Source organism: Loktanella sp. M215 (assembly GCF_021735925.1).
Taxonomy (GTDB): Bacteria; Pseudomonadota; Alphaproteobacteria; order Rhodobacterales; family Rhodobacteraceae; genus Loktanella.
This window is the reverse complement of the sequence record NZ_WMEA01000001.1, coordinates 3,530,372-3,585,976: the sequence shown is the minus strand read 5'-3', so window position 1 is coordinate 3,585,976 and position 55,605 is coordinate 3,530,372. Positions and strand designations below refer to the sequence as shown.

At 65.2% G+C, this 55,605-nt stretch carries 57 protein-coding genes (2 of these 57 only partly in view); 17 read left to right on the top strand and 40 right to left on the bottom strand.

All coding sequences use genetic code 11. The features are described from left to right. The 11 genes from GLR48_RS17635 to GLR48_RS17585 form a co-directional block, all read right to left on the bottom strand. Positions 1-1,153: the 5' portion of an ABC transporter substrate-binding protein gene (locus tag GLR48_RS17635; RefSeq protein WP_237063349.1), read on the bottom strand. It extends 44 nt beyond the left edge of the window; 1,153 of the gene's 1,197 nt are visible here — the first part of the coding sequence; the start codon lies at positions 1,151-1,153; its stop codon lies off the left edge, out of view. Continuing rightward, on the bottom strand, positions 1,150-2,142 hold the full coding sequence (locus tag GLR48_RS17630; RefSeq protein WP_237063347.1) for a CobW family GTP-binding protein: 993 nt from the start codon (positions 2,140-2,142) through the stop codon (positions 1,150-1,152). Before GLR48_RS17630 ends, GLR48_RS17635 begins: the two co-directional genes overlap by 4 nt. Then, positions 2,139-2,462: a hypothetical protein gene (locus GLR48_RS17625; protein ID WP_237063345.1), complete on the bottom strand. Its 324-nt coding sequence runs from the start codon at positions 2,460-2,462 to the stop codon at positions 2,139-2,141. The genes GLR48_RS17630 and GLR48_RS17625 overlap by 4 nt, the downstream gene beginning before the upstream one ends. Before the next feature lie 74 nt (positions 2,463-2,536). Further along, on the bottom strand, positions 2,537-3,415 hold the full coding sequence (locus GLR48_RS17620; RefSeq protein WP_237063343.1) for a polysaccharide deacetylase family protein: 879 nt from the start codon (positions 3,413-3,415) through the stop codon (positions 2,537-2,539). Positions 3,416-3,434: 19 nt separating this feature from the next. Continuing rightward, positions 3,435-4,505: an ABC transporter ATP-binding protein gene (locus GLR48_RS17615; RefSeq protein ID WP_237063342.1), complete on the bottom strand. Its 1,071-nt coding sequence runs from the start codon at positions 4,503-4,505 to the stop codon at positions 3,435-3,437. 67 nt (positions 4,506-4,572) lie between these two features. Next, positions 4,573-5,799, bottom strand: a complete 1,227-nt coding sequence (locus GLR48_RS17610) for an ABC transporter substrate-binding protein (protein WP_237063340.1) — start codon at positions 5,797-5,799, stop codon at positions 4,573-4,575. A gap of 35 nt (positions 5,800-5,834) precedes the next feature. Continuing rightward, positions 5,835-6,596 carry an SDR family NAD(P)-dependent oxidoreductase gene (locus GLR48_RS17605; RefSeq protein WP_237063338.1) on the bottom strand — a complete coding sequence of 254 codons (762 nt, stop codon included), beginning with the start codon at positions 6,594-6,596 and terminating at the stop codon, positions 5,835-5,837. Beyond that, positions 6,593-7,321: an SDR family NAD(P)-dependent oxidoreductase gene (locus GLR48_RS17600; RefSeq protein WP_237063336.1), complete on the bottom strand. Its 729-nt coding sequence runs from the start codon at positions 7,319-7,321 to the stop codon at positions 6,593-6,595. The genes GLR48_RS17605 and GLR48_RS17600 overlap by 4 nt, the downstream gene beginning before the upstream one ends. Next, positions 7,318-8,166 (bottom strand): ABC transporter permease, encoded by an 849-nt coding sequence (locus GLR48_RS17595; protein WP_237063334.1) that lies wholly within the window; start codon positions 8,164-8,166, stop codon positions 7,318-7,320. The genes GLR48_RS17600 and GLR48_RS17595 overlap by 4 nt, the downstream gene beginning before the upstream one ends. Before the next feature lie 3 nt (positions 8,167-8,169). Continuing rightward, complete coding sequence (locus tag GLR48_RS17590; RefSeq protein WP_237063332.1) at positions 8,170-9,081, bottom strand: ABC transporter permease; 912 nt, start codon at positions 9,079-9,081, stop codon at positions 8,170-8,172. Beyond that, on the bottom strand, positions 9,078-10,178 hold the full coding sequence (locus tag GLR48_RS17585; RefSeq protein WP_237063330.1) for an ABC transporter ATP-binding protein: 1,101 nt from the start codon (positions 10,176-10,178) through the stop codon (positions 9,078-9,080). Before GLR48_RS17585 ends, GLR48_RS17590 begins: the two co-directional genes overlap by 4 nt. 258 nt (positions 10,179-10,436) lie before the next feature. Here GLR48_RS17585 and GLR48_RS17580 point away from each other — a divergent pair, with 258 nt between their 5' ends. After that, positions 10,437-11,432: a GntR family transcriptional regulator gene (locus GLR48_RS17580; protein WP_237063328.1), complete on the top strand. Its 996-nt coding sequence runs from the start codon at positions 10,437-10,439 to the stop codon at positions 11,430-11,432. A 35-nt stretch (positions 11,433-11,467) separates the two neighbouring features. Here the strand turns inward: GLR48_RS17580 and GLR48_RS17575 are convergent, their stop codons facing one another. Genes GLR48_RS17575 through GLR48_RS17555 form a run of 5 tightly spaced genes read right to left on the bottom strand, consistent with a single transcriptional unit; the run spans position 11,468 to position 15,743 of the window. Beyond that, complete coding sequence (locus tag GLR48_RS17575) at positions 11,468-12,439, bottom strand: biotin-dependent carboxyltransferase family protein (RefSeq protein WP_237063326.1); 972 nt, start codon at positions 12,437-12,439, stop codon at positions 11,468-11,470. Then, complete coding sequence (locus GLR48_RS17570) at positions 12,429-13,304, bottom strand: 5-oxoprolinase subunit B family protein (RefSeq protein WP_237063324.1); 876 nt, start codon at positions 13,302-13,304, stop codon at positions 12,429-12,431. The genes GLR48_RS17575 and GLR48_RS17570 overlap by 11 nt, the downstream gene beginning before the upstream one ends. After that, positions 13,301-14,683, bottom strand: a complete 1,383-nt coding sequence (locus GLR48_RS17565) for an acetyl-CoA carboxylase biotin carboxylase subunit (protein ID WP_237063322.1) — start codon at positions 14,681-14,683, stop codon at positions 13,301-13,303. Before GLR48_RS17565 ends, GLR48_RS17570 begins: the two co-directional genes overlap by 4 nt. Positions 14,684-14,687: 4 nt before the next feature. Beyond that, the gene (locus GLR48_RS17560) at positions 14,688-14,924 is read right to left on the bottom strand and encodes an acetyl-CoA carboxylase (RefSeq protein ID WP_237063320.1); all 237 of its coding nucleotides are present in this window, start codon (positions 14,922-14,924) and stop codon (positions 14,688-14,690) included. A gap of 36 nt (positions 14,925-14,960) precedes the next feature. Continuing rightward, a complete protein-coding gene (locus tag GLR48_RS17555) occupies positions 14,961-15,743 on the bottom strand; it encodes a 5-oxoprolinase subunit PxpA (protein ID WP_237063318.1) in 783 nt (260 codons plus the stop codon). A gap of 114 nt (positions 15,744-15,857) precedes the next feature. Here GLR48_RS17555 and GLR48_RS17550 point away from each other — a divergent pair, with 114 nt between their 5' ends. Then, positions 15,858-16,760 (top strand): LysR family transcriptional regulator, encoded by a 903-nt coding sequence (locus GLR48_RS17550; protein WP_237063316.1) that lies wholly within the window; start codon positions 15,858-15,860, stop codon positions 16,758-16,760. 526 nt (positions 16,761-17,286) lie between these two features. On the opposite strand, the gene GLR48_RS17545 is transcribed toward GLR48_RS17550, so the two are convergent. From GLR48_RS17545 to glyA, 7 genes are all read right to left on the bottom strand, one after another. Further along, positions 17,287-18,858 (bottom strand): GMC family oxidoreductase, encoded by a 1,572-nt coding sequence (locus tag GLR48_RS17545; RefSeq protein WP_237063314.1) that lies wholly within the window; start codon positions 18,856-18,858, stop codon positions 17,287-17,289. 15 nt (positions 18,859-18,873) lie between these two features. Continuing rightward, a complete protein-coding gene (locus GLR48_RS17540) occupies positions 18,874-19,398 on the bottom strand; it encodes a Twin-arginine translocation pathway signal (protein ID WP_237063312.1) in 525 nt (174 codons plus the stop codon). A 21-nt stretch (positions 19,399-19,419) separates the two neighbouring features. Continuing rightward, on the bottom strand, positions 19,420-19,815 hold the full coding sequence (locus GLR48_RS17535) for a VOC family protein (RefSeq protein WP_237063310.1): 396 nt from the start codon (positions 19,813-19,815) through the stop codon (positions 19,420-19,422). Between the two features lie 107 nt (positions 19,816-19,922). Beyond that, entirely contained in the window at positions 19,923-20,216 is a 294-nt protein-coding gene (locus tag GLR48_RS17530) for a ribbon-helix-helix domain-containing protein (RefSeq protein ID WP_237063308.1), read from the bottom strand. Between the two features lie 240 nt (positions 20,217-20,456). After that, a complete protein-coding gene (locus GLR48_RS17525; RefSeq protein WP_237063307.1) occupies positions 20,457-21,782 on the bottom strand; it encodes an RsmB/NOP family class I SAM-dependent RNA methyltransferase in 1,326 nt (441 codons plus the stop codon). A 143-nt stretch (positions 21,783-21,925) separates the two neighbouring features. Further along, positions 21,926-22,585: a DsbA family oxidoreductase gene (locus GLR48_RS17520; protein ID WP_237063305.1), complete on the bottom strand. Its 660-nt coding sequence runs from the start codon at positions 22,583-22,585 to the stop codon at positions 21,926-21,928. Between the two features lie 125 nt (positions 22,586-22,710). After that, entirely contained in the window at positions 22,711-24,006 is a 1,296-nt protein-coding gene (glyA, locus tag GLR48_RS17515; RefSeq protein ID WP_272911427.1) for a serine hydroxymethyltransferase, read from the bottom strand. 178 nt (positions 24,007-24,184) lie between these two features. Between glyA and GLR48_RS17510 the strand changes: the two genes are divergently transcribed. Continuing rightward, complete coding sequence (locus tag GLR48_RS17510; protein WP_237064583.1) at positions 24,185-24,949, top strand: NAD kinase; 765 nt, start codon at positions 24,185-24,187, stop codon at positions 24,947-24,949. A gap of 113 nt (positions 24,950-25,062) precedes the next feature. Further along, positions 25,063-25,245 (top strand): CsbD family protein, encoded by a 183-nt coding sequence (locus GLR48_RS17505; protein WP_237063303.1) that lies wholly within the window; start codon positions 25,063-25,065, stop codon positions 25,243-25,245. Between the two features lie 110 nt (positions 25,246-25,355). Here GLR48_RS17505 and GLR48_RS17500 read toward each other — a convergent pair whose 3' ends face one another. Continuing rightward, the gene (locus GLR48_RS17500; protein ID WP_237063301.1) at positions 25,356-27,251 is read right to left on the bottom strand and encodes an AMP-binding protein; all 1,896 of its coding nucleotides are present in this window, start codon (positions 27,249-27,251) and stop codon (positions 25,356-25,358) included. A 242-nt stretch (positions 27,252-27,493) separates the two neighbouring features. Between GLR48_RS17500 and GLR48_RS17495 the strand changes: the two genes are divergently transcribed. Continuing rightward, positions 27,494-27,736 carry a hypothetical protein gene (locus GLR48_RS17495; protein ID WP_237063299.1) on the top strand — a complete coding sequence of 81 codons (243 nt, stop codon included), beginning with the start codon at positions 27,494-27,496 and terminating at the stop codon, positions 27,734-27,736. Between the two features lie 44 nt (positions 27,737-27,780). On the opposite strand, the gene GLR48_RS17490 is transcribed toward GLR48_RS17495, so the two are convergent. The 3 genes from GLR48_RS17490 to GLR48_RS17480 all read right to left on the bottom strand — a co-directional run bounded on the left by GLR48_RS17490 (position 27,781) and on the right by GLR48_RS17480 (position 31,249). After that, a complete protein-coding gene (locus GLR48_RS17490) occupies positions 27,781-28,569 on the bottom strand; it encodes a hypothetical protein (protein WP_237063297.1) in 789 nt (262 codons plus the stop codon). A gap of 96 nt (positions 28,570-28,665) precedes the next feature. Continuing rightward, the gene (locus GLR48_RS17485) at positions 28,666-30,960 is read right to left on the bottom strand and encodes an NADP-dependent malic enzyme (protein WP_237063295.1); all 2,295 of its coding nucleotides are present in this window, start codon (positions 30,958-30,960) and stop codon (positions 28,666-28,668) included. A 67-nt stretch (positions 30,961-31,027) separates the two neighbouring features. Then, on the bottom strand, positions 31,028-31,249 hold the full coding sequence (locus tag GLR48_RS17480) for a DUF3072 domain-containing protein (protein WP_237063293.1): 222 nt from the start codon (positions 31,247-31,249) through the stop codon (positions 31,028-31,030). Between the two features lie 143 nt (positions 31,250-31,392). Between GLR48_RS17480 and GLR48_RS17475 the strand changes: the two genes are divergently transcribed. After that, a complete protein-coding gene (locus GLR48_RS17475) occupies positions 31,393-32,169 on the top strand; it encodes a hypothetical protein (protein WP_237063291.1) in 777 nt (258 codons plus the stop codon). A gap of 10 nt (positions 32,170-32,179) precedes the next feature. Here GLR48_RS17475 and GLR48_RS17470 read toward each other — a convergent pair whose 3' ends face one another. Further along, positions 32,180-32,362 carry a hypothetical protein gene (locus GLR48_RS17470; protein ID WP_237063289.1) on the bottom strand — a complete coding sequence of 61 codons (183 nt, stop codon included), beginning with the start codon at positions 32,360-32,362 and terminating at the stop codon, positions 32,180-32,182. A gap of 70 nt (positions 32,363-32,432) precedes the next feature. After that, on the bottom strand, positions 32,433-32,639 hold the full coding sequence (locus tag GLR48_RS17465) for a DUF3072 domain-containing protein (protein WP_237063287.1): 207 nt from the start codon (positions 32,637-32,639) through the stop codon (positions 32,433-32,435). A 119-nt stretch (positions 32,640-32,758) separates the two neighbouring features. Here GLR48_RS17465 and GLR48_RS17460 point away from each other — a divergent pair, with 119 nt between their 5' ends. The 6 genes from GLR48_RS17460 (at position 32,759) to GLR48_RS17435 (ending at position 38,746) form a co-directional block, all read left to right on the top strand. Then, complete coding sequence (locus GLR48_RS17460; protein ID WP_237063285.1) at positions 32,759-33,175, top strand: cytidine deaminase; 417 nt, start codon at positions 32,759-32,761, stop codon at positions 33,173-33,175. Between the two features lie 2 nt (positions 33,176-33,177). Next, on the top strand, positions 33,178-34,476 hold the full coding sequence (locus GLR48_RS17455; RefSeq protein ID WP_237064582.1) for a thymidine phosphorylase: 1,299 nt from the start codon (positions 33,178-33,180) through the stop codon (positions 34,474-34,476). 1 nt (position 34,477) lies between these two features. Further along, complete coding sequence (locus GLR48_RS17450) at positions 34,478-35,653, top strand: phosphopentomutase (RefSeq protein ID WP_237063283.1); 1,176 nt, start codon at positions 34,478-34,480, stop codon at positions 35,651-35,653. After that, positions 35,650-36,636 carry an adenosine deaminase gene (locus GLR48_RS17445; protein WP_237063281.1) on the top strand — a complete coding sequence of 329 codons (987 nt, stop codon included), beginning with the start codon at positions 35,650-35,652 and terminating at the stop codon, positions 36,634-36,636. Before GLR48_RS17450 ends, GLR48_RS17445 begins: the two co-directional genes overlap by 4 nt. Further along, positions 36,633-37,280, top strand: coding sequence for a uracil phosphoribosyltransferase (upp, locus tag GLR48_RS17440; protein WP_237063279.1), 648 nt, complete (start codon positions 36,633-36,635; stop codon positions 37,278-37,280). Before GLR48_RS17445 ends, upp begins: the two co-directional genes overlap by 4 nt. A 77-nt stretch (positions 37,281-37,357) precedes the next feature. Next, entirely contained in the window at positions 37,358-38,746 is a 1,389-nt protein-coding gene (locus tag GLR48_RS17435) for an SPOR domain-containing protein (protein ID WP_237063277.1), read from the top strand. 40 nt (positions 38,747-38,786) lie between these two features. On the opposite strand, the gene GLR48_RS17430 is transcribed toward GLR48_RS17435, so the two are convergent. Both GLR48_RS17430 and GLR48_RS17425 read right to left on the bottom strand, forming a co-directional pair. Continuing rightward, entirely contained in the window at positions 38,787-39,803 is a 1,017-nt protein-coding gene (locus GLR48_RS17430; RefSeq protein WP_237063275.1) for a hypothetical protein, read from the bottom strand. 50 nt (positions 39,804-39,853) lie between these two features. Next, a complete protein-coding gene (locus GLR48_RS17425) occupies positions 39,854-41,479 on the bottom strand; it encodes an AMP-binding protein (RefSeq protein WP_237063273.1) in 1,626 nt (541 codons plus the stop codon). A gap of 105 nt (positions 41,480-41,584) precedes the next feature. Here GLR48_RS17425 and GLR48_RS17420 point away from each other — a divergent pair, with 105 nt between their 5' ends. Further along, positions 41,585-42,238, top strand: coding sequence for a sulfotransferase family 2 domain-containing protein (locus GLR48_RS17420; protein WP_237063271.1), 654 nt, complete (start codon positions 41,585-41,587; stop codon positions 42,236-42,238). Between the two features lie 134 nt (positions 42,239-42,372). Here the strand turns inward: GLR48_RS17420 and GLR48_RS17415 are convergent, their stop codons facing one another. From GLR48_RS17415 to GLR48_RS17375, 9 genes are all read right to left on the bottom strand, one after another. Beyond that, complete coding sequence (locus GLR48_RS17415) at positions 42,373-44,577, bottom strand: 3-hydroxyacyl-CoA dehydrogenase NAD-binding domain-containing protein (RefSeq protein WP_237063269.1); 2,205 nt, start codon at positions 44,575-44,577, stop codon at positions 42,373-42,375. Continuing rightward, positions 44,574-45,053, bottom strand: a complete 480-nt coding sequence (locus GLR48_RS17410; protein ID WP_237063267.1) for a hypothetical protein — start codon at positions 45,051-45,053, stop codon at positions 44,574-44,576. The genes GLR48_RS17415 and GLR48_RS17410 overlap by 4 nt, the downstream gene beginning before the upstream one ends. Positions 45,054-45,058: 5 nt before the next feature. Next, positions 45,059-46,270 (bottom strand): acetyl-CoA C-acetyltransferase, encoded by a 1,212-nt coding sequence (locus GLR48_RS17405; RefSeq protein ID WP_237063265.1) that lies wholly within the window; start codon positions 46,268-46,270, stop codon positions 45,059-45,061. An 11-nt stretch (positions 46,271-46,281) separates the two neighbouring features. After that, positions 46,282-46,914, bottom strand: a complete 633-nt coding sequence (locus tag GLR48_RS17400) for a glutathione S-transferase family protein (protein ID WP_237063263.1) — start codon at positions 46,912-46,914, stop codon at positions 46,282-46,284. A gap of 297 nt (positions 46,915-47,211) precedes the next feature. Next, a complete protein-coding gene (locus GLR48_RS17395) occupies positions 47,212-47,424 on the bottom strand; it encodes a hypothetical protein (protein WP_237063260.1) in 213 nt (70 codons plus the stop codon). Between the two features lie 54 nt (positions 47,425-47,478). Then, a complete protein-coding gene (locus GLR48_RS17390) occupies positions 47,479-49,254 on the bottom strand; it encodes an acyl-CoA dehydrogenase C-terminal domain-containing protein (protein ID WP_237063258.1) in 1,776 nt (591 codons plus the stop codon). A gap of 34 nt (positions 49,255-49,288) precedes the next feature. After that, positions 49,289-49,690, bottom strand: coding sequence for a MerR family transcriptional regulator (locus GLR48_RS17385; protein WP_237063257.1), 402 nt, complete (start codon positions 49,688-49,690; stop codon positions 49,289-49,291). A 160-nt stretch (positions 49,691-49,850) separates the two neighbouring features. Next, the gene (locus GLR48_RS17380) at positions 49,851-50,219 is read right to left on the bottom strand and encodes a MerR family transcriptional regulator (protein ID WP_237063255.1); all 369 of its coding nucleotides are present in this window, start codon (positions 50,217-50,219) and stop codon (positions 49,851-49,853) included. Positions 50,220-50,271: 52 nt separating this feature from the next. Next, positions 50,272-51,405: a putative manganese transporter gene (locus GLR48_RS17375; RefSeq protein ID WP_237063254.1), complete on the bottom strand. Its 1,134-nt coding sequence runs from the start codon at positions 51,403-51,405 to the stop codon at positions 50,272-50,274. Positions 51,406-51,501: 96 nt separating this feature from the next. Between GLR48_RS17375 and GLR48_RS17370 the strand changes: the two genes are divergently transcribed. From GLR48_RS17370 to dnaG, 4 genes are all read left to right on the top strand, one after another. Continuing rightward, positions 51,502-51,978, top strand: coding sequence for a PaaI family thioesterase (locus tag GLR48_RS17370; RefSeq protein ID WP_237063253.1), 477 nt, complete (start codon positions 51,502-51,504; stop codon positions 51,976-51,978). Continuing rightward, on the top strand, positions 51,975-52,478 hold the full coding sequence (locus tag GLR48_RS17365; RefSeq protein ID WP_237063252.1) for a PaaI family thioesterase: 504 nt from the start codon (positions 51,975-51,977) through the stop codon (positions 52,476-52,478). The genes GLR48_RS17370 and GLR48_RS17365 overlap by 4 nt, the downstream gene beginning before the upstream one ends. 1 nt (position 52,479) lies before the next feature. Beyond that, positions 52,480-53,796: an MATE family efflux transporter gene (locus tag GLR48_RS17360; protein ID WP_237063251.1), complete on the top strand. Its 1,317-nt coding sequence runs from the start codon at positions 52,480-52,482 to the stop codon at positions 53,794-53,796. 86 nt (positions 53,797-53,882) lie between these two features. Continuing rightward, positions 53,883-55,605, top strand: the 5' portion of a protein-coding gene (gene dnaG, locus GLR48_RS17355) for a DNA primase (protein WP_237063250.1). It continues 245 nt past the right edge of the window; only the first 1,723 of its 1,968 coding nucleotides appear in the window; the start codon lies at positions 53,883-53,885; its stop codon lies off the right edge, out of view.

Sequence of the window (55,605 nt, the reverse complement as noted above, 5' to 3'; positions counted from 1 at the left end):
TGATCTCGGTCCAGCGCCGGACGAGGAAGTTATGCTCGTCCATGGTGCTGTTCCAGACGGCGATGTGATTGGACCGGGTGCGATAGGACCCGCCCGACCGGATTTCGCCGGCTCGGATCGCGGTCCGACCCTGTGGATCGGGCAGATCGCGGGCGGCCGGTTTTCCGTCGTACCAGTAATCCCACTCGTCCGGGTCCAGATGTGCGCGGATGCGATCCGGGACAGAGATGTAATAACCTTGCCGCGCCATGTTGGCACCGGCCCAACCTTCCAGAAACCAGTTCAGCCAGGCATAGGCCATGTCCAGTCGGTCGCCATCCAGATGCCGGGCCAGACACAGGCCGCCGTGCCATGCACGGTAGCCTTCGGCCGGAAACGCCTGCCGGACCTTCAGACCGCGCGCCTTCATCGTGACGACAGAGGGCGACCAGATCGACGAGATCGTCAATTCCCCGGAGGCGAAGCGTTCGACGGGTTCGGGTGCGCGCCGCCAGAACGGCGCCAAATGACCGGACTGCACCAGTTCCGTCGCATGCCGGGCCATCTCGTCGATTTCCTCGACGGTCATGTTGCCCAGATCACGGACAGTCATGCGACCCGCTGCGACCAGCGCCATCGTCAGATCGAACGCCCCGATCGCAGGTTCGTCGACAAGCGCGACGCGGCCGTGCCAGCGCGGCGCCAGCAGTTCGCTCCAACTGGTGACCTCGCGGTCGACATCGACGGTCGAGACCTCCTGATTGATGGCGAAGCTGTCGAAGTTGTGGACTGTCGGCAGCATCGAGATGCGGCCGGTCGGGTTTTCGGACAGGGTGCCGTCGGGCTGCACGTAAAGGCGTGTCGCCGGTGCATCACCGACGCCGCGTCGCCCGGGGACGCCAATGGTGCGGGCCAGCCCCGTCATCTCGTCCCAGGTTTCGATCCGGCTGACGTCGATGGGCTGGATCGCGCGCCAATGCCAGACGATGTCGAGGTTGTGAAAGCACTGGTCGTAGACATCGTAGCTTTCGGGCGACATCGCCGCGGTGCGCTGGGCCGTCACGAAGTCCTGTTCATGAAACTCGATCGGAAAATCCAGATCGGCCTCTGCCTGATCCTTGAGCAGCCGCCACGGCAGGATTTCGGTGCACAGGATCCGAAGAGGGGCCGTCACGCGACGGCCCGCACGTCATCCAGTTTCATGAAGGCGGCAAAGGACCGGCGGATCAGGTCGGGGTCGATGTCTTCGAGAATGAAGACAAGGCGGGAGGTGCGTGGTCCCTTGGGCCAGCGGGTCATATGGACCGGCGCGTGGACCAGATGCTGTACGCCATGAATGGCCACGGGATTGGTCTCGCCCGCGATCGACAGGATTCCCTTCACGCGAAAGATGCGGTCGCCGTAGCGGTGCAGCAGCAGCGTCAGCCAGATACCAAAGTTGGTCCAGTCCACGGGCTGATCGACGGTCAGTGAAAAGGTCACGACGCCCAGATCCTCGTTCAGCGTGTGGGCATGGTGATGATGACCCTCGTGGGACGCGGTGTCCGGGATATCGTCGGGGATCAGGCCGACATCCAGTGCACCGACGATCTGGGGGGTGGGGGCGTCACTGGTCACCACGTGTGCCGTCGGATTCACCCGGGCCAGTGCGCGGCACAGGGCCAGCACGTCACCGGGGTCGGCAAGGTCGGTCTTGGTCAGGACGATGCGGTCGGCGGCGGCGATCTGGCGCACGGCCTCTGCCCGGTGCGCGATCTGGGACGCCGCGTTGACGCTGTCCACCGTGGTCAGCACGCCGCCGTTGTTGAAGTGACTGCGCAGCACCGGATGGGCGCGCAGGGTCTGCAGAACAGGGTAGGGATCGGCAAGGCCCGTCGTTTCGATGACCACCCGGTCGAAGGCAATCTCGCCCCGGTCGCGCAGGGATTGCAGGTTCATCAGGGCATCGGCGACCTCTCCGCGGACCGTGCAGCAGATGCAGCCGGATTTCATCAGCACCACATTATCGTCGATGCGGTCCAGCAGGTCGTGATCCAGTCCCACCTCGCCGAATTCGTTGATCAGCACGGCGGCCTGCGCCATGGCGGGATCGGTCAGCAGACGTTGCAGCAGCGTGGTCTTGCCGGACCCCAGAAAGCCCGTCAGCAGCGTGACCGGCGTCATCGTGCGGCCACCCAGTCGATCAATGCGGGATCCAGCGGATCAAAACCGCGGGTCGCCATCGCTTCTGCCTCTGGCCACAGGTGCGAAAGGGCGTCGAAGATCGTGGTCGCGCCGGTAGCCGTGGACAGGACATAGGACCGTCCCTGCCATTCAGCGAGTGATAGCCGCCGAAAGGACAGCACGCGGTTCGCGGCCGCGATCCTTTGCGTCGCATCCGCGCGGCGCTGCTGGCGGTCAGCATTGCGCGTATAGACTCCGGGCCGGTCGACGGCATTGGTCCAGTGGTCATCGCATCCAAGGATGCCGCAGAGCGAGCACATGTTGCTGTCTTCTTTTCTATATCGGTCAGGGCGCAGGCCGGTTGTATCCGGCCTGCGCCCAGCATGGCCAGCGCTTAGGCGCGCGGAAAGCGTTTGTCGTAGTCGTCGGCCATCTCGTTCATGGTGACAAAGCGCACGCCTTCGTGGCTCTGGATGTGCTTGATCAGGCGTTCGAGCATCAGCAGCACCTGCGGGCGGCCCGACACGTCCGGGTGGATCGTGATCGGAAACACGGCATAATCCATGTTGGCATAGACCCAGTCGAACTGATCGCGCCACATCTCCTCGATGTCGCGGGGATTGACGAAGCCGTGGCTGTTGGGGGCCTTCTTGATGAACATCATCGGCGGCAGATCGTCCAGATACCAGTTGGCCGGAATCTCGATCAGGTCTGTCTCTTCGCCCCGCTCCAGCGGTTTCATCCACTGTTCTGGCTTCAGCGAATAGTCGATCTTGGTCCACTTGTCGCCCACGCGCACCCGGTAGGGGGTAAAGTCGTTGTGCATCAGCGAATGGTCATACTTGATGCCGCGCTCCAGCAGCAACTCGTTGGTGACGTTGGAAAATTCCCACCAGGGGGCGACATAGCCTGTCGGCCGCTTGCCCGACAGGACGGTGATGACGTCGATGGCCTTGTCCAGTACCGCGATTTCCTGCTCGCGGGTCATGGCAATGGGGTTTTCGTGGCTGTAGCCGTGGATGCCGATCTCGTGGCCGCGGGTGGCCACGTCCTTCATCTGTTCGGGAAATGTTTCGGCCGAATGGCCGGGAATGAACCATGTGGTCTTGAGGCCCATCTTGTCGAACAGGTCCAGCAACCGGGGCGAGCCTACCTCGCCCGCGAACATGCCACGAGAGATGTCGTCGGGGCTGTCTTCGCCGCCGTAGGACCCCAGCCAACCGGCCACTGCGTCCACGTCGATGCCGAAGCCGACCAGAATTTCTTTTGCCATGTCTACTCTCCTTGGTAAGTCATGCAGGTATCAGGGTAATCGCCTCGGGGTCGACCCCGAGCGTCACCGTCGATCCGGGCGTCAGGGCTTGCGCCTCTGGCGTTCCGGAATGGGTTTCGACCGAAATTTCGCGGTCGTCGGACAGGCGCACACGCAGGTGTCCGACCGATCCGACCAGCTGCCGCGCGGTGACGGTGCCGGCAAATCGGATCTCGTGCGCGGCGCCGCTGGGCGTGATGCGGAAGGCCTCTGCCGGGATCACGGCCAGACCGGCGCCTGCGGGGCCACGCCCCTTGATCAGGCCCAGCGGCGTTTCAAGGTGGGCGTAGCTGCCCGCCTCTGCCAAGCCTACGGGGCGGCCTTCGATGATTGTGTTGGACCCGATGAAGTCGGCCACAAAGCGGGTCGCGGGTCGGCGATACAATTCCTTGGGTGGCGAGATTTGTTCGACGATCCCGTTCGACATCACGACGACGCGGTCCGACAGTCCCAGCGCCTCGGACTGGGCGTGGGTGACGAAGACGAAGGTGATGCCCAGTTCGCGCTGCAGCAGCTTCAGCTCGTTCTGGATGATCCGGCGCAGGTTCGCATCCAGCGCGCCCAGCGGTTCGTCCAGCAGGAGGATCTCGGGTTCGACCACAAGGCCGCGGGCCAGTGCGATGCGCTGGCGCTGGCCCCCCGACAGCTTGTCGGCCTTTCGCTCAGCAAAGGCGGTCAGGTCGAACATGTCGAGGATCCGGTCGACCTTGCTGTCCTTGTCGGCCTTGGGCATCTTCTTGATATCCAGCCCGAACCCGATGTTCTGGCGCACGGTCATGTGCGGAAACAGGGCATAGTTCTGAAAGATCATCGACGTCGGGCGCTTTTCCGGCGGCGTGCGGGACACGTTGCGTCCCTTGATCAGGATTTCGCCTTGAGTGATGTCCTCGAACCCGGCGATCATGCGCAGGGTCGTGGACTTGCCGCAGCCCGACGGGCCAAGGAATGCGACGAATTCGCCCTTTTCCACCTTCAGATCGAAACCGGACACGGCCACGGTCCCGTCGGGATAGGTCTTTCCGACCTGCAGCAATTCAAGATCGTGGATCATGGGCACCTGCGAATTCAACCGGTGAAGGGGTCGGACCCCGCGCACCTGCGGGGCCCGATGGCGGGGATCAGGCGTTCAGGAATTCGTCCCAGCGGCGGATCAGCTGGTCGTATTCGTCGGGCCACTGGTGCCAGTAGGCCACGTTCGCCGCACGCTCTTCGAGAGAGCCACCGTCGCGCAGGTCGCCGGGATTGATGCCACGCTCGGCCTCGCCTTCCCACGGCGCGCCCTCGTACCAGAAGGCGTATTTCTTCGGGTCCATGACATCCTTGATGCTGGTGGACGGCGAATAATAGCCTTGCTCGGTGACGCTGATGCCCGGCTCTCCGGACAGCCAGAAGTTGGCGTAGGCGATGACCGCCTCACGGTTCGGCGTATTGCGCAGCATCGACGGACCGATGGCCCAGGCGCGGTAGCCTTCCTTGGGTGTCGCATATTTCGCGGGCTTGCCCTGCGCCTTGACGGCCATGACGGCGGGTTGCCACGCGTCGCAGACGACCATTTCACCCGATGCCATCAGGTTGACCAACTCGCCGAAATCGCCCCACAGCGCGCGGAACTGGCCGGCCTTCTTCTTGGCGATCAGGAACTTGGCGGCCTCGTCGATTTCCTCGACGGTGGGGTTGCCGGGGTTCTTGGCCTCCAGCAGACCCAGCGAATTCATGGCAAGGACGGCCTGTCCGATGGCGATCAGCGGATCGACGTTCAAACCGGACTTGCCCTGCCATTTTTCGTCGAAGATCGCGGTCCAGGTGTTGGCTTCTTCCTCGGACAGGACGTCCGGGTTGTAGCCGATGGAATCGTAGTTGTAGACCGCCGGCACCATGTAGAGAGAGGTCTGCGTCTCGTCCGTCCAGATCTGGCCGGTGATCTGCGACCGCGCGTCCCAGCGCGGATCGATCTTGGTGAAGGTGTCGCGGATGTTGGCCCAGTTCGGCACGTCGGCGACGGGGATCGGTTCGACGTTGTCGGTGGCGATCAACGCAGGCAGACGTTCTGCGATGATCTCCCATGTGTCGTAGTCGGACGATCCGGACAGGATCTTGGTCTGGGCATCGGGGAACGTGGCCGGCGTGCCAGAGACCGCAGATACGCCAGAGTCGGCCTTGAACATTTCAAGGATGCGGTCCTGCACGGTCGTGGACAGACCGGTCGTCCGCAACGATTCCGAGGACAGATCCTGTGCCATGGCCCATTTGGTCCAGGGGTGGATGCCGGACCCTGCAGCAGCGGCCCCGACGGCCGCCGTCCCCTGCAGAAAGCGGCGACGATTGAACGAAGAAGAAGATGTCATGTCGTTTTTCCCTGTTGCTGTTTATTGTGTTCGGCTCAGTAGCGGCCTGGCATCAGACCGCCGTCGACCGTCACCACCTGACCCGTCAGGTAAGAGGCGTCGGAAGATACAAGAAAGGCGATGACGGATGCGATCTCTGCCGGATCGCCCAATCGTCCCATCGGGATGTAGGGGGATGCGATCTCTGCCGCGTTCGGCCCCAGACTGTTCTGTTCGCTCAGCAGTTGCGCCGTGCGGATATAGCCGGGGGCGACGCCGTTGACGCGCAATTCCGACTTGGCGCATTCCACGGCCAGACCCCTGACCAGCCCCACGACGCCGGACTTGGCGGCGGAGTAGTGGACGTGTTCATCCCAGCCGTAAGCCACGCCCATGATCGAACTGAGGCAGACAATGGACCCGCCCTTGGGCATCGATGACAAGGCCGGACGAATGACACGCAGCATCCCCTTGAGGTCGATATCAAAGGTTTCGTCCCACTTCTCATCCGTCATCTGGGCCATCGGCACGCGATGGGCGATGCCGGCATTGGCGACGATGACGTCGATCTTTCCATGGATTGCAATGATATCCGCCACCAGCGCATCGGCATCCGGCGTGCTGCGCACGTCGAGGTGTCGAAATTCGGCGCTGCCACCGGCGTCAATGATCGCTGTCACGGCCGACTGGCCGTCTGTGTCCAGCACGTCCGTCACGATGACATGATATCCGTCCCGGCCGAACCGTTCGGCCGTCGCGCGCCCGATACCGATACCGGCCCCGGTGATCAGGACAATCTTATTGTTGCTGTCGGTCATAGCATCACATCTCCGGAATTGGGGCCAAGGGTCTGGCCGACGAATAGCGCCGCATCGGCGGAACAGAGGAACGACACGACGCCGCCGATTTCCGACGGCTCGCCAAAGCGGCCGAGGGGCAGTTCCGCGCGTTTCATGTCCTTCCAGTCGTCCGATAGGGTCTCGACCAAGGGTGTGTTGATCGGGCCGGGCGCCACGGCGTTGATGCGGATGCCCTTGGCCGACATCTCTCGCGCCAGCGACTTTGTCATGCCGATGATCGCCGCCTTCGCCGCCGCGTAATGCACCAGTTCCACCCCGCCGATCTGGCCCAGTTGTGACGCGATATTGACCACGATCCCGTGCCCTGCGTCGATCATCGCGGGCAGGCAGGCGCGGGTGACAAGGTAGGTGCCGCGCACATGGACCGCAAAGATGCGGTCGAACTGCGCGGGCGTGATGTCCAGGAATGGCGCCTGATGCGCAAATCCCGCGTTGTTCACGACGATATCCGGGGCGCCCATGTCAGCGTGAACGGCAGCCAGCATGGTGCCGACCGCCGCCTCGTCCGAGACGTCGGCGGCATAGCCCTGCGCCTCACCGCCCGTGGCGCGAATGCGCGTTGCCGTGGCCATGGCACTGTCGATGTGCAGATCGTTGACGGCCACACGGTGGCCATCCGCTGCCAGCCGTTCCGCGATGGCAGCGCCGATGCCGGACCCTGCACCCGTCACCAGGGCGATCATGCCGCGTCCTCCTGACCTTTGTATGTGCTGGTCTTGGCGCCGGTGAACCGCTTCATCAGCAGGCCGTAGATCACCAGCAGGGTAAAGCTGAACAGCGTCGTCAACACGCCGAAGGCAAAGATGTTGGGATAGATCTCGACCGAGAAGGTGCCGTAGATCGCCAGCGGCAGGGTCAGATCGCGCCCCGCCGTGAACAGGGTCCGGGCGAATTCGTCGTAGCTGAGCGTGAAGCTGAAAAGCGCCGCCGACAGCACGCCGGGAAACAGGATCGGGAACGTCACCCGGCGGAACGTCTGCCCGCGGCTGACGCCCAGCGACATCGACGCCTCCTCGATCGACCGGTCGAAGCGGTTGAAGATCGCCAGCATGACGAGGAACGCAAAGGGGTATGTATAGACCACGTGCAGGACGAACGCCGTCGACCACCACGCGCGGTCGATGCCCAGCACATTGGCCAGCAAGGCCATGCCAAGACCCACCAGAACGCCCGGCACCATCATGCCGAGGATCACGAGGTAGAAGACCGGGCCCGACCCCTTGAACCGCGTGCGGAAGGCTTCCGCGCTCATGGTGCCCAGCGTGACGGACACGACCGTCGTCATGAAGGCCAGCGTCAGCGACCGCAGCAGGCTGTCGCCCACGGGCAGCTGGGACACGCGGCTGGTTTCGGCCAGCCCCAGCAGATGCTCGTACCAGTAGACCGACCAGTCCTGGATCGGAAACTGGGGGCCGCCGCTCTGGCTTTGAAAGCTCAGGATCGCCAGCACGATCATCGGGCCGTAGAGGAACAGCAGGAACAGGGCGGTATAGATTGCGAGGGCAGGGCGCAGGGGTCCGGCGTTCATGGCTTACATCTCCTTGCGCAGGTCGACGACACGCAGGGCCAGCGTGATGACCGCGGTGATGATGATCGTCAGGACGACACCCGCCACAGCGGCAAAGGCCCACTTCAGCGATCCGACCTGACTGACGATGATGTTGCCCAGCAGGTTGACCTTGCGGCCGGACAGGGACGCGGCAGTGGCGAATTCGCCCAGCACCATAACCGACACGAAGATCGCGCCGACGATCACGCCCGGCAGCGACAGCGGCAGCACGATCCGACGAAAGATCGTGCCGAACGACGCACCCAGATCGCGGGCGGCCTCGATGACGCTGGGGTCGATGCGCCCGATCATGAAGGTAATGGGCCCGACCATGAACACGCAGTAGATCTGCGTCATGCCGACCAGCACCGAGAATTCGGAAAACAGCAGGAAGGTCAAAGGTTCGTGGATCAGCCCGACCTTCAGCAGGATCGTGTTGATCGCCCCCTCGGTCCCCAGCATGGGACGCCAGGCGATCACGCGGATCAGGAAAGACGTCCAGAACGGGATCACGCAGGCGACCAGCAGGGCCGTCTGCAGCGTCTTGTTCTGCACGAAAAGCCCGATGTAAAGCGCGACAGGATAGCCCACCACCAGCGTCGCGGTCAGCACGATCGCCCAGATCCGCACCGTGGTCCAGATGGCCGACAAGTAGGTGGGAGAGCTGAGGAACTGCTGCCAGCTGGCCGTCGTCAGCGTGGGTTCGACCGCGAATGTCGTCTGCGTCCAGAAGGACACGTAGACCACCATACACAGCGGCAGCAGCAGGAACAGGGTCATCCAGATCACGCCCGGCGACAGCAGCAAAAGGGCGCGACGCCGATCCTTGTTCTGGCGGATGACCGCGGGGCTGGTCCGGCGGTCGGTGGCGATGTCGGCCGCGGTGGACGTCATCGTGCGCCTCCTTCAAAGACCAGTGCTGCGTCGGGTTGATAATGCAGGGCATAGGTCTGCCCTTCGGTCAGGTCGGGCAGCCGGGCATCGCTGAAATGGTCGACGACCTGGATCAGTGCGCCATCGATGGTGCGAAAGAACGACAGCGCCGTGGGGCCGTTGAATTCGCCGGTCAGGTAGCGGGCCGTGAAATGATTGCGCCCGGTCGGCACGGCGTCGACGGGCGACACGCCGATCTGGTCGAACCGGATCGCGATCTGGGCGTCGGACCCGTCGCGCAGGCTGCGGGGCATCGGCATGTCGCCGGCGGGCGTCTTCAGCACGTTGCTTTCGACCCGACCGGGTAGCAGGTTCCAGGCGTTCAGGTGACGGGCCGCCGCGGCATTTGCGGGACGCTCGAACAGGGCGCGGGCCGAGTCGGACTGCGCGATCTTGCCATCGGACAGCACGGCAACCTGGTCACCCATCGTCAGCGCTTCGGTTTCGGATCCGGTGACATGCAGAAAACTGACCTTCAGTCGCTCGCGGATCGCCCGCAACTCGTCGCACATCCGGTCCCGCAGGTTGGCGTCCAAGGCGCCCAGCGGCTCGTCCAGCAGAACCAGCCGCGGCTCTGTCACCAGCGTCCGCGCCAGCGCCACCCGTTGCCGCTGACCGCCCGAGATTTCGGCCACGCCACGGTGACCGAAGCCGTCGAGGCCGACCATCGCCAAGGCCGCGGCCATGCGGTCCTTCAGTTCTGATTTATCGGTGACGCGGTCTTCTGCGCGGTAGGTCAGGCCGTAAGCGACGTTTTCGGACACGGTGAGGTGGGGAAACAGGGCGAAATTCTGGAACACGAACCCGATGCCGCGCAGGTGCGGGGGGCGTCCGTCCAGACGCGCGTCACCCAGACGGATCGTGCCCGCGTCGGGTTCCTCGAAGCCTGCGATCAGGCGCAGCAGCGTGGTCTTGCCGGATCCCGACGCGCCAAGCAGGGCGACGTAAGTATCATCCGGCACGACGAAATCGAGTGCGTCGATCGCCGTCGTCTGGCCGTAGCGGCGTGTGACTTGATTCAGCGTCAGCACCTGACACTCCTGTTCGCTTTTGGGCATTCAGACATCGTTCGATGAGTCGATCAAGAAAAATTACGATTAGTGCATGCAATAGTCATTTTTGGGTGGAGGCATTGCTCGTTCTTTGAGCGAAGCAGGCGAAATACTCCGCCATAAGATCGAAAAAATTGGCGAAAGGCTGCGAATCGCGGCCGCAATAACGATTATTGAGCACCAAAAACATTATTCCATCCCCGCCCGAAAGTGGGTAGGTTGGCTGCAACGTCGTTCTTGATCCGCCGCAGAGAGTCCGAACCAATGAGGTCCAAACCGGTCTTGGCCGAGGTGCGCGGCACGCTCCCCTCGACGTTATGCGAGGCCGCGGCAGAGGCGATCCGAAACAACATCGTGGAAGGCAAGCTCGCACCCGGCGTGGTGCTGCAGGAAAGTGCCCTCTCCGAACGGCTGTCCACGTCCCGCGCCACGGTCAAGCGGGCGTTGTCGATTCTGGCCGACGAAGGGCGCATCCGCCGGTTCGACGGGCGCGGCTTTCTGGTGGCGGGCGATGACACGCCGCAGCGGCTGGATCTGCGGTCCATCGACCTGAACCTTGACGGTCTGGACGACACCGCTGGCCAGCCGAACTGGTTGCGCATCCAGGACGAGGTCGCGGCGGAACTGTCGCGCTGTCTGGTGTTCGGCCGTTACCGCGTGATCGAGGCGACGCTGGCCCGTGATTTCGACGTCAGCCGTACGGTCATCCGCGACGTGCTGTCCCGCCTTCAGGAACGCGGGCTGGTGCAGAAAAAGGCGAACATGCGCTGGATCGTGGAACCGCTGACCGCCCGTCGCATCAAGGACAAGTACGAGATGCGGATCGTTCTTGAGATCGCCGCCCTGAAATCCGCAGAGATTGATATCCCGGCGCTGGCCGACCTTGCGGTGCGCATCCGTGACACCCCCGACGACGCCACGATGAGTCCCGAGGCCTGGTTCGATCTGGACAATGCCTTTCTGCGGCTGGCGATCCTGTCGACGCCGAACGTCGATCTGGCCCATTACGTCAGTGCCAACCGCAGCGCGCTGGAAGCATCCCAGCGCGTGCTGTTCTCGATTGGTCTGCCACCGCACCGTCAGTCCCTGCTGGAACTTTGCATGGTGATCGACCTGCTGCTGGCGGGCACGGCAAGGGCGGCGGCGAACATGATGGCGACCCATCTGCAAAACGCCCTGAACCGCACGATTGCGCAGCTCAAGATCGTGTCGGTCATCGACCCACCGACCGATCTGGCCGATTACCTCGTGCCGGACTGACACGCCCGCGCAGATTGTCGGGCTGCCGCCCCGCGTCACCGCAGCGCCTGCCGCAGACGGTCAAGCCGTTCGGACTCGTGACGCCGCGCCGTCAGCGCTTCGTCCATGTCGACCCGGACAAACCGGACCGGCATGTTGGGCTGCAGTTGCCCCACAAGGTCCATGTCGGCGGAAATCACGGCCCCCAGTGTAAAGTATCCCCCGCCCGATACGGCGTCGCGGTGCAGCACGATGGGTTCCGTCCCGCCGGGCACCTGGATGGAGCCATAGGAATAACAGCCGTCCACGATGTTCGACGGATCCGACCCCGCGCCGAACGGCTGTTCGCGGTCGACGAATTCCAGCGGATGGCCGCCCTTGAACCGGTATCCCATGCGGTCGGCCTCTGACGCGACGGTCCAGGTGTCGGCAAAGAACCGATCCTTTGCCGCATCCGTCAGCCGGTCCCAGTACAGGCCCGGCAACACCCGCAGGGCCGCTGGCGTCGCCGGCAAACGGCGCAGGTTGGCAGGCACGCAGCGCCCGGCCGCGGCGGCTGTGCCGGTCCCGACAGGCAGGCTGTCGCCCGGCTGCACCGCGCGCCCCGCGACCCCACCCAATGCGCCGATGGGATAGGTCGACCGGCTGCCCAGATCGGCAGGGGTGTCGATGCCACCGGACACGGCGATGTAAAGGCGGGCACCCGCCGTCAGGAACCCGAACTTCAGTGTCTGACCGGCGGACACGGCGATGCTGGTCCAGGTCTCGCAGGCCGTCCCGTCAAGGGTGACCGGAATCTCTGCCCCGCAGACGGCGATCGTGCAGTCCGCTGTGAACGTGATTTCGGGGCCCATGAAGACGGCTTCCAGGCAGGCGGCATCCTCGGGATTGCCGACCAGCAGGTTCGCCGCGCGCAGGGCATAGCGATCCATCGCGCCGCTCTGCGGGATGCCAAGATGGAAATAGCCGGGCCGGCCCAGGTCCTGAACCGTCGTCGACAGGCCGTTCTTGATGATTTCAAGCGTCATTGAGCGCCTCCATCAGCTTGGCATTGGTGCCGGTCATGTCCGCCTTGAAGGCGTCGAGGTCGAATTCCACCTCTGCGATCCGGGGTTGCCATGTCCCGTCGGCAACCCCTGCAAGGACGCGGTCGTATTCGGCGCGGTCGATGGGTGCGAACTTGACAATGTCGCCGGGGCGGAAAAATACCATGAAATCCTTCAGGTACGACACCTCTTGCCGGGGGTCGTAGATCGTCATCGGCGTGATCCCGAACATCTGGTAGCCACCGGCGCCGCGCACGGAATAGATCGCGGTAAAGCAGCCGCCGTAGCCCACGGTCTGTTTCGGCGTGTCGGTCCGGGGCCGCAGATATTTCGGCACCTCGATCTGGCGGTCGCGGGCGACGAGTTGATATAGGAACGGCAGGCCGGACACGAAGCCGACCATCGACACGAACCAAGGTGCACTGTGATGAGCCACGATGAAGTCATCGACGCTGTCGTACCCGTTGATCCGGGCCGCGTATTCCAGATCGGTCGCGTCGGGGTCCTGATGCCGCTCGCGAAAGCGCATCAAGGTCTCCTGGGTCCACGGATCCTTGTAGTAGACCGGGACCTCGACGATGCGGGTGGTCAGGCGATCCTCTGCGGCTTCGGCCTGCGTTTCCAGATCCTTGATCGCGGACATCATCGCGTCGGGATGCATGACTTCGGGATCAAAGCGGACCTGAAAGGACGCATTGCCGGGGCAGATCTCGGTCACGCCGGGCAGGTCCGCCGCGCGGACCGCATTGCTCATCGTCAGGGATTTGAAGAAGGCATCGAGGGACATTTCCTCGTCCACTTCGACGAAGATATGTTCGTCACCGCCGAAGGTATATCGGGTCTTCATGGGGTTTCTCCTGTCGGCTGTTGCGAAAGCCCGCCGCCCGCAAGCCATGTCTCAAGCCATTGGGTATGAAAGCGTCCGGCACGGACGTCCGGGTCGCGTGTCAGGGCAAGGTGCAGCGGGATCGTCGTCTTGACCCCTGCGATCACGAGGGTCTGCAGGGCCTTTTGCAGCTTGTCGATCGCGGCCTCGCGCGTGTCCGCGTGAACGATCAGCTTGCCCAGCAGCGAGTCGTAGAACGGCGGGATCTGGTAGCCGTCGTAGAGGAAGTGATCCACGCGGATGCCATCGCCTTCGGGAAGGTGCAGCCGTCCGACCTTGCCGGGGAAGGGCATGAATTGCATGTGAGGGTCTTCGGCATTGATACGCACCTCGATAGCGTGACCCTGCGCGCTGATGTCGGATTGGGTCAGCGACAGGGGGGCGCCGCCGCAGACGCGGATCATCTCGGCCACCAGATCGACGCCGGTCAGCATTTCGGTCACCGGGTGTTCGACCTGGATGCGCGTGTTCATCTCGATAAAGAAGAACTCGTTCGTTTGCGCATCATACAGATATTCCAGCGTCCCCGCACCGCGGTAAGAGACGGTCTTGGCCAGCGCCACGGCAGAGGCGCAGAGCGCCTGCCGGGTCGCGTCATCAAGACAGGCGGCACCCGCTTCTTCCCAGACCTTCTGGCGGCGGCGCTGCAGCGAACATTCACGTTCAAAGAAATGCACGGCGTCGATGCCGTCGCCCATGATCTGGACTTCGATGTGGCGCGGCGCACGGATCGCACGTTCAAGGTAAAGCCCGCCGTCGCCAAAGGCCGCTTCGGCTTCTTGCCGGGCCTGCGGCGCCAGCTTGCGCAGACTGGCGGCGTCGTCGGCGACCCGGATGCCGCGTCCGCCACCGCCGGCGGCGGCCTTGACCATGACCGGATAACCGATGCGGTCGGCCAGGGCGATGATCTCCTCCATGTCGTCGACCCGGCCGTCGGACCCGGGCACGACAGGCACGCCCGCCGCCACGGCCGCCTGCCGTGCCGCGACCTTGTCACCCATGCGGGCAATCGTGTCGGCCGAAGGTCCGATGAAGGTCAGCCCCGCCGCCTCGACCCGGCGCACGAATGCGGCACTTTCGGACAGAAAGCCATAGCCGGGGTGAATGGCGTCAGCGCCGGAGGTTCGCGCCGCATCCAGCACGGCATCGATATCGAGGTAGGAGGTCCGCGCCGGCGGCGGGCCGATGCAGATCGCCTCGTCCGCCTCGCGCACGGCCAGCATGTCGGCGTCCGCTTCAGAATGAACCTGCACCGTCGCGAGGCCCAGCGACTTTGCGGCCCGTATGATCCGCACCGCGATTTCACCGCGGTTGGCGATCAGCAGCTTCTGAATGGTCATCGGTTCAATCCTGCAACCGCGCCAGCACCGCCCCGGCCGTCACGGCGGATTCGTTTTCGGCAACGTAGGCATCGAAGGTGCCCGCAGCCTCGGCCTTGACCTCGATGAAGGTCTTCATGACCTCGATCAGACCGACGGTGTCGCCCGCGGCGACCGCATCGCCTGCGGCCTTGTAGGGTTCTTCGTCCGGTGACGGCTTTTGATAGAACGTCCCCGGTAGCGGGGATTGGATGTCGGCCATGACGTCTCTCCTGTGATGGGGTGGGGCGTGCCGGGATCAGCGCATCCGCGCCAGAACCTCGGCGGCAGGTGCGATGCGGATGTTGTTGGCTTCCAGCCGGGCCTTGATGGCGCGGCCGTTGTCCAGGGCGCCGGGCGTATCGGAATGAAAGCAGATGGATTCGAAGGCGACTTCGATCACGTTGCCCGTGTCCGTCACCACCGTCCCCTCCTTGCAGGCGCGCAGACATTTGTCGGCGATGGCCTCCGGATCGCTGCGCTGCACCGTCCGTTTGAAGATGATCGATCCGTCGTCGCCGTAATCGCGGTCGGCAAAGAATTCACGCACCGTGGTCAGCCCGGCCGCGCGGGCGATGTCATAGGTCTTGGACATGCCCATGCAGAACAGGATCAGATCGCCGTTCAACGCGATCAGGGCCTGGACAAGCTGGGCAGACAGCGTCTCGTTCCGGGCGGCTTCCATGTAAAGGGCGCCGTGTGGCTTGACGTGCTGCAGGGGAATGCCGTGGCGGCGCCCGAATTCGCGCACCGCACCGATCTGATAAAGCACATCGTTCACCAATTCCTCTGGCGAGGCGTCGATGAACCGGCGGCCAAATCCGCGCAGGTCGTCATAGGCCGGGTGTGCCCCCAGTCCCACGCCATAGCTCGCGGCCAGCCGCGCCACCCGGTCGATGGAATTGGGATCGCCCGCATGAAACCCGGCCGCCACGTTGGCAGAGGAGATGAGCGCCATCAGGTCTTCGTCCGGGGCCTCACCATAGGTCCAATGGCCGAAACCTTCGCCCATGTCACAGTTCAGATCGACGATATCGCGCATGCGCCCTCCTGTGTTTCGGGCAGACTGGAACATCGCAAGCCGTCTTGTAAAATTCTGATTTTTCGCCGAGCAATATCTTGGAATGCGATAATGGTAAGGGATTGGACCGTCTGCATGGATTTCACGCAGCTGACATATTTCATCGCGACGGCCGACACGGGTCAGGTCAGCCGGGCGGCCAACCAGCTTGCGATATCGCAGTCCGCGATCACCAATGCCATTCGGCGGCTGGAGGAGGAGCTGGATGTCAAACTCTTCCAGCGCACCCATACGGGCATGGAGCTGACCGATGCGGGCCGGGAACTGACCCGGTCTGCCAGAGACATCCTGGACCGGGTCGAGCAGGCGCGGCATCTGTCGCGGGACCAGTCCGGAATAACCGGCACAATTTCCATCGCTGCGACCTACACGGTCATGGGCTATTTCCTGCCCTATCATCTGGAACGCCTGCGGCAGCTTTTCCCCGGCCTCGCGATTCAATTGCGGGAACTCCCACGCGAAAGCGTGGAGGAGGAGTTGTTGAACGGGCGCCTCGACATGGCTGTCGTCCTGACGTCAAACCTCGAAAATCCCGATCTGGAACAGCAGACGCTGTTCCGCTCTGCCAGACGGCTGTGGGTTTCGCAGACCCACCCCTTTCACCGCAAGGGACGGGCAACTTTTGAGGAAATCGCCGCGCAGGATTACATCATGCTGACCGTCGACGAAGCCGCCCAGACGGCCATGAGGTATTGGAGCCGGACCGGCTTTCATCCCAAGGTCAAGCTGCGCACCGCCTCGACCGAGGCCGTGCGGTCGATGGTCGCGAACGGTGAAGGTATCACGATCCTATCCGATATGGTTTACAGGCCATGGTCGCTCGAAGGGCGAAGGATTGGGACCGTGCTGACCGACATCCCAGTGCCAAGCATGGACATTGGCCTGGCCTGGCGGCGCGGCAGAGACTTCAACGATCCGATGGCTGTATTTCGGGACTACTTCCGAAGAGCCTATTTGCGGCCGCAGGCTGCCTTCTGATTTTCGCCAAGAGCGAGAGTAAGTGTGCGTGACATTGCAGGTTGCGATGGACCGCACAGGCCACGGAGCGTCATTTATAGACTTCGAGATATCTGCGGGCGCCTTTGCATCGACGCATTCGCGAATGTGCGTCTGACGGCAACAAGGGCCGCGCCGAAACAGGCGCGACCCCTGTGCTTGACATGTCAAGAATGGCTCACGCGGTGAAGCCGATAATTTCCATGTGCAGGCTTGACCTCAGCGTGACTATCGAACCGCCGACGTTCGGGGCGTTCAGCGTTTCAAAATGGGTAAACACCAGCGGTTTGCCAACGGCGGCTTGCTGAAAAGCTGACGATCAAGCGGATGGCACGGATGTGCAGCCGGCACCGATCGGCGTCAACACCAGCCGGACTCCGACGCAGCCTTATGACAATTCAGTAGCAGGCCACTGCAATTGGTCTGCCTGAAGCCTCCACGCTCGTTTTGCGAAGACCCGTCGCACGGGGGAACGGCCGCGCCTTTGGGAAGGGCGCGGCCGTCATGGTCAGATATTGCCGCGCGACATCTCTGTGGCGATGTGTTCGGCCTGTCGTATCGCCAGCGCCACGATGGTCAGCGTGGGATTTTCCGCAGCACCCGACGTGAACTGCGATCCGTCAGAGATGTAGAGGTTCGGCACATCATGGGCCTTTCCGTTCTTGTCGACCACGCCGTCAGCCGCGTTCGCCGACATCCGGTTGGTGCCAAGGTTGTGCGTGGACGGGTAGGGCGGTGTCGGCAAGACCCGCGTGGCCCCCAGTGCCTCGTACATGGCCATGCCCGTCTTGTAGGCGTGGTCGCGCATGGCGACGTCGTTGGGGTGGTCGCTGAAGTTGACGTTGGCGACCGGCAGACCGTGCTGGTCCTTCACGTCCATGTTCAGCGTGACGCGGTTGGTTTCCTGCGGCATGTCCTCGCCCACGATCCACAGGCCGGCCATGTTTTCATAGCTGTCCAGCGCCGTGGTGAATTCACGCCCCCAGCTGCCCGGGTCCATGAAGGCCGCCATGAACGGCAGGCCCAGGCTCAGCGTCTCCAGCTCGTAACCGCCGACAAAGCCGCGGTCGGGGTTGAAGCCCGCCTCGTCCTGCATGACGCCCGCCATCGTCGTGCCGCGCCACATCTTCACCGGCTTGTCGAAGATGCCATAGACCGACCCGGTGACGTGGCGCATGTAGTTGCGCCCGACCATGCCAGAGCTGTTCGCCAGCCCGTCCGGGAACATCGACGAGGCAGAGTTCAGCAACAGGCGTGGGCTTTCGTAAGAGTTGCCCGCGACGCAGACCATCCGCGCCTTCTGCATCTGCAGATTGCCGTCCTTGTCGAAATACTCGACGCCCGTGACCTTGCCGCTGGCGTCGTGCAGGATGCGCGCGACATGGGCGCGCTCGCGCACTTCCATGTTGCCGGTGGCCTCGCCTTCGGGGACTTCGGTATAGGCGGTGGACCACTTGGCGCCCCACTTGCAGCCCTGAAAGCAGAAACCGGTCTGCTGGCACATCATCCGGTCGCCGGTCTCGTCAGAGTTGATGGCCATGTGGCCGGTGCTGACTTCTTTCATGCCGATGGCCTTGGCGCCCGCCTCGAACACCTTGTAGTTGTTGTTGCCGGGCAGGCCGGGGCGGCCGCCGGTGCGGGTCACGCGCATCTTCTCCTCGGCGCGGGTATAGAAATCGTCCATCTCGCGCGGGTCGATCGGCCAGTCCAGCAGGTTGGCGCCTTCCACGGCACCATAGGTCGTCTTGGCCTTCCACTCGTGATCCTGAAACCGCAGAGAGGCACCGGCCCAGTGGGTCGTGGTGCCGCCCACGGCTTTCACAATCCAGGCGGGCAGGTTCTTGAAATCGCGCGCCACGCGCCAGTCGCCAGAGGTCGTGCGAGTATCGGTCCAGGCCAGTTGCCCGAAGCTGTCCCACTCGTCGTTGATGAAATCCTGCGGCAGGTAACGGCCGCCGGCCTCCAGTGCGACGACGCTGATGCCCTTTTGCGCCAGCTCGTTGCCCAGCGTGCCGCCGCCGGCGCCCGTGCCGATGATGACGACGACGCTGTCGTCGTTCAGATCAAATGGTGCTGCCATGATCCGTCTCCCCCCTCAAAGCCAGTTGATGTCGTCGAAGCCGCGATTGATGTAGCCACCCTTGGAATAGCTCTCACCCTCGTAGCCAAAGATCGGCCAGATCGCCTTCTGGTTATAAAGCCCCGTCACCAGACCGCTGCGGATCTGCTGAAAGAAGTCGGTCTCCTCCATCCCGCGCAGGATCTTCACGCGGTCCGACTCCCACAGGGTGCCAAGGTAGCTGTCGAAGCCCGCCTCGCGCGCTGCCGCATCCAGTGCGGCGATGCCGGCCTCGATGCCCGCAGCCCCTTCGTTGGTGTCATACATCTGCACGGCGGCGGCGTAGTATTCGTCGGCCACCTTGTCGTGCGGATAGATGTCACGCGCCATCTGCGTCAGCGTGGCGAATGTTTCCGGGCTCAGGGCCTTCATCTCCACCGCCCAGGCGGCGTCGGGTGCGGCCACGAAGCCCGCCCCCACCACAAAGGCCGCCCCCGCCGCCGTCGCACGCGACAGAAGCTGGCGCCGCGTCATGCCCTTCGGGCTTGTCGTCGTTTCCATATCGTCTCCTCCCTTATGTCATCACTTGAAGCGGCCGGCGCGGGCCAGCACTTCGATCTGGTAGCCGTCCGGATCGGCCACGAAGAAGAACCGCCCCACCAGCTCCCCCGCTGGGGCGAATTCAACAAGTTTACGCGGATTGAGGCCCTCCGCCTCGAACCGCGCGTGTTCGGCGTCAAGGTCGTCGACGGATACCGCAATGTGGCCGTAACCATCGCCTAGGTCGTAAGGGTCGGTGCGCCCCTTGTTGATCGTCAGTTCCAGCTCGAAATCACTCTCGGCGTTGGCCAGATAGACCAGCGTGAAGTCCGGAAAATCCAGCCGGTCGGCGATCGTCAGCCCGAACGCCTTTTCGTAGAACGCGACAGAACGGGCCTCGTCCAGCACGCGGATCATGGAATGTATCGTCTTGGCCACCGGCCTCTCCCCTTGTTGGTCGTGGGGACAGGTTAGGACGGGTTGGCCTCGGGCCGGGTAGTATGGACCTACTACCCGCGCATTTTATCGCGGTGCGATGATCGGGTCTATTCGGCGGCGATCTCGAAGCGCCGGGCGGTGGCAGAGGTGTCCATGAACTTCAGGCAGGCGCACCGCAGCAGCGAGGTGAAATTCTCCGGCTCGCCATGCAGTTCAAGCACTTCCGCGTGCAGTTTCGAGATGAACATCGGCGTTGTCACCCCGTCGCGGGCCGCGATCTGGTCGATGACCGCCCAAAAGGCATTTTCAAGCCGGATGCTGGTGCTTTGCCCGTTCAGCCGCAGGCGGCGGGTCTGACTGGCATAGCGATGCGGATCCTGACCGGCGAAAATATGACACATATGGATTCTCCCCCCCGAATTGACGCCGCGCGGTGTCAAGGGGACCGCGCACCATCAAAGCTTGCAGAAATCGTAGTCGAAACAATCTGAGCTGTCCATTGAGGGCGCGTGATCGTGATGAAGGGTCGCAGACACACGGTATGCCAAGGTCATCGCATGGAAGCCGTGACGCCAAGATGCCGCCTGATCAGACGTGGCCATTGCGATGAAGGTGACGGCCTGACGTGGCACCCTTCTGGGTCAGACGGACTCCGGCGGCGGCACGGATTCAGCTTCCCGCTGCATCACGGCGGCGAAAAAGCCGTCGGTATCGTGGCGCGCCGGTGTCAGCGACAGAAAGCCGTCAACGGTCTGCCCCGCCAACTGTGGCGCGACGTCCCGTATCGGCACCACGCGAAAATCCGGGTGCGCCGCAAGGAAGGCCACGACCTGCGCCTCGTTCTCTTCTGACAACATCGAGCAGGTGGCATAGACTAGGCGCCCGCCCGGTTTCACAAGGCGTGCTGCACTGGTCAGGATGCGCGACTGCAAAGCGACAAGCTCCTCCAGACCTTCTTGCCGATGCGCCCGCCAGCGGGCATCGGGATTGCGCCGCCATGTGCCCGTGCCGCTGCAGGGGGCGTCGATCAGAACCCGGTCGAAACTGCGCTTGCGGCGTTTGACCCAGCGGTCCGTCTCGCTGGTCAGCAGCTGGGTCTGCACATTGTGCAGCCCGGCCTTGCGCAGCCGTTCCGCGCAGCGTTTCAGCCGTCCTTCGCTGACGTCGCAGGCGGCGATATGGCCCTTGTTGTTCATCTGGGCGGCGATCGCCAGAGTCTTGCCACCGGCTCCGGCGCAGAAATCGACGACCCTCTCGCCGGGGCGGGCATCGACCAGCAGGGCGACAAGCTGCGACCCCTCGTCCTGAATTTCGACCTCTCCGGTCTTCAGCGGTGCAAGGCGCGCCAGCGACAGGCGTTCCCTGATCCGGATCCCGTGCGGCGCCAGTGCCGCGGCTTCGGCTGGCAGGCCAAGATCCTGCAACCTGCGCAGCATGGCGTCGCGCGTCGATCTGATCGTGTTGACCCGCAGATCCAGCGGCGGCGGTGTCAGAAGGGCCGCCATCTCTGCGGCAAACTGCTCTTTGAACCTGTGGCGCAGCGGGCCTGCAGCCCAGTCCGGACATTCCAGACGCACCTCTTCGGGCATGTCGGGGTGCAGGATGGTGCTGCCCTGCAATGCGGTCAGCAGTGGGGCGTCATCGTCGGTCAGGGCAGGGGGCGCGTCCCTGGCGCCGCTGAACAGACGCCGGATCTGATCCGGCGAACGGCGCTCGACCAGCGCGAGCCATGCCAGCAGCCGGCTGCGCGGGGTATCGCTGCAGCCCTGCCGGTCCAGCCACCAGCCCAGACGCGAATGGTGCCGCAGCACGCCGTTCAGCGTCTCAAGAATGGCCCCACGGTCGCTGTCGTCCATGCCGCGCCGTGTGCGCAACCAGGCCGACACGACAGCGTCCGCCGGGCGCGCGTCACGCGCGACGTCGCCCAACAGGTCAAGGGCAGCGGATAGGCGGGTTGCTGGGGTCACGGTCAGACGTCTTCGAAAGTCTCAGGAAAAGGTGCGGCGGGTCAATGACCCGTTCAGGCTCTCTAGCGGCAGTGCTGCCGCTTGAAAACGGACAATCTTATCGCGTTGCACCTCGTCAGGGAAATTTCCCCTGCCGCCGCGCCTCAGCGCGCGGCGGCGGTCGCGGCGTCCGTCAGTTGGGTCAGAATGCTGGTATAATTGTCCACGCCCTGCGCGCCGGTCACCAGATGCCGCTGATTGAAGATCACGGCGGGCACGCCGCTGATCCCCTGACGGGTCCAGAACTGCTCGGCCTGCCGCACGTCGGCGGCATAGCGCTGGTCGTCCAGCACCGCGCGCGCCTCGGCCGCGTCGAACCCGGTCTCCGATGCGATCTGCACCAGCACCTCTGGATCGGACAGGTCGCGCCCGTCGGTGAAATGGGCGGTGAACAGCGCCTGCTTCAGATCGTGACCGCGGTCCACCGTGTCGGCCCAGTGGATCAGTTGGTGCGCGTTGAAGGTGTTGTGCATCCGGCTGTCGTCGGTAAAGGCAAAGGTGAAATCCAGATCACGGCCCAGCGCCGTCAGCCGGTCGCGGTTGGCATTGCTCTCGGCTTTGGTGCTGCCGTATTTCTCGGCGATGTGCTCGGTCATGTTCTGACCTTCGGCCCCCATGCCCGGGTTCAGCTCGAACGGGTGCCAGTGCAGGTCATAGGCGGTGCCGGTCGCGTCCAGCGCCTGTTTCAGCTGCCGATACCCCACGATGCACCACGGACAGACGATGTCGGAAACGATGTCGATGCGCAGGGGCTGGTCGGTCATGGCGGTGCCTTGGGTTTTGAATGTGTCTGCGCATCAGATGGTTGCGTCAGGGCCGGAAACAAGGGGCCGGCACAAGACCACAGGCCGCCGCGGGTGCGACGGCCTGTGGTAACGGAAGGCCGAAATCAGAGGTTCGGATAGATCGGGAAGGCGTCACACAGCGCCTCGACTTCGCGGCGGACCCGCTCCTCGACGTCAGAATTGCCGGTCTCCCCGTTCTCGGCCAGCCCGTCGACGACCTCGACGATCCAGCGGCCGATCTGGCGGAACTCGGTTTCCGTGAACCCGCGGGTCGTGCCTGCGGGGGACCCCAAACGCACACCGGATGTGACCGTCGGCTTTTCCGGATCGAAGGGGATGCCGTTCTTGTTGCAGGTGATATGGGCGCGGCCAAGGGCGGTTTCGGTCGCGTTGCCCTTCACGTGCTTGGGGCGCAGATCGACTAGCATCAGGTGCGTGTCGGTGCCGCCCGTGACGATGTCCAGACCGCCCTTCATCAGCTCGTCCGCCAGCGCCTGCGCATTGGCGATGACCTGTTTCTGATAGGCCTTGAACTCGGGCCGCAGCGCCTCGCCAAAGGCGACGGCCTTGGCCGCGATCACGTGCATCAGCGGACCACCCTGAATGCCCGGGAAGATGGCAGAGTTCACCTTCTTGGCGATGCCTTCGTCATTGGTCAGGATCATGCCGCCGCGCGGGCCGCGCAGGGTCTTGTGCGTGGTCGTCGTGGCGATATGCGCGTGCGGGAAGGGCGAGGGGTAAAGACCCGCCGCCACCAGACCCGCGAAATGCGCCATGTCCACCAGCAGGTAGGCACCGACGCTGTCGGCAATGCTGCGCATCCGCTCGAAATCGATGATGCGCGGAATGGCAGAGCCGCCGGCGATGATCATCTTGGGCTGATGCTCTGCCGCAAGGTCCGCGACCTGATCGTAGTCCAGTTCCAGATCCTGTTCGCGCACACCGTATTGCACGGCGTTGAACCATTTGCCCGACTGGTTCGGGCGCGCCCCGTGGGTCAGGTGGCCGCCCGCATCCAGCGACATCCCCAGAATCGTGTCACCCGGCGACAGCAGCGCCTGAAACACACCCTGGTTGGCCTGAGAGCCGGAGTTCGGCTGCACGTTCACGAAGTCACAGCCGAACAGCTGTTTGGCGCGGTCGATGGCCAGATTTTCGGCCACGTCGACGTGCTGGCAGCCCCCGTAATAGCGGCGCCCCGGATAGCCTTCGGCATACTTGTTGGTCATGACGCCGCCCTGCGCTTCCATCACGGCGGCGCTGACGATGTTCTCTGATGCGATCAGCTCGATCTCCTTGCGCTGGCGACCAAGTTCGGCGGTCATCGCGGCGGCGAGTGCGGGATCGCGGCTGGCAAGCGTTTCGGTGAAAAAGCCGTCGTCGCGGGTTGTCGCGTTCATGGCGAGTCCTTTCAGGCAGGAGTGCGTATCCCCGCCCTCATACGCCAATCCCGGTCCGGTCAAAAGCGGCAAAACGACCCGGGCTTGCGGGGCACCGACGCGCGGCCGCGCGGCTGCGCTTGCGTTTCAGCTGCGAACCATGGACAAATCCGCAATGAACCCGATGGAAAGCCTGCCCATGCCCCGCCTGCGGATCGCCTTTCTGGCCAGCGAGGCCCCGATCGCCCAAGAGGCGATGGCCGATCTGATCGCCCGGCACGGCAACGCGCCGCTGGCCGAGGCGCAGTTCATCGTGGCGCTGGGCGGTGACGGCTTCATGCTGCAGACCCTGCATGCGACGCAGGATCTGGACGCCCCCGTCTACGGCATGAACCGCGGCACCGTGGGGTTCCTGATGAACGCCTACGCCGGCGACAATCTGGTGCAGCGGCTGCAAGAGGCCGAGGAAGAGATCGTCAATCCCCTCAGCATGACGGCGCTGTCCGCCGACGGGTCGATGCACACGGCGCTGGCGATCAACGAGGTGTCCCTGCTGCGCGCAGGCCCGCAGGCCGCGAAACTGCGGATCACCGTGGACGGCAAGCTGCGGATGGAAGAACTGGTCTGCGACGGCGCGCTGGTCTGCACGCCCGCAGGCTCGACCGCCTATAACTACAGCGCGCACGGGCCCATCCTGCCGATCGGATCCGACGTGCTGGCGCTGACGGCGATGGCGGCGTTCCGGCCGCGCCGCTGGCGGGGGGCCTTGCTGGCCAAGACCTCTGTCGTGCGCATCGACGTGCTGAACCCTGAAAAACGGCCCGTCATGGCCGACGCCGATGGCAAGGCTGTCCGCAACGTTGTCAGCGTCGAAATCCGGTCGGATCCGACGATCCGCCATCGCATCCTCTTCGATCCCGGCCACGGGCTGGAGGAGCGGTTGTTCCAAGAGCAATTCTCCTGAGCCGGGTTTTCCTGCGGCGCGCCGGGAACCTTTCAGTCGGCCCGGTGTTTTGTCAATAGAGGGGATGGCGACGATAACCGAAGCCAACTCCCTGTTATGATAGGAGATTTATCATGGGCGAACTGACAGACAAGACCAAGGCCGCCGGCAACAAGATCGCCGGTGCCGCCAAGGAAGTCGCTGGCAAGGCCACGGACAACGAGCGTCTGGAGGCCGAAGGCAAGGCACAGCAAGCCAAGGGCGATGTGCAAAAGGCGACCGGCACCGTGAAGGGTGCACTGGGCGACGACATCTGAACCCAAGAAGTTTTTCGATAAATCGGCCCCGTCTGCGTCGCAGGCGGGGCCTTTTTGTATCCGGGGCAGGCGGCAGACGCCGCGCGACCAGCCGATCGCTCAGACCAGCGTCAGGCCGCGCCGCCGTATCCCAGCGGTCGCAGGGCTGCGCGAATTTCGTCCAGCACGGCCGGATCGTCGATTGTCGCGGGCATCTTGAAATCGGCGTTGTCGGCAATCGACACCATCGTGCGGCGCAGGATCTTGCCGGACCGTGTCTTGGGCAGACGGTCCACGACGGCGACCAGCTTGAAGGCGGCAACGGGGCCGATCTCGTCCCTGACCATGCGGATGCAGTCGGCGATGATCTCGGCGTCAGTCCGTGTGGTGCCCTTGTTGGTGCAGACGAACCCCATCGGCAACTGCCCCTTCAGCGCGTCGCTGACGCCGATCACTGCGCATTCGGCGACGTCGGGATGGTTGGCGAGGATCTCCTCCATCGCGCCCGTCGACAGGCGGTGACCGGCCACGTTGATCACGTCATCCGTGCGCGCCATGACATAAAGGTATCCGTCCTCGTCCAGACGCCCTGCGTCCCCCGTCTCGTAATAGCCGGGAAAGGTCGAAAGGTAGGATTTGACGAACCGGTCCTCGGCGTTCCACAGGGTGGGCAGGGTGCCGGGGGGCAGGGGCAGCTTGATCGCGATGGCGCCCAGTTCGCCGACAGGTTTGTCGTGTCCGCCTTCATCCAGGATGTGGATGTCATACCCCGGCATCGCGACGGTGGGGCTGCCGATCTTGACCGGCAGCGCCTCGATCCCGGCGGGGTTGCCTGCGATGACGGCACCGGTTTCGGTCTGCCACCAATGATCGTAGACCGGCACGCGCATGATCCGCTGCGCCCAGATGATCGTGTCCGGATCGGCGCGTTCACCGGCCAGATAGAGGGCGCGCAGGCTGCTGATGTCGTAGTTCTTGATCAACTCGCCCGTGGGATCGTCGCGCTTGATGGCGCGGAACGCGGTGGGCGCGGTAAAAAACGACTTGACCTTGTGGTCCTGAATGACGCGCCAGAAGGTGCCCGCATCAGGCGTGCCGACGGGCTTGCCTTCGAACACGACCGTGGTGTTGCCCTGGATCAGGGGACCGTAGCAGATATAGCTGTGCCCCACGACCCAGCCCACGTCGGACGCGGCCCAGAACACCTCTCCCGGATCGACGTTATAGACGTTCTTCATCGTCCAGTTCAGCGCGACCAGATGTCCGGCCGTCGGGCGCACGACGCCCTTGGGTGCGCCCGTGGTACCAGAGGTATAAAGGATATAGGCCGGATGATCGCCCTCTACCGGGACGCAATCGGCGGGCGTCACGCCGTCCTGCACGGCGTGCCAGTCGTGATCGAACCCCGCCGTCAGATCGCAGGGGAGTTGCTCGCGTTGCAGGATGATGGTGAAATCGACCTTGTGCTTGGCCTGCGCGATGGCCCCGTCGATCAGGGGCTTGTAGGCAATCGTCCGCCCCGGCTCCAGCCCGCAGGACGCGCCGATGATCGCCTTGGGTGTCGCATCGTCGATCCGCACGGCCAGTTCATGCGCCGCAAAGCCGCCGAAGACGACCGAGTGGATTGCCCCGATCCGCGCGCAGGCCAGCATGGCGACGATCGCCTCGGACACCATCGGCATGTAGATGATGACCCGGTCGCCCTTGGTGATGCCCCGGTCGCGCAGCGCCCCGGCCAGACGCGCGGTCGCATCCTTGAGTTCGGCAAAGGTCATCCGGCTGACGGTGCCGGTGATCGGGCTGTCGTGGATGATCGCAACCTGTGCGCCGCGCCCCTTGGCCACGTGCCGGTCGACGGCGTTATAGCAGGTGTTGACCTGCGCGTCGGCGAACCAGCGGTAGAGCGGTGCCCGGCTGATATCGAGGGCATAGGACGGCGGCTTGACCCAGTCGATCTTCTGCGCCTCGGCCATCCAGAACGCCTCCGGGTCGTCCTGCCAGCTTTTGTAGATCTTGGCGTAGGCCATGGTCAGCGTCCTCCCAAACGGTCGCTTCATGGATAGGCGCGGGATTTCGCCGCAGCAAGTCTGGCGCGCGCCGGGGTGGCGGAATCGTCAAGAAATTGACAGGCGTGGCGCGGGACTGGCCCTGCGGGCCAGCCGGAGGCGCTGCCTCCGGACCTCCGAAGTATTTTTGACCAGAAGAAGGGGGGCGGATCCATCACAACGCGGTGATTTTGTGATATTGCGGAAAATGGCCTGAATATGAAATGATCGGGCGCAATTTCGCCGATTTGCGCAGCTATATTTTGTGCTGTCCTTGTGGGTTGGCATTGCGGCCTTTAGCTCTGATCGCACGGGACGACACTTCCGCCGCCTCCGTTCACCTGGAGAAGATCATGGACAAGCACGGTACACCCTCGAAGTCGAAACAGGCCCCGAAGCCGGCCACAACGCCGGACACCATCAAGGCTAAGCAGCCTGACCAGAAGCCCCAGACCGCGAAGAAGTAAGCCCTTGCCAACCGGGGGGTGGCCGCAAGGCCATCCCCGCCCTGTCACCGGTCGCCGTAGCGCGCCAGATAATCCGCAACCCACGGCACGGGTGCATGGCCAAAGTGTTTCCGCGTGCCCCAGCGCTGACCGTGCGGCTGCGCCAGATCCTCGGGATTGGGCGCGCCATGAAAGGCCACGACAAAGGCGTCGCCCGGACCTGCCGGGCGCAGGGCGCGGCCGAGCGGCGCGTGCCAGACAAGCGACTTCTTGAAACTCAGCACCCAGTCCCGCGGCCAGTGATGACGGTCAGTCGCGGTCTCGTGGATGAAATCCTGATCGTTGACCAAAGGTTGCAAGGTGTCCCAACCGGCCTCGTGGAACCTGTCCCAGATCTGATGCTGGGTGCCCGACATGAACCCCACGACGGAACTGTTCGACTTGCGGGCCGCAGCGTTGCGCCAGGGCAGGACCCGTTCCGACAGGTTTGGCCAGTCCTTGATCACATGCAGGCCCGGCACGGTTCTGATCCGCTCAAACAGCGGCGCGAGGTCACGGACCACCACGACGTCCACGTCGATCATCAGGATCGGCGTGCCGTCTGCGAACAGCCCCGGCTTGAAGATCGCCAGTTTCGGCCACATCCCCGGCACCCAGTGGTCCCGCGCCAGCCGGAAATCGGGCAGGGGCAGGGTGGTGATGCCATCGTCCAGCCCCGCGGTGTCGTCGGTCAGGCAGACGAAGGTGAACGGGCACGACATCAGATCGGTCAGCGCGCGGAACAGGATGTTGGTGTCCCGGAGCGGATAACCCTTGCCCCACTTGAAACAGGCGATGACAGGTGGGTGGGCCATGGATTGTCCTTTCGCGGTCCGCGCGCGCCGCGCCGGTGGTCAAGGTCGCGGGCGCAACCGCCCGGACCAGATTTTCAGGGGCCGCGCCCGGAAAGGTCAGCCGTAATGCGCGACCGGCGTGCCGGCGATGGCGGACATGTTCAAAAGGCCGCGCGCGGTGATCGACGGGGTCACGATATGGGCGCGGTTGCCCATGCCCATCAGGATCGGCCCGACCTCCAGCGCGTTGCCCTTGATCTTGAGGATGTTGCGCACGCCGGACGCCGCATCCGCATTGGCGAAGACGAGGCAGTTCGCGGCGCCGTCCATATGCGCGCCCGGAAAGATCCGGTTGCGCAGATCGACGTCCAGCGCAGAGTCGATGTGCATCTCGCCTTCGAAGCTGAAGTCGCGGGGTGCGCTGTGCAGGATGTCCATCGCGGCCCGCATCCGCCGGCCAGAGGAGCTGTCCATATTGCCAAACTGGCTGTGAGAGCACAGTGCGATCTTTGGCTCGACCCCGAAGCGGCGAATATGGCGGGCGGCGCCGATCACGGTTTCCGCGATCTGCTCTGGCGTCGGCTCTTCGTGGACCTGGGTGTCGGCGATGAACAGGCTGTCGTTCTCTAGGATCATCAGGGACAGGGCCGCGACCGGGTGAAGTGACGCGTTTCCAAGGATTTGCTGGATGTAGTTCAGGTGCCACAGAAACTGCCCGAAGGTGCCGCAGATCATGGAATCCGCCTCGTCGCGGTGGACCATGACGGCGGCGATGGCGGTGGTGTTGGTGCGCATGATCGCGCGCGCCAGATCCGGCGTCACGCCCTGACGGGCCATGATGTCGTGATATGTCCCCCAGTAATCGCGGTAGCGGGGATCGTTTTCCGGGTTCACGATCTTGAAGTCGACGGCGGGCCGGATATCCAGACCCGCGCGTTCGCAGCGTGCCGCAATGACATCGGGGCGGCCGATCAGAATGGGCACGTCCGTCGTCTCTTCCATGATCGCCTGCGCCGCGCGCAACACGCGCTCGTCCTCGCCTTCCGCAAAGACGATGCGGCGGGTGACGGTGCGCGCAGCCTCGAACACCGGGCGCATGATGAAGGCTGATTTGAACACGCTGGCGTCCAGCTGCCGCTTGTAGGCCACCATGTCCGCGATGGGGCGGGTGGCCACACCGGTATCGCAGGCCGCCTGCGCCACGGCGCTGGCCACGACGCCCATCAGGCGCGGATCGAAGGGTTTCGGGATCAGGTAATCGGGACCGAAGGTCAGTTGTTCCCCCTGATAGGCCGCCGCCGCCTCGGCGCTGGTCGTGGCGCGCGCCATGGCGGCGATACCTTCGATACAGGCGATCTTCATCTCGTCATTGATCGTCGTGGCCCCCGCATCCAGCGCGCCCCGAAAGATGAACGGAAAGCACAGCACGTTGTTGACCTGATTGGGAAAGTCGGACCGGCCGGTGGCGATGATCGCCTTCGGGTTCACGGCACGCGCGGCCGCAGGGTCGATTTCCGGGTTCGGGTTCGCAAGCGCAAAGATGATCGGCACATCGGCCATCTTGCCCACCATCTCTGGCGTCAGCACGCCGGGGCCGGACAGGCCGAGGAAGACGTCGGCGCCGTCGATCACGTCCATCAGGCTGCGCGGTTCGTCGCCTTGCGCGTAGTCCGCCTTCTGGTCGGTCATGTCCAGTTCGCGGCCCGTATAGACAAGGCCCTGCAGGTCGCACAGATAGACATTGCGCCGCTGCACACCCAGTTTCAGCAGCATGTTCAGACAGGCGATGCCAGCGGCACCGCCGCCCGTCGACACGACCTTCACGTCCGCGAAATCCTTGCCCGCGATGCGCAGGGCGTTGGTGATGCCAGCACCGACCACGATTGCCGTGCCGTGTTGATCGTCGTGAAAGACGGGGATGTTCATCCGCTCGCGGCAGATCTTTTCGACCACGAAGCAATCGGGCGCCTTGATATCCTCAAGGTTGATCGCGCCGAAGGTGGGTTCCAGTGCGCAGACGATCTCTGCCAGCTTCACGGGGTCGGGTTCGTTCAATTCGATATCGAAACAGTCGATATTGGCGAATTTCTTGAACAGGACCGCCTTGCCCTCCATCACCGGCTTGGACGCCAACGCGCCGATATTGCCAAGGCCCAAGACCGCGGTGCCGTTGGTCACGACGCCGACAAGGTTGCCGCGGGTGGTGTAATCGCGCGCCGTGTCCGGGTCGCGCTTGATCTCCAGACAGGCCTCGGCCACGCCGGGCGAATAGGCGCGGCTCAGGTCGCGACCGTTGGCCAGCGGCTTGGTCGCCCTGATCTCCAGCTTGCCGGGGCGGGGAAACTGGTGATAGTCCAGCGCGGCCTTGCGCAGGCTGTCGGAAGGGGTGTCGTTGTGATCTGCGGGGGGCATGGCCGGGCCGTCCTTTGGTGAAACTGGTTCACCCCTAAACCATCCCGGCCGCTGCGCCTAGGCCGGGTTACGCACCCCGGCCGGTCTTTTCCTGCAACGCGTCGATCCGCTTGGACGCCTCGGCCTTGCTCAGCGTCGGATCGAAGTCTTCGTCGGCTTCCTCCGACAGCGTCTGCAAATAGCTTGCCTGCGCGCCGGTCATCGCTTCGTCGCCGGTCACCCAGTCATCGACGGGCTTTTCCGCGTTGCCGGGGGCATCGGTCTTGGGGTGGCTCAGGTCATCGGTCATGGGACATCCTTTCATGATATGTTCATATAATGTTCCGGTGGCGATTTTGTTCCGCCGGAGGCGGCACAGGGCTGCGGTGTCATACGAATTATCAACCTCTGTCGCGCAGTTTGCCCGGACGTCACAGGATGCAAGAGGCCGACATGCTGCTGTTCAGACAATTCTCTTTGGCGCTGTTCGTGCTGGGTTTGCTGATTGCCACCCCGGACGACGCCCCCGCGGACGCGTTGTCGCTGACGGGACGAACGTCGATCCTGCAGGGTCAGGTCGCGCTGGTCCAGTTGCAGGCCCCCCAGCCAGAGCGAAATCCTGAAACAACGGTCGCCAGCCTGTTCGCGGGCGACGCGGGGCGCAGCTTCTTCGCGCCCTATCCGGTGCGGTTGAAACGCGCGCGGATCGCGACGGACACCGCGATGACCGGGTTTGCCCTGTTGCAGGGCGGCGCCCCGGCAGAGCGTGTGCGCCACCTGATCGCAGCGGCAGAGGCGGGGCGCGCGGGCTATGACGCCGTGAACTACGGTGCGACGCGCAAGCCCGCCAAACGCCCCACGGACATGACCATCGCCGAAATCTATCGCTGGATCCAGGCGACGCCCGGCCAGCCCCACGCCATCGGGCGCTATCAGTTCATCCCGTCCACCCTGCGGCGGGTCGTGGATATCGTGGGTGTCGATCTGCAGGACCGGTTCAGCCCGCAGGTGCAGGATGCGCTGGCCGATGTCCTGCTGGCAGAGGCCGGGTTCGACGACCTGTCAGGGGGCCGGATCAACCGGATCACCTTCATGAACAATCTGGCCAAGATCTGGGCGGGCCTGCCCAATTCCAGCGGCCAAAGTCACTACCACGGCTACGCCGGGAACCGCGCCACCCTGACTTGGGCGCGGTTCGAGGCGGAAATGAGCAACATCTTCCCAAGTTGACGCGCAGCGGTCACTTGGTCCCGGTCTGCGCCTCGTATTGGGCCGACAGGCGGTCGATCATCTCGTCCGCGTGGTCAGAGGTCATCTGGTCGCTGAACGGATGGCCCGTCTTTTCGCACAGGTCCTGCAGGATGGCGGCCTGTTCGCCGTTCATCATGTGGTGGTCTTCGGTCATGTTGGGGCCTTCGGGCATCGGTCTCGTCCTTCTTGTGTGATGCGGTGGCGGGGCCGTCGTGACGGACGCCGCCGCAAACGGGCTGCGATCAGAGGTTCTGATCGGTGTTCAGGCTGTCGGTCAGTTCCGCGATCCGCTGCAGCGCTTCCGCCTCGGTCAGGTTCGCGTTGAACGGCTCGCTCGCATCCTCGCACAGGCTGCGCAGCATATCCGCCTGATCGTCGGTCATCGGACTGTCCGCCGCGTTGACAATGGCATCATCGCGACCCGCAACGGGTGGGGTGGGGGGGATCATTGCAGCCTCCTGTGGTGTGCGTAAGGTAACGCGGGCGCATGGCCCAGAGTTCCCCGCGAACGGCTTGCATCCGGGGCAACCGGCCTGCACTGTTACGCCAAATTCCGGAGAATCCCACCATGCCCCATCCCGATGCCGCCACCGCCGCCCTGATCGCGGCCGCCACTGCCGTGCGCGACAACGCCCACGTGCCCTATTCCGGGTTCAAGGTCGGCGCCGCGATCCGCACCGCGGACGGCGCGATCCACATCGGCTGCAACGTGGAAAACGTGGCCTATCCCGAAGGCACCTGCGCCGAGGCGGGCGCCATCGCCGCCATGTGTGCCGCCGGCGCGCGCGACATCCTGGCCGTCGCCGTCATCGCGGACAGCCCGCAACCCGTCAGCCCCTGCGGCGGCTGCCGTCAGAAACTGGCGGAATTCGCAAGCGGCGACACCCCCGTCACCCTGACCACCACCGACGGCGCCGTGCTGGACACGACCGTGGGCGCGCTGCTGCCCGGCGCCTTCGATCTGGACTACATGAGCCGGGTATGACGATGGATGCCCGTGCCCTGATCGCCGCCGTCCGGCGTGGCGACGTGGCCCCTGACGGTCTGGCGACCTTCACCGCCGGTCTGGCAGACGGTCGCGTGACTGACGCGCAGGCCGGTGCCTTTGCGATGGCCGTCTGCCTGCGCGGGCTGGACGCCGCCGGTCGCGTGGCCCTGACGACCGGCATGCGCGACAGCGGCGACGTGCTGCACTGGGACCTGCCGGGTCCGGTGCTGGACAAGCATTCGACGGGCGGCGTGGGCGACTGCGTCTCGCTGATCCTCGCCCCGATGCTGGCGGCCTGTGGCGTCTATGTCCCGATGATCTCCGGTCGTGGTCTGGGGCATACGGGCGGCACGCTCGACAAGCTCTCGGCCGTGCCCGGCGTCTGCGTCGACGTAAGCGAGGCCGACCTGCGCGCCATCGTGGCCGATGTCGGCTGCGCCATCGTCGGCGCCACGACCCGGATAGCCCCGGCGGACCGCCGCCTTTACGCCGTCCGCGACGTGACGGCGACGGTCGATTCCATCGACCTCATCACCGCCTCGATCCTGTCGAAAAAGCTGGCCGCGGGCCTTGATGCGCTCGTGCTGGACGTGAAGGTCGGCAGCGGCGCCTTCATGAAGACCCGCGCCGATGCGACGGCCTTGGCACAGGCGCTGGTCGATACGGCGCGCGGGGCAGGGTGCCCGACCGTGGCCGTGCTCTCCGACATGACCCAGCCGCTGGCCCCCAGCCTTGGCAACGCCACGGAAATGGCGGTCTGCCTCGACGTGCTGTCGGGCCAGCCAGAGGCCGCACCCCGCCTTGTCACGCTGGCGCTTTCACTGGGATGCGAGGCGCTGGCGCTGGCCGGCTGGCCCGCCGACAAGGCCCGCGCGGCGCTGGAGCGGACGCTGGCCGACGGCAGCGCCCTGGACCGCTTCGCGCGGATGATCGCCGCCCTCGGCGGGCCGCCCGACATGGACAAGGACTGGCGCACGCACTTGCCAAAGGCCCCGGTCACACTGGCCGTCACGGCCCCACACGCAGGCTTCATCACGGCAATCGACGGCGAGGCGCTGGGGCTGGCCGTCGTGGCCTTGGGCGGTGGCCGCGCACGCGAGGGCGACCGCATCGACCCCGCCGTGGGCCTGACCGACGTGCGCGATCTGGGCACGCCACTGGCCCGCGGCGACCGGATCGCCACCGTCCACGCCCGCACGCAGGACCGGGCAGAGGCCGCGCGCGATGCGGTGCTGGCCGCTATCACCATCGGCGCACGGCCCGACGCCACGCCCCTGATACTGGACAGGATTACCTGACATGACACGCGCTTTTCTGGTCGTCATCGACTCGGTCGGCATCGGCGGCGCGCCCGATGCGGACGCCTTCTTCAACGGCACGCGCCCCGATACCGGCGCCAACACCCTTGCGCACATCGCGCATGCGCAGACCCTGCACCTGCCGGTCATGGACGCGCTGGGGCTGGGGGCGGCCATCACGCTCGCCAGTGGTGACGCTGCACCGGGTCTGGGGGCAGAGCCGACCGGCGCCTGGGGGGCCGCGACCGAAGTCAGCCCCGGCAAGGACACTCCGTCCGGCCATTGGGAACTGGCGGGCGTGCCGGTGCCATGGGACTGGACCTATTTCCCCAACACCCAGCCCGCCTTTCCCGACGACCTGACGGCATTGATCTGCAAAGCGGCGGGAACCGACGGCATCCTTGGCAACTGTCACGCCAGCGGCACGGCGATCATCGACGCACTTGCCGCCGAACACATCCGCACCGGCTGGCCCATCGTCTACACCTCTGCGGATTCCGTCCTGCAGATCGCGGCGCACGAAGGATCCTTCGGCCTCGACCGCCTGCTGAAACTCTGCAAGGACATCGCCCCCCACCTGCATGCGATGAAGGTCGGGCGGGTGATCGCGCGGCCCTTCATTGGCAGCGAAGGCCACTACAGCCGCACCGCCAACCGCAAGGACTACGCCATCGCGACACCGGCCCCCACGATCTGCGACGACGCGCAGGCCGCAGGCCGCCACGTCTATGCGGTGGGCAAGATCGGCGACATCTTCTCGATGCGCGGCATCGACGAGAACCGCAAGGGTGACGACCGCGCCCTGATGGGCCACCTGTCCGATCTGGTGGACGGGGCGGAGGAGGGGTCCTTCACCTTCGCCAACTTCGTCGAATTCGACAGCATCTACGGCCACCGCCGCGACATTCCGGGCTACGCCAGCCATCTGGCGTGGTTCGACAACGCCCTTGGCGACCTGCTGACCCGCCTGCGCGACGGCGATCTGCTGATCGTGACGGCGGACCACGGCAACGACCCCAGCTGGACCGGCACCGATCACACCCGCGAACGCGTGCCGGTGCTGGTGCACGGCGCAGGCCCGCGCGCGCTGGGCCAGATCGCCTTCGTCGATGTGGCGGCCTCCGTCGCGGATCACCTCGGCATCACCCACTCCGGACCCGGAAAGTCGTTCCTATGAGCCTGCGCGCCCTCCCCAAAGTCGAACTGCACCTCCACCTCGAAGGCGCGGCCCCGCCGGATTTCATCAAGGGCCTCGCCGCCGAAAAGCGCATCAGGCTCGACGGCATCTTTGACGCTGACGGCGGCTACGCCTTCCGCGACTTCGCCCATTTTCTGAGTGTCTATGACGAGGCCTGCCGCGTCCTGACTGGACCCGAGGAATTCTACCGCCTGACCCGCGCCGTGCTGGCCGAAAGCGCCTTTCACGGCGTCATCTACACCGAGGCGTTTCTGTCCCCCGACTTCTGCGGCGGCGGCGATCTGTCCGCGTGGAAGGATTACCTCGCCGCCATCGCCCAAGCGGCCTCGGACGCGGAACGCGATGACGGCATCGTGCTGCGCGGCATCGCCACGGCTGTCCGCCACCACGGCCGCGACGCCTGCCGCAAGGCGGCAAAGGTCGCGGCGGAAACGGCGGGCGATTTCCTGACCGGCTTCGGCATGGCGGGGGCAGAGCTGGAAGGCCGCCCCGGCGATTTCGCCTACAGCTTCGATCGGGCAAAGGAGGCGGGCCTGCGCCTGACCGCCCACGCCGGCGAATGGGGCGACCCCCAGCGCATCCGCGAAACGCTTAGCTTGGGCGTCGAACGTCTGGGCCACGGCATCCGCGCGATCGAGGATCCGCGTCTGGTCGACGATCTGGCCGAACGCGGCATCACACTCGAGGTTTGTCCGGGGTCGAACGTCGTGCTGCAGGCCGTCGATGGCTGGGACGTGCATCCCATCGAAAAACTGCGCGACGCAGGCGTGCCGGTGACGATCAGCACGGACGATCCGCCGTTCTTCCACACCACGATGACCGCGGAATACGAAAACCTGCAACGCACCTTCGGCTGGCAAGAGGCGGATTTCCGTGACACCAATGTCGCCGCCGCCAAGGCTGCCTTCTGCGACACCGCCACCCGCGACGCGATCCTGAAACGACTGGAGCCTGCCCCATGACCGACCATTCCACCGCCGGCCACCTGACCCACGTCACCCACCCGCTGGTGCAGCACAAGCTGACACTGATGCGCCGTAAGGAAACCTCGACCGCCAGCTTCCGCCAGCTGCTGCGCGAGATCAGCCAGCTTCTGGCCTACGAGATTACACGCAGCCTGCCGCTGACCACGGAACGGATCGAAACGCCCTTGCAGCCCATGGATGCCCCCGTGCTGGACGGCAAGAAACTGGTGCTGGTCTCGATCCTGCGTGCGGGCAACGGGTTGCTCGACGGCATCCTCGAACTGGTGCCTTCCGCCCGCGTCGGCTTCGTCGGCCTCTACCGGGACGAAGAAACGCTGAAGCCCGTGCAATACTACTTCAAGGTGCCGCAGGCGCTGGAGGATCGGATGGTCATCGCCGTCGATCCGATGCTGGCGACCGGCAATTCCTCTGTCGCGGCCATTGATTTGCTGAAGCAGGCCGGGGCCACGAACATCCGCTTCCTCTGCCTGCTGGCCGCCCCCGAAGGCATCGCCCGCATGAAAGAGGCGCATCCCGACGTGCAGATCGTGACCGCCGCGGTGGACGAGCGGCTGAACGAGAAGGGCTATATCGTGCCGGGTCTGGGCGACGCGGGCGACCGGATGTTCGGCACCAAATAAGGCGAAACCGGGGCAGGATTGGCTTTACTTGCTATGCGTTGTTTGCGATGTTGCCACAATATATTGTGGGGATGTCTATGTCTGCGACACGTTTCGCCAGTGCAATCGCAACCGCGGCCCTGATGGCGTCAGGCCTCGGGGTGGCGTCGGCCGCCGCGCAAACCTCTGCGGTGCCGGCAGAATTCCCGCCCGCCGGGTATGACGCCAGCCAGTATGTCGACTCCAAGGGCTGCGCCTTCGTGCGCGCCGGCATGGACGGCATGGTCAGCTGGGTGCCGCGCGTCGACCGCGCCCGCAACCAGTTGTGCAACTTCCAGCCCACGATCACGCGCACCGCGCAGGCGCCGGCCCCCGCGCCGACGTCTGCACCGACACCGGCCCCCGTGCCGACGCCGCCTCGCGTGACGCTGCCTGCGCGCACCGCGCCCGCAGCCGTGGCGCCACCTCCCCGCGTGGCCATGGCGACCCCGCAGGTCCGCCGGGTGCCTGCGCCGCAACCGGCCCGCGTGGCCGCCGCAGCCCCCCGCACGGTCCCCGCGCCACAGGCCGCCCCCGCGCCCCGCATCACCTATGCCCAGGCCTGCGCCGGCCGCTTTGGCGTGCAGCCGGGGTTCATCAGCGCCAGCACCCGCGCGCCGATCGACTGCGGACCCGGACCGCAGGCTGTCACGGCACCGACACAGCTGCGCCTGACCCTTGACGCCGCCTGTGCGCGCCAGGCTCAGACCGGCCAGACACTGATCAACGCGGCGACCGGTGCGCCCATCGCCTGCGCGACGCAGGCCCCGGTCCAGATCGCGGCAGCAGCACCAGGGGCCTACACCTTACCCGCGACAGGGCAGGCCGCACCGGGATGCAACATACCCGGCCTGATCTGGGATCCTCGGTTCCCCGTGCGCTGCGGCCCGCAGACGGAATCACCCTCGGGCCGGGTCTATGGCCTGTCGCGCGGCTACAGGGTCATCGCCGAGGTCACCGCGCGCTATCCCGCCGCGGCGGTCGCGCCTCGGGCGACCCCCGCCCGGTCAGCCCCTCCGCTCTTCGGTGCCGGACCGGTGCCCGCCTCGAACGCACCCTACGGCGGCCCGGTGCAGACCCCGGCAGGCTATGCCCGCGTCTGGGACGACGGCCGCATCAACCCGCTGCGCGGCAAGCAGGTCGTACAGGCGACACCTTACGTCAGCAGCAGGTCGGTCGCCCCCGCCGCCGTGCGGGCCCCCGCCGCCGTGTTGGCCCCCGCCGCCGCCGCTGGCCAACGCTACGTTCAGGTCGGCAGCTTTGGCGACCCGGCCAACGCCGCGCGCCTGATCGCGCGCCTGCAGGCCGCGGGCCTGCCCGTCGCCTCTGCCAGATCCGGCGGGCAGAAAACGATTGCCGCCGGTCCGTTCCGGTCGTCCGGCGACCTCAACCATGCCTTGGGCATCGTTCGCGGCATGGGCTTTTCGGACGCCTTCCTGCGCAGCTGACCGGCACCCCGGCGGCGGGTCCGACGACCCGTCGCTTGCCTCAGCTATCGCAGATCGCCTGCACCTGAATCCATTCCGCATCCGTCAGCACCGGCACCGGCATCTTGCCCCGCATCGGATCAGAGGTGATCAGTGTCGCCCCGTTCTGATCCCGCGCCGACCGCAACGACGCATAAGGCGCCGAAGAAACATCGGCCGCCCCAAAGGCGCGCAACAGCACGGTTTCCGACACCGGACGCAGACCAGAGGCAAGCAGGAAATCCGCATACCCCGACAGCGCCGTCTCGGGAAGGCGGCCGGATGTCAGCAACTGGATCGTCGCAGGCAAGCCCGCATAGCGCAGCAGATCGTCCAGCGGATCATCGCCGCGCGCCCGCGCGGCAATGATGTCGCCCGCCGCGATCAGCGGATCGTCATAGCGCACCAGCATCGACCGGTCGATCACCGTCAACGCGCCGGGCAGGGTGAAGGGCCCCGGCAGCGCCGCCGGCAGCACCACGATCTGCCCCGGCGCCTGCCGCCCGAACAGCCGCGTCGTCAGCGTCTGCAGTGCTGCACGCCCGCGCGGGCCGCGACAAACCGGTCCGGTGCGCGCCTGCAGGTGGCCCAGCACCGTCGCCCCGATCTCGGCCCGGCGCAGGTCACTGACGCTGGCGGCGGTCTGCTTTCGCAGCGCATCCGGCCCCCACAGGGACGTCCCGCCGATCACGGCCAGCAGCAGCGCCAGCGTCAGCATCTGCCGCAACCGGCCCCGCTTGGGCTGCGCCGCCTTGATCAGACTGCCGCGCACCGTGTCGATGGCGGCGATCATCGTGGGATCGTCGATCTCCAGCGTCTCGGTCGCGTCGGCGTCGGGCGCGAATAGGGCGGGCACCTCCTGCGGGTTCAGCCGTGCCACGGCGGGCAGCGACCAGTGCGACAGCGGTCGCCCCGCGCTGTCCGAGACGACCAGCGTCGCATCGCCGAAGGACACGATGACCTCGCGCCGCTGATCCGTGCGCGTGGCACGCCACAGCCCGAGGCTTTCCAGTCGTTCGTATTGCGAAAGTGCGGTCATGCTGCCTGTCTGCCGGTTTTTCACACCCTAGGGCACGCGCCGACAAACGCCTAGGGGGTCGCGGCCCGCTTGCGCAATTCGAATTTCTGGATTTTCCCGGTCGAGGTCTTGGGCAATTCCCCGAACACCACGCGCTTGGGGCACTTGAACCCCGCCAGACGGCTGCGCGTGTGGGCGATCAGATCGGCCTCGCTCGCCTCACGCCCCGCCTTCAGCTCGACAAAGGCGCAGGGCACCTCGCCCCACTTGTCATCCGGCATCGCCACGACCGCACACAGGCTCACCGCCGCATGGTGCATCAGCGCACTCTCCACCTCGATCGAGGAGATGTTCTCGCCACCAGAGATGATGATGTCCTTCGACCGGTCGGTGATCTGGATATAGCCGTCGCCGTGCTGCACCCCCAGATCCTCGGTGTGGAAATAGCCCCCCGCAAAGGCCTTCTGCGTGGCCTCGGGGTTGCGGTAATAGCCTTTCATCACCGCATTGCCGCGCATCATGATCTCGCCCTGCGTCTCGCCGTCGCGGGGCACGGGGCGCATCGCAGGGTCCATCACGACGATATCGTCCATCATCGGCATCAGCACGCCCTGCCGCGCCTTGATCGCGGCGCGGTCATCCTCCGGCAACGCGTCCCAAGCGGTGTTCCAGATGCATTCGGTCGCGGGTCCGTAGGTTTCGGTCAGCCCGTAGACCTGCGTGATGTTGAACCCCAGTTTTGACACGGCGGCCAGCAGCGCTGCGGCGGGCGGCGCGCCTGCGGTGAACACCTCGACCGTGTGGTCGAAGGCGCGGCGGTCGGCCTCGTGTGCGTTCACGATCAGGTTCAGCACGATGGGCGCGCCGCCGAAATGCGTCACCCCATGATCCGCAATCGCCGCATAGATCGCGGCGGCGGTGATGTCGCGGCAGCAGACGGCAGTGCCCCCCAGCAGCGGCATCATCCAGGTGTGGGTCCAGTTGTTGCAATGAAACAACGGCACGATCTGCAGCATCACCGGAAATAACGTCATACGCCAGGCGATCTGGTTGCCCACCGTTGCCAGATACGCGCCCCGGTGGTGATAGACGACGCCCTTGGGCCGCCCGGTCGTGCCAGAGGTATAATTCAGCGCAAGGCTTTCCCACTCATCCTGCGGCATGACCCAGTCAAAGGCCGGATCACCTTGCGCCACCAGATCCTCGTACAGCCTGTGTCGCCCGGTGGCGGGAATGCCGGCGACGATGTCGGGCACCTCGATCACGATGGGGGCAGGGGTCTCCATCAGGGCGATCGCCGCCTCGACCAGCGGCACACTGGCGCTGTCCACGATCACGACCCGTGCAGCACCGTGATCCAGGATATAGGCGACCGTATCCGCATCCAGCCGCGTGTTGATCGTGTTCAGCACACCTGCACAGGCCGGCACCGCAAAGGTCGCCTCCGACTGCGCCGGCACGTTGGGCAGCAGCGTGGCCACGACATCGCCCGGCGCCACACCCAGATCCGCCAGCGCGCCCGCCAGCCGGCTGACGCGCGCATGGTATTCGGCATAGGTCCAGACCGTGTCGCCGTAGGCCAGAGCCGGCCGGTCGGCAAAGACATCCGCCGCGCGCCGCAGATGCGACAGGGGCGTCAGCGGCGCAAAATTCGCGGGCCCCCGGTCCAGCCCGCTCTCGTCGTTCATCCAGCCCATGTGCCGGCACCCCTTCACCTTGATCCTCGTCCGGGCCAGAGTGCGGCAGCGCCACGGACAGATCAATGGGAACCTCATGGCAAAGCACCCTCTCGGCCACGCCTCATGATCCTGTCACCGGGCCGCCGCTACGCCTTCGTGCACATCCCCAAGACCGGCGGCACCGCCATGGCGCTGGCACTCGAGGCGCGGGCGATGAAAGACGACATCCTGATCGGCGACACGCCCAAGGCGCAGCGCCGCCGCGCGCGGCTCGCGACGCTGCAGGCGCCGGGCCGGCTGTGGAAACACAGCCGCCTGCGCGATGTGGAGGGGGTCTGCGACATGACCGGCTGGCGCATCTTCACCCTCGTGCGCAACCCTTGGGACCGGATGGTCAGCTACTACCACTGGCTGCGGGTGCAAGGCTTCGCCCATCCCGCCGTCACGCTCGCAAAGGACACGACCTTCAGCGCCTTCATCAACCACCCGCAGACCGTTGCCAGCCTGACCGCCCACCCCTACGCCGCCTATGTCACCGACACAGACGGCCAGATCCGGGCGACCGACTTCATCCGCCTCGAACGGGCGTCGACGGACTTGACCCCCGTTTTCGCCCACCTCGGCTTTCGCTTTGTGTTGCCGCAGGCCAACGCCAGTCAACGCAACCGCGACTGGCGCCCCTATTACACGGACGCCGATGCGGCCTTGATCGCCAGGGCCTGCGCTGCCGACATCGCCCGCTCACGCTATACGTTCGATCCGGACCCGGCGGCCTGATCGCCACAATACGGCGACCGCCACGGTCCCGGCTTCTTCTGGTCAAAAATACTTTGGGGGGTGAATTGGCCGTCAGGCCAAGAGGGGGGCAAAGCCCCCCCTGTCGTCGCGCCGCCCGCAGGCGGCGCAATCCCTCAGGCCGCGCGTTCAGCGGCAGGCCCGAATCGCCCATAGAATGACTGCCCCTTGTCTGCCATCTCGCGCAGCAGGTCGGGGCAGGCAAAGCGGTCGCCGAACCGTTCCGCCAACTGGTCGCACCGCTCTGCCGCATAGGGGCTGCCGATGATGTCAAGCCAGCTGAACGGCCCGCCGGACCACGGCGCAAAGCCCCAGCCAAGGATCGCACCCACGTCGCCCTCGCGGATATCGGTCAGCACACCGTCCTCTAGCGCGCGCACCGCTTCCAGCACCTGCGCGAACAACAGGCGATGCTGCACCGTCACAAGGTCAGGCTGCGCGTCCGCGACCGGGTACTTGTCGCCCAGCTCTGTCCACAGCCCCTGCCGCTTGCCCGCGTCGTCGTAGGCATAAAAGCCCGACTTCGACTTGCGGCCCATCCGGCCCTTGTCGGCCATCCAGAACAGCACCTCGTCCACTTCACCGTCCGGATAGGCATCGCCCATCGCGGCCTTCGTCGCCTTGGCGATCTTCACGCCCAGGTCGATGCTGGTCTCGTCCACCAGCTGTAGCGGTCCCAGCGGCATGCCGACCAGCTTGGCCGCATTCTCGATCAGGGCGGGGGCGACCCCCTCCTTCACCATGCGGATGCCTTCGTTGATGTAGGGGATGATGCAGCGGTTCGCGTAAAAAAACCGCGCATCGTTCACCACGATCGGCGTCTTGCGGATCTGCCGCACGAAATCCAGCGCCTTGGCCACGGCCACGTCGCCGGTTTGCTTGCCCCGGATGATCTCGACCAGGTTCATCTTGTCGACGGGGGAAAAGAAGTGGATACCGATGAACCTTTCCGGATCATTGCTCGCCTGCGCCAGCTCCGTAATCGGCAGGGTCGAGGTATTGGTGGCAAAGATGCAATCGGGCCCGGTGACGGCCTGCACTTTTGCCGTCACGTCGGCCTTCACGCCCATGTCCTCGAACACGGCCTCGACGATCAGATCGCAATCCTTCAGCGCGGCATAATCGGTCGTGGCCGTGATCAGCTCCAGCACCTGTTCCTTCTTCTCTGCCGTGGCCTTCTTGCGCGAAATCCCCTTGTCCATGTAGGCGGCGGTATAGGACTTGCCCTTGTCGGCGGCCTCCTGCTTGGCGTCGATCAGCACGACCTTGATCCCTGCGAGGGCCGAGACCAGCGCGATGCCGGCCCCCATCATGCCAGCACCGATCACGCCGACCCGGCTGACTCGCTGGTCGGCCACGTCGGGGCGGTTGGCACCCTTTTCCAGCGCTTCCTTGTTGATGAACAGGCTGCGGATCATCGCCGACGACGACGGGTTCAGCAGCACCGAGGTAAACCACCGCGCCTCGATCTTCAGCGCCGTATCGAAGGGCACCAAGGCACCCTCATAAACCGCCGACAGCAACGCCTTGGCCGCCGGATAGACACCCATCGTATTGCCATTCACCATCGCAGAGGCACCGACGAAGGTCATGAATCCCGCCGGATGATAGGGCGCACCGCCCGGCATCTTGTAGCCTTTCTGGTCCCACGGCTTCACGATATCCGCGTCCTTGGCAGACAGCACCCAGGCCTTGGCAGCTGACAGCAACTCTTCGGGGGCCACGACCTCGTCCACGATCCCCGCCCGCATCGCGGCCTTGGGATCGTTCATCTTGCCCTGCAGCAGCAGCGGCGAGGCCGCCATCGCGCCCAGTTTGCGCGAAATCCGCGTCGTGCCACCGGCACCGGGGAAAATCCCCACCATGATCTCCGGCAGGCCGATCTTGGCCTTGGGATTGTCCGCGGCAAAGATGCGGTGACAGGCCAGCGGGATTTCCAGCCCGATCCCCAGCGCCGTGCCGGGCAGGGCTGCGGCGATCGGCTTGCCGCCCTTCAGGGTCTTGGGGTCCATGCCCGCCCGCTCGATCCGGCGCAGCACGCCGTGCATCTGCATCACGCCGTCAAAGATGCCCTGGGCGGGATCGTCACTCTCGTCGCGCATCCGGGCGATGATGTTCAGGTCCATGCCCCCGGCGAACGATCCTTCCTTGCCGGAGGTGATGACGATGCCCTTCACGGCGTCATCCCTCAGCGCCTGCCCCACCAGCGCGTCCAGATCGGCAAAGCCCTGCTGGCTCATGACGTTCATGGATTTGCCGACAGTGTCCCAGGTGATGACGGCAACGCCGTCGGCGTCGGTGGTCATGGTGAAATCGGTCATGGGGTGTTCCCTTCCGCTGTTGGTGGTGGCGCGACGGTCGTGTCGTCGTCCGGCGCCGATGTATGGATCAAATGGCGATGCTTGACCGCCAGCCCGCTGTTCAGTTCCGTGGCCCGCCAATGCCTATCCTGATACCGAAGAGTCGCGGCGGAGATGAACCGCGGCATCACCCTTTGACCGTTGCTCAGGACATCCATGGTATAGGCGCCCTCGATGTGATCCTCAGATATGGCCTGCACATCATGCGCAATCCGGATCAGATCGGAGACCCGCTGCACGTTGATCTGCAACCGCCACTGCTCGAACTTTTCGCGCAACTGGTCCTCGGTGCCCATTTCCGACGGGCCGGCCGCGCTGTTGACCACGACCGGACAGGACATCGTGGTGCGCCAATTGTCGTAATCGTTCGCGACGACATAGGCGGCGACCCGGTCAAGCCAATCCTGAAAGACGGTATGGGCAGCCTTGGCGTCCATAACCGTCAGACCCGCTCGATGATGGTGGCCGCCCCCATGCCGGATGCGATGCACAGCGTGGCAAGGCCGGTGGACTTGCCCGTCCGTTCCAGCTCGTCCAGCAGGGTGCCGATGATGATCGCACCTGTCGCGCCCAGCGGGTGGCCCATGGCGATGGACCCGCCGTTCACGTTGACGACCGACGGATCGACATCGAAGCGCTGCATGAAACGCAGAACGACCGATGCAAATGCCTCGTTCACCTCGAACAGATCGATATCCGAAATGCTCATGCCGCTGTCGGCCAGAATCTTCTCGGTCACAGGCACAGGTCCGGTCAGCATGATCGTGGGATCGGTGCCGATCTTGGCCGTGGCCCGGATCACCGCGCGCGGCTTGAGGCCCATGGCCTCGCCCCAGGCCTTGGACCCGATCAGCACACCGGCGGACCCGTCCACGATGCCCGACGAATTGCCCGCGTGGTGGATGTGGTTGATCCGCTCCAGATGCGGATATTTCATCAGGGCGACCTTGTCGAAACCGGGCATCGTCTCGCCCATATCCTTGAAGGACGCCTTCAGCGCGCCAAGCGATTGCATGTCGGTGCCGGGGCGCATGTATTCGTCGTGATCCAGTATCGGCAGACCATTCATGTCACGCACCGTCACGATCGACCGGTCGAACCGCCGGTCGTCCCAAGCCGCCTTGGCCCGGCGCTGGGATTCCACCGCCAGCGCATCGGCGTCATCGCGCGAAAACCCGTATTCGGTGGCGATGATGTCAGCCGAAATACCCTGCGGCACGAAATAGGTGTCCATGGCAATCGAGGGATCGACGGCGATCGCCGCCCCGTCGCTGCCCATGGCAACCCGGCCCATCATCTCCACTCCGCCCGCGACATAGGCCTGACCGGCCCCGCCACGGATCTGGTTGGCGGCCAGATTGACCGCTTCCATGCCCGACGCACAGAACCGGTTGATCGCCAGCCCCGGGATCGACTGGTCGAGGTCCGAGGCCAGCACGGCGGTCCGCGCCAGGCAGCCGCCCTGTTCGCCCACCTGTGTCACGTTGCCCCAGATCACGTCCTCGACGGCGTGGCCTTCCAGATTGTTGCGTTCCTTCAGCGCGTTCAGCACGCCGGCGGACAGCCGGGCGCTGGTGACTTCGTGCAGGGACCCATCGGCGCGGCCCTTGCCACGGGGCGTGCGCACGGCGTCAAAGATATAGGCGTCTGTCATTGTGGTCTCCTTCAGGCGGCAGGCAGCGCGCGCTGCATCAGATCATAGGGGTGTTTCCAGCCGGGCGTGGCCGCGATGCGGTCCAGCCAGGCGTCGACATTGGGAAATGCGGTGCGGTCGAACCCGAAGGGTTCGGTATAGAACAGGTAACCGCAGCAGGCGATATCGGCGATGGTCAGTTCCTCGGTCGCCAGCCACGCGCGGTCCGCCAGATGCGTGTCCATCACCTTCAAGGCGGACGTCAGACGCATCAGCATGAAGTCGTTGACCTCCGCGCTGCGCTTGTCCTCTGGCAGAAAGTTCGTGTTGAAGCGCAGGGGACCCGCGACGCCGCTGACCTTGTGGTTGTCGAAGAACATCCAGCGCAGCACCTCGCGCCGCTGATCGGCACTCTTGCCGCCAAGCTTGCTGGTCTTTGATGTAATGTAGTCCTGAATCACCGCCGACTGGGTGATCACCAGATCGCCATCGACCATGACCGGCACCTCGCCCATCACGTTGAGGGCGCGAAATTCCGGGGTCCGGGTGGCACCCTTGAAAAAATCGACGAAGACCGGCTCCCATTCCACCCCCGCAAGGGTCATCGTCAGCGCCGCCTTGTAGGCGTTGCCGCTTTCGCCGAAGCAATGAAGCTTGATCGTCATGTCGTGCCTCCTCTTGTGATGCAGCCCCCGGTGGGTGTGCTGCTCTTTGAGTGTTTTTGGAAAAAGCGAGGACAAGTCCCGCGCTCTTAAATCAACTGTTAACCTTGCCGTGCCAGCCGCGTCTTGCGGTACAGGCTGGAGAGCCGATGACCGTAAAAAGCGAGGACCCGGTTCGCAGTGCTGCGCCTCTTCCTACGACGTTTGGGAACTCTCGGCGGATCGGGCCTCATCCCCCGTCCTCGCTTTTTTTTCAAATACTCCCGCCGGAGGCTTCTGCCGTCTCCGCGGCCGCAGCCTTCACTTCTTGCGCGCCTCCAGCTCCGCGTTGAACAACCGCAGTCGGTGACCGAACGTATCCTCGTCGAGGATGCTGTCGAAGTTCTCGAACAGGAACGACAGCGCCTCGCCTTCGTCCAGCCCCGCATCCCGTGCGAATTTCTTCAATCGGCGGTAGCCGTCCTCGGTCATGGCGACCGGAAAGCGGCGAGTCAGGCGCAGGCGTTTGGGCATGGGACGGTCCTCCTTGAGGCGGCAGGGTAGGGCGGGGCGCAGCCCGCCGCCACCTCAAAAATGCGCGGCCTCCAGCGCCATGACCGTGTCGGCACCCGTGTTGATGCGCGCCAGATGCAGCGCCGTCGCGGGCAATTGCCGGGCCATGTAGTAGCGTCCCGTGGCGATCTTGGTCTCGTAGAAGGCCGTATCGCTGGCACCACCCTCCAGCGCGTCCATCGCCGCCTTGGCACTGCGCGCCCACATGTAGCCCAGGCAGACGTGGCCCATCAGGTGCATGAAGTCGTAGGATCCCGACAGCGCGTTGTTCGGGTTCTTCATCGACCCCATGAAATACATCGCCGCCGCCTGCATGTCCTTGCTCGCCGCCTTCAGCGGGTCGAGGAAATCCTTTTTCAGCGCAGCATCGCCATCGTTTTCCTTGATGAAGGTCTTGATCATGTCGAAGAAGCCCATCAGGTGCTTGCCGCCGTCGATGGCCAGCTTGCGGCCCACGAGGTCAAGCGCCTGCACACCGTTGGCGCCTTCGTAGATCATGGCGATCCGGGCGTCGCGGGCGAACTGGGACATGCCCCATTCCTCGATGTAGCCATGCCCGCCGTAGACCTGCTGGGCGGCGACGGCATACTCAAAACCCTTGTCGGTCAGGAAGCCCTTGATGACCGGCGTCATCAGCGACACCAGACCTTCGGCCTGCGCATCGCCGGTCTTGTGGGCGCGGTCCAGCAGGCTGGCGCCCCAGAAGGTGAAGGCCCGCGCCCCTTCGTTGAAGGACTTCTGGTCCATCAGGTTGCGGCGGATATCGGGGTGCACGATCAGCGGGTCGGCGGGGCCGTCGGGGTTCTGCACGCCGGTCACGGCACGGCCCTGCAGGCGGTCATTGGCATAGGCCACGGCGTTCTCGTAGGCCACGACGGATTGCGCATAGCCTTGCAGGCCGACGCCCAGGCGCGCCTCGTTCATCATGACGAACATGGCGCGCATGCCCTTGTGCTCTTCGCCGATCAGATAGCCCGTGGCTGCGTCATAGTTCATCACGCAGGTCGAATTGCCGTGGATGCCCATCTTCTCCTCGATCTTGCCGACCGAGACGCCGTTGCGATCGCCCAGCGACCCGTCGTCCTTGACGATGAACTTCGGCACGATGAACAGCGACACGCCTTTGATACCGTCCGGCCCGCCGGGGATCTTAGCCAGCACGAGGTGGATGATGTTGTCGGCCATGTCGTGGTCGCCAGCTGAGATAAAGATCTTCTGCCCCGTCACCTTGTAGCTGCCGTCGTCCTGCGGCACGGCCTTCGTGCGCATCAGACCCAGATCGGTGCCGCAATGCGGCTCTGTCAGGTTCATCGTGCCGGTCCATTCGCACGACGCGAGCTTGGGCAGGAACATGTCCTTCTGCGCCTCAGACCCGTGGGCGAGGATCGCGGAATAGGCGCCATGGGTCAGACCCTGGTACATGTTGAAGGCCATGTTGGCGCTGACCATCGGCTCGTTCGCGGCCGTGTGCATGACGTAAGGCAGGCCCTGGCCACCGTATTTTTCCTCCGCGTCAAGGGCTGTCCAGCCGCCCTCGCGTACCTGATCGAAGGCCGCCTTGAACCCGGTGGGTGTGCGCACCACGCCGTTTTCCAGATGGCAGCCTTCGGTGTCACCCACCGCATTCAGCGGTTGCAGCACGTTGGACGACAGCTTGCCCACCTCCTCCAGCACCGCGGCGGTAAAGTCGCGGTCCAGATCGCCATAGCCGGGAATGTCCTGTTCGGACACGCGCAGCAGGTCGTGCAGGACGAACTGATAATCCTTGAGCGGTGCGGTATAGCTTGGCATCTCGTGTCTCTCCCTCGTGTCGGTGTCTGTCTGTTCAGGCGGCGCTGCTGGCCTGACCCGAAATCTCTTTCAACTTGTCTGCGCCCCATTGCATCTGGGCCTTCAGTTCCGTGATCGCCTCGTCCAGTTCGGCGCGCTGCGCTTCCATGTCGGCCAGATGCTTCTCGGCCAGCGTGTAGGTCTGGCTCAGCTGGGTCAGCTGACCGTCCCCCATGGCGTAAAGGTCCAGCAGCTGCCTGATCTCTTCGAGGCTGAAGCCGAAGCGCTTGCCGCGCAGGATCAGTTTCAGCCGTGCCCGGTCGGACCGGGTGAACAGGCGGCGCTGCCCCTCGCGGACCGGGAACAAAAGCTCCTTGGCCTCGTAGAACCGGAGGGTCCGGGGGGTCACGTCGAAGGCGTCGCACATCTGGCGGATGTTCAGGGTTTCGGTCGGCATCATTGTCTCCACGTCTGGCGGTTGGACCCGTCAGATCGTCTCTTGCGTCAGACCTTACAATGAATGTTGACGTTAACGTAAACATGACGTGACGTCAGAAAAACGGTGACGACAGGTCACGTAAGTTTCCGCAGCGTCAGCGCAATTTTATGACCCGGCGTCAGCCGAGCGAGGCGGCGGTTTCATCCCGCAGGCGTTGCAGCTCTGCCATCGTCTCGTCCAGCTGGCGGCGCTGTTCGGCCAGTTCCAGCATCTGCCGGTCGGCCAGCGTGATCCAGGTCTGCATTTGCGCCCGCGTGCCTTCCTTTTCGTAGATCAGCAGCCATTGGCGGATGTCCTCCAGCGCGAAACCGAAGCGTCGCCCGCGCATGATCAGCGTCATGCGCGCCTGTTCGCGCGCGCCATAGAGCCGCGCCCGTCCTTCGCGGTCGGGCGTCAGAAGCTCGATGTATTCGTAATAGCGCAGGGTGCGCGGCGTCACGTCGTAACGCGCGCACATCTCCTTGAACGACAGACGGCTCTCGGGCATCGGGCTCCTCCTTGACGTGAACGTAGCGCCGCGCCCCCCCGGGCGCAAACGGTCAGTTCATGAAACCGGGGGCTAGCCAGTGGAACCCGTAGGCCAGAATGATCGCCGGGACCGAGGAATAAAGCGTCGCCCGCACCGCCGCCCGCGGGTCCAGTGCGATCGCCGGGAACAGCGCGTCGCCATCGTTGGAAATCGCGTTGCCCATCAGCGCCGCAAAGGGGATCAGCCCGCCCGCATACAGCGTCGTGACCAGCACCTGCGGCCCGCAGCCCGGCACCAGCCCGACCAGCACGCCCATCAGCGGCAACAGCGGCGCGACCGACCCGAAAAGCGCCTCCAGATCGAAACTGCCGAAGGCCACGATATAATCATAGGCAAGGTAGGCGCCGATCACCCAGACCGAGATGAAGGCCGTCTCCTCCGCCATCCGCGTCACAGGACTGTCGGCGGTGTTGGTCATCGCCTGCAGGCGCGAGGTGACCCAGACGAAAAGCCCCGCCGCCGTGCCGCCCAGACCCACGATGGGCAAGACCGGGCCATAGACCGCGGCCACGTCGGCGCCGGTCAGCTGCGTGATCCCGATGACCAGACCTGGCAGGGCGAAACAGGCAAAACCCACGTCCTTGGCTCGCGTCCGCCCGATCAGCGGGGCCAGTTCGCAGGACCCCCCACGCGCCCCCGGTTCCGGCGCGCCCGGCAGGGCATCGACGATCCAGCCGCTCAGGATACCCACGGCAAAAGACAGCGGCAGCACCACCAGCGCCGCATCGGGTCGCGTCGCGATCAGCAGGAACGCCGCATCGCCCATCGTCGCCGTCAATGTCGCCACGACAGCGCCGAACCCCACATGCCCAGAGCTATAGGCCGCCACGACGACCACGGCCCCCCCGCAGCCGGGCGTCGCCCCCAGCAGGGCGGCCAGCGGCACCTGCCAGCCGCGCGCGTTTTGCAACGCCGTGCCGATGTTGAACCGGAAGACCCGCTCGGCCCCGTAGAACAGGATCAGCGTCGCCGCGACAAAGCCCGAGACCTGCGTGAAGGCATCCGTCATCAGCCCCCGCGTCAGCGCACCAAGCTCGCCCGGAAACGCCGCCAGCGCCAGCAGCACCAGCGCCACGCCCAGGCGGCGTGGCCTGAACAGGCCAACATGCCGGGCAGGGGGCGTGATCGTCGTGGTGGCGGTCATTGGCATTACTACTTGCGAACCATTCTCAAGTTTAACATAGGGGTTGCGCGCATCGCCGCAAGTGCGAAGTTGTCGCGGACTTGAAAAGGCCCACCCATGACCGACAGCCCCCAGATGCCCCCCGACACCCAGATCGACCGCCGCAAGCAGGTGGCGGCGCAATTCATCGCGATTATCCCCCACGCCAGCGCGCTTGGCATGCAGATGACCGCTGTGGGGGATGGAGAGGCCACAATCACCATGCCCTACGACGCCCGCCTCGTGGGCGATCCGGACACCGGCGTGATCCACGGCGGCGCCGTCTCTGCGCTGATGGACACCTGCTGCGGTGCCGCGGTCATGGTGCACCCGGCCGCAGGGCTGGGCACGGCCACCATCGACCTGCGCATCGACTACATGCGCCCCGCGACCCCGGGCCAGACCATCACCGCAAAGGCCACCTGCTACCACGTCACCCGCTCCGTCGCCTTCGTGCGCGCCGTGGCACTGGACGAAGACACCGACCGCCCGGTCGCCTCCGCCACCGGTGCCTTTACCGTCGAGCGTCCCCGCAAGCCGCAGGCCACATCATGAGCATGCCGCCCAAACGCGCCCGCCCGGAACCCGTGCAGGTCGTCAAGCAGCGCCGCGACGCCACCCTGCAGGGCCTCGTCGACGGTGTGCCCTACATCCGCTTCCTCGGCATCCAGTTCGAACGTCACGGCGACGAGCTGACCGCCGTGCTGCCCTTCGCCGACATGCTGATCGGCAACCCGGCGATCCCGGCGCTCCACGGCGGCGTCACCGCCGCCTTCATGGAGGTCGCGGCCATCATCGAACTCAGCTGGGCGATGCTGTGGGAAGACATGGAATCGGGCGCCGAGGCGATCCCCCGCCGCCTGCCCAAGACCATCGACTTCAACGTCGACTACCTCCGCTCCGGCCTGCCGCGCGACGCCTACGCCCGTGCCCGCGTGAATCGCTCCGGCCGCCGCTACGCGAGCGTCCATGTCGAGGCCTGGCAGGACAACCGCGCGCGGCTGTTCGCGCAGGCCACGGGGCATTTCCTGATGCCGGTCCGCGGCGAGGACTGAGATGAACCTCACGCACCGCCGGGTGCTGCACATCGCGCTGCCGGTGGTGATCTCGAACGCGACGGTGCCGATCCTCGGCGTCGTCGACACCGGAGTCGTGGGTCAGCTGGGGCAGGCGGCCCCGATCGGGGCCGTGGGCATCGGCGCGATCATCCTGACGGCGATCTACTGGGTCTTCGGCTTCCTGCGCATGGGCACATCCGGCCTCACCGCACAGGCCATCGGTGAGGAGAATACCCCAGAGGTCGCGGCCCTTTTGTCCCGCGCCCTCATCATCGGCGTCACGGCAGGTGCAATCATCATCGCCGCCCAGACCCTCCTCTTCGCCGGGGCCTTCGCCATCTCTCCGGCCAGTGCCGAGGTCGAAACCCTCGCCCGCAACTACATGGCGATCCGCGTCTGGTCCGCCCCCGCCGCCATCGCGCTCTACGGCATCACCGGCTGGCTGATCGCACAGGAACGCACCGGCGCCGTGCTGCTGATCCAGGTGCTGATGAACGGCGCCAACATCACCCTCGACCTCATCTTCGTGCTGCACCTCGGCTGGGGCGTGCCGGGGGTCGCCGCAGCCACGGTCATCGCCGAATGGTCCGGCCTGGCACTCGGCCTCTGGCTCTGCCGCGCGGCCTTCCGCGTCCCCGCCTGGCGCGACTGGCCGCGGGTCTTCGACCGCGCCCGCCTGATCCGCATGGGCATCGTCAACGGCGACATCCTGATCCGCAGCGTCCTGCTGCAGGCGATCTTCGTCAGCTTCCTGTTCTGGGGCGCGCATTTCGGCGACATCCAGCTCGCCGCCAACCAGATCCTGCTGCAGTTCCTCGAGGTCACGGCCTACGCCCTCGACGGCTTCGCCATCGCAGCAGAATCCCTCGTGGGGCAAGCACTGGGCCGCCGCGACCGTCCCGCCCTGCGCCGCGCCGCGCTCCTGACCTCCGGCTGGGGCGCCGCGATCTGCGCTGCCTTGGCGCTGGCCTTCGCGCTTCTGGGCGGCACCGTCATCGACATCATGACCACGGCGCCAGAAGTGCAGACCGCCGCCCGCCACTACCTGCCCTACATGGTGCTGGCTCCCATCGCGGGCGTCGCCGCCTGGATGCTCGACGGCATCTTCATCGGCGCCACCCGCACCACCGACATGCGCAACATGATGGTGGTCTCGACACTCCTCTACTTCGCCGCCGTCATCCCGCTCATGGCGCTCTTCGGTAATCACGGCCTCTGGATCGGCCTTCTGCTCTCCTTCGTCTTCCGCGGCCTCACCCTCGGCTGGCGATACCCCGCCCTCGAACGCGCGGCACTCTCCCCTTCTTCTGGTTGAAAATACTTCGGGGGGCGGCGCAGCCGTGGGGGCAGCGCCCCCTCCGCCCTCTCGACTCTGCACTCACCCTCAGCGATAATCACCCCATGTCCTTACCCCCCGGTTTCATCGACGAATTGCGCACCCGCCTGTCGCTGTCACAGGTCGTCGGGCGCAAGGTCATGTGGGACAACAAGAAGTCCAATCAGGGCCGCGGCGACATGTGGGCGCCGTGCCCGTTCCATCAGGAAAAATCCGCCAGCTTCCACGTCGACGACCGCAAGGGATTCTACTACTGCTTCGGCTGCCACGCCAAAGGCGACGCCATCTCCTTCGTGCGCGAGACCGAGAATGTCGACTTCATGGAGGCGATCCGCATCCTCGCAGGTGAAGCCGGCCTGCCGATGCCCGAACGCGACCCCCGCGCGCAGGAAAAGGCCGACACCCGCACCGAACTGGCCGAGGTGATGGAGCAGGCGGTCCAGCACTTCCGCCTGAACCTGCAAACCGCTGCCGCAGGTCCCGCCCGCGACTACCTCGCCCGCCGGGGCCTCAGCCCCGAGGCGCAGGCGCGCTGGGACATCGGCTTCGCCCCCGACAACGGCGGCGTGCTTGCCGCCCTCACCGCCAAGGGTGTGGCGCAGAAGCTGGTGATCGACGCAGGGCTCGCGGCTGTCAGCGACCGGGGCGGCGCCCCCTACGACCGCTTCCGCGGCCGCATCATGTTCCCGATCCGCGACGCGCGGGGCAGGGCGATCGCCTTCGGCGGCCGGGCAATGGACCTGAACGCCAAAGCGAAATACTACAACTCGCCGGAAACAGAACTCTTCGACAAGTCCCGCACCCTCTACAACGTGCAGAACGCCCGCACCGCCGCCGGCAAGGGCACGCCCCTCGTCGTCGCCGAAGGCTACATGGACGTCATCGCGCTCAGCGAGGCCGGGTTCGCCGCCGCCGTCGCCCCCCTCGGCACTGCCGTCACCGAACACCACCTCCACATGCTCTGGCGGATCTCGCCCGAACCGATCATTGCGCTCGACGGCGACACCGCCGGCCTGCGCGCCGCGATGCGCGTCATCGACCTCGCCCTGCCGCTTCTCGCCGCCGGGCAGTCCTTGCGATTCGCCGTCATGCCCGCCGGCCTCGACCCCGACGACGTGATCAAGCAGCAGGGTCGCGACGCCATGCAGGCGATCATCGACGCCGCCATGCCCATGGTGCAACTGCTCTGGCAGCGCGAAACCGAAGGCCGCGTCTTCGACAGCCCCGAACGCCGCGCGGCGCTGGACAAGTCGCTGCGCGACAAGATCAAGCTGATCGCCGACCCCTCGATCCGCAGCCACTACGGCGAGGCGATCAAGGAAATGCGCTGGGACCTCTTCCGCACCCGCAAGCCGCAGAACAAGGCCTTCACGCCGCGCAAGGCGCAGAAATGGAACCCCAAGCAGCAGCCGTGGGAACGCGACCTCTCGCCCGTCGCCTCCAACAAGCGCTCGATCCTCGGCGCCGGGGCCGCCGACGAATCCCACATGCGCGAGGCGGTGATCCTCGCCACCCTGATCGCCACACCCGCCGCCCTGCACGCCTTCCTCGCCCCGCTGGAGCTGATGGATTGCACCGACCCCGACCACGCCCGTCTGCGCGACGCGATCCTGCGCTGCGCCGACGACACGGACCTGACCACCCACCTGCACGCCTGCGTGGGTGAAGAGGCCGTGGCCCGCATCCTGACCCAGCGCGACGTCGTCCTGACCTCCGGCCTGCGCAAACCCGGCGACGTCGATTTCGCCCGCCGCTGCCTCGCCGAAAGCTTCGCCAAGCTGACCGCCG

Excerpts from the sequence above, each read along its gene's own strand:
- GLR48_RS17630 (WP_237063347.1), bottom strand. The coding sequence starts at position 2,142 with ATGACGCCGGTCACGCTGCTGACGGGCTTTCTGGGGTCCGGCAAGACC.
- GLR48_RS17625 (WP_237063345.1), bottom strand. The coding sequence starts at position 2,462 with ATGTGCTCGCTCTGCGGCATCCTTGGATGCGATGACCACTGGACCAAT.
- GLR48_RS17620 (WP_237063343.1), bottom strand. The coding sequence starts at position 3,415 with ATGGCAAAAGAAATTCTGGTCGGCTTCGGCATCGACGTGGACGCAGTG.
- GLR48_RS17615 (WP_237063342.1), bottom strand. The coding sequence starts at position 4,505 with ATGATCCACGATCTTGAATTGCTGCAGGTCGGAAAGACCTATCCCGAC.
- GLR48_RS17610 (WP_237063340.1), bottom strand. The coding sequence starts at position 5,799 with ATGACATCTTCTTCTTCGTTCAATCGTCGCCGCTTTCTGCAGGGGACG.
- GLR48_RS17605 (WP_237063338.1), bottom strand. The coding sequence starts at position 6,596 with ATGACCGACAGCAACAATAAGATTGTCCTGATCACCGGGGCCGGTATC.
- GLR48_RS17600 (WP_237063336.1), bottom strand. The coding sequence starts at position 7,321 with ATGATCGCCCTGGTGACGGGTGCAGGGTCCGGCATCGGCGCTGCCATC.
- GLR48_RS17595 (WP_237063334.1), bottom strand. The coding sequence starts at position 8,166 with ATGAACGCCGGACCCCTGCGCCCTGCCCTCGCAATCTATACCGCCCTG.
- GLR48_RS17590 (WP_237063332.1), bottom strand. The coding sequence starts at position 9,081 with ATGACGTCCACCGCGGCCGACATCGCCACCGACCGCCGGACCAGCCCC.
- GLR48_RS17585 (WP_237063330.1), bottom strand. The coding sequence starts at position 10,178 with ATGCCCAAAAGCGAACAGGAGTGTCAGGTGCTGACGCTGAATCAAGTC.
- GLR48_RS17580 (WP_237063328.1), top strand. The coding sequence starts at position 10,437 with ATGAGGTCCAAACCGGTCTTGGCCGAGGTGCGCGGCACGCTCCCCTCG.
- GLR48_RS17575 (WP_237063326.1), bottom strand. The coding sequence starts at position 12,439 with ATGACGCTTGAAATCATCAAGAACGGCCTGTCGACGACGGTTCAGGAC.
- GLR48_RS17570 (WP_237063324.1), bottom strand. The coding sequence starts at position 13,304 with ATGAAGACCCGATATACCTTCGGCGGTGACGAACATATCTTCGTCGAA.
- GLR48_RS17565 (WP_237063322.1), bottom strand. The coding sequence starts at position 14,683 with ATGACCATTCAGAAGCTGCTGATCGCCAACCGCGGTGAAATCGCGGTG.
- GLR48_RS17560 (WP_237063320.1), bottom strand. The coding sequence starts at position 14,924 with ATGGCCGACATCCAATCCCCGCTACCGGGGACGTTCTATCAAAAGCCG.
- GLR48_RS17555 (WP_237063318.1), bottom strand. The coding sequence starts at position 15,743 with ATGCGCGATATCGTCGATCTGAACTGTGACATGGGCGAAGGTTTCGGC.
- GLR48_RS17550 (WP_237063316.1), top strand. The coding sequence starts at position 15,858 with ATGGATTTCACGCAGCTGACATATTTCATCGCGACGGCCGACACGGGT.
- GLR48_RS17545 (WP_237063314.1), bottom strand. The coding sequence starts at position 18,858 with ATGGCAGCACCATTTGATCTGAACGACGACAGCGTCGTCGTCATCATC.
- GLR48_RS17540 (WP_237063312.1), bottom strand. The coding sequence starts at position 19,398 with ATGGAAACGACGACAAGCCCGAAGGGCATGACGCGGCGCCAGCTTCTG.
- GLR48_RS17530 (WP_237063308.1), bottom strand. The coding sequence starts at position 20,216 with ATGTGTCATATTTTCGCCGGTCAGGATCCGCATCGCTATGCCAGTCAG.
- GLR48_RS17520 (WP_237063305.1), bottom strand. The coding sequence starts at position 22,585 with ATGACCGACCAGCCCCTGCGCATCGACATCGTTTCCGACATCGTCTGT.
- glyA (WP_272911427.1), bottom strand. The coding sequence starts at position 24,006 with ATGAACGCGACAACCCGCGACGACGGCTTTTTCACCGAAACGCTTGCC.
- GLR48_RS17510 (WP_237064583.1), top strand. The coding sequence starts at position 24,185 with ATGCCCCGCCTGCGGATCGCCTTTCTGGCCAGCGAGGCCCCGATCGCC.
- GLR48_RS17505 (WP_237063303.1), top strand. The coding sequence starts at position 25,063 with ATGGGCGAACTGACAGACAAGACCAAGGCCGCCGGCAACAAGATCGCC.
- GLR48_RS17500 (WP_237063301.1), bottom strand. The coding sequence starts at position 27,251 with ATGGCCTACGCCAAGATCTACAAAAGCTGGCAGGACGACCCGGAGGCG.
- GLR48_RS17495 (WP_237063299.1), top strand. The coding sequence starts at position 27,494 with ATGATCGGGCGCAATTTCGCCGATTTGCGCAGCTATATTTTGTGCTGT.
- GLR48_RS17490 (WP_237063297.1), bottom strand. The coding sequence starts at position 28,569 with ATGGCCCACCCACCTGTCATCGCCTGTTTCAAGTGGGGCAAGGGTTAT.
- GLR48_RS17485 (WP_237063295.1), bottom strand. The coding sequence starts at position 30,960 with ATGCCCCCCGCAGATCACAACGACACCCCTTCCGACAGCCTGCGCAAG.
- GLR48_RS17480 (WP_237063293.1), bottom strand. The coding sequence starts at position 31,249 with ATGACCGATGACCTGAGCCACCCCAAGACCGATGCCCCCGGCAACGCG.
- GLR48_RS17475 (WP_237063291.1), top strand. The coding sequence starts at position 31,393 with ATGCTGCTGTTCAGACAATTCTCTTTGGCGCTGTTCGTGCTGGGTTTG.
- GLR48_RS17470 (WP_237063289.1), bottom strand. The coding sequence starts at position 32,362 with ATGCCCGAAGGCCCCAACATGACCGAAGACCACCACATGATGAACGGC.
- GLR48_RS17465 (WP_237063287.1), bottom strand. The coding sequence starts at position 32,639 with ATGATCCCCCCCACCCCACCCGTTGCGGGTCGCGATGATGCCATTGTC.
- GLR48_RS17460 (WP_237063285.1), top strand. The coding sequence starts at position 32,759 with ATGCCCCATCCCGATGCCGCCACCGCCGCCCTGATCGCGGCCGCCACT.
- GLR48_RS17455 (WP_237064582.1), top strand. The coding sequence starts at position 33,178 with ATGGATGCCCGTGCCCTGATCGCCGCCGTCCGGCGTGGCGACGTGGCC.
- GLR48_RS17450 (WP_237063283.1), top strand. The coding sequence starts at position 34,478 with ATGACACGCGCTTTTCTGGTCGTCATCGACTCGGTCGGCATCGGCGGC.
- GLR48_RS17445 (WP_237063281.1), top strand. The coding sequence starts at position 35,650 with ATGAGCCTGCGCGCCCTCCCCAAAGTCGAACTGCACCTCCACCTCGAA.
- upp (WP_237063279.1), top strand. The coding sequence starts at position 36,633 with ATGACCGACCATTCCACCGCCGGCCACCTGACCCACGTCACCCACCCG.
- GLR48_RS17435 (WP_237063277.1), top strand. The coding sequence starts at position 37,358 with ATGTCTGCGACACGTTTCGCCAGTGCAATCGCAACCGCGGCCCTGATG.
- GLR48_RS17430 (WP_237063275.1), bottom strand. The coding sequence starts at position 39,803 with ATGACCGCACTTTCGCAATACGAACGACTGGAAAGCCTCGGGCTGTGG.
- GLR48_RS17425 (WP_237063273.1), bottom strand. The coding sequence starts at position 41,479 with ATGGGCTGGATGAACGACGAGAGCGGGCTGGACCGGGGGCCCGCGAAT.
- GLR48_RS17420 (WP_237063271.1), top strand. The coding sequence starts at position 41,585 with ATGATCCTGTCACCGGGCCGCCGCTACGCCTTCGTGCACATCCCCAAG.
- GLR48_RS17415 (WP_237063269.1), bottom strand. The coding sequence starts at position 44,577 with ATGACCGATTTCACCATGACCACCGACGCCGACGGCGTTGCCGTCATC.
- GLR48_RS17410 (WP_237063267.1), bottom strand. The coding sequence starts at position 45,053 with ATGGACGCCAAGGCTGCCCATACCGTCTTTCAGGATTGGCTTGACCGG.
- GLR48_RS17405 (WP_237063265.1), bottom strand. The coding sequence starts at position 46,270 with ATGACAGACGCCTATATCTTTGACGCCGTGCGCACGCCCCGTGGCAAG.
- GLR48_RS17400 (WP_237063263.1), bottom strand. The coding sequence starts at position 46,914 with ATGACGATCAAGCTTCATTGCTTCGGCGAAAGCGGCAACGCCTACAAG.
- GLR48_RS17395 (WP_237063260.1), bottom strand. The coding sequence starts at position 47,424 with ATGCCCAAACGCCTGCGCCTGACTCGCCGCTTTCCGGTCGCCATGACC.
- GLR48_RS17390 (WP_237063258.1), bottom strand. The coding sequence starts at position 49,254 with ATGCCAAGCTATACCGCACCGCTCAAGGATTATCAGTTCGTCCTGCAC.
- GLR48_RS17385 (WP_237063257.1), bottom strand. The coding sequence starts at position 49,690 with ATGCCGACCGAAACCCTGAACATCCGCCAGATGTGCGACGCCTTCGAC.
- GLR48_RS17380 (WP_237063255.1), bottom strand. The coding sequence starts at position 50,219 with ATGCCCGAGAGCCGTCTGTCGTTCAAGGAGATGTGCGCGCGTTACGAC.
- GLR48_RS17375 (WP_237063254.1), bottom strand. The coding sequence starts at position 51,405 with ATGACCGCCACCACGACGATCACGCCCCCTGCCCGGCATGTTGGCCTG.
- GLR48_RS17370 (WP_237063253.1), top strand. The coding sequence starts at position 51,502 with ATGACCGACAGCCCCCAGATGCCCCCCGACACCCAGATCGACCGCCGC.
- GLR48_RS17365 (WP_237063252.1), top strand. The coding sequence starts at position 51,975 with ATGAGCATGCCGCCCAAACGCGCCCGCCCGGAACCCGTGCAGGTCGTC.
- GLR48_RS17360 (WP_237063251.1), top strand. The coding sequence starts at position 52,480 with ATGAACCTCACGCACCGCCGGGTGCTGCACATCGCGCTGCCGGTGGTG.